Genomic DNA, 57,671 nt, shown 5'->3' with positions numbered 1-57,671 from the left:
CTTAGAACTTGCCGAGCTGAATAAAAGACAACATATCGATGCTTATGAGAAGCAGCAGGATTTTATAAAGAAACAAGAAGATTTTATCGCCAAAAATAAAGCACGATACTCCACAACAGGACGAGCAAAATCTCGTCAAAAACAGTTGGATCGAATTGAACGAATTGACCGCCCTGAAACGGCAGCCAAACCAGAATTTAGCTTCAAGGAATCTCGTAGCCCTAGTCGCTACGTTGTAGAAGCTGAGCACTTGGAAATCGGTTACGATTCAGCGTTACTACCACCATTGACGTTTACAATTGAACGTGGTGAAAAAATTGCACTTGTTGGAATGAACGGAATCGGGAAATCGACCTTACTAAAAACTATTCTCGGCAAAATACCGCCTGTAAATGGGACAGTAACACGTGGTGATTTCTTAACCCCTTGTTATTTCGAACAGGAAGTAAAACCTGGAAACATTACACCAATCGAAGCTATCTGGGAAACCTATCCAAGTATGGGCCAAGCCCAAGTGCGTGGTGCATTAGCCCGTACTGGCCTTAAGAGCGAACATATCTCCCGTCCCCTCTCTAGTTTAAGTGGTGGAGAGCAAGCAAAAGTTCGTCTGTGTAAGCTTATGATGGAAGAAACAAACTGGTTAATTTTCGATGAGCCCACAAATCACCTGGATATACATGCAAAAGAAGAATTGAAACGCGCAATGAAAGAATTCAAAGGTACAATTGTGCTAGTTAGCCATGAACCTGAGTTTTATGAAGACCTTGTAACGAAAGTATGGAACGTGGAAGAGTGGTTCTCTACTGGGAAAGAAGTTATTAAAGAATAATAAATACTCGAAGACCCTAAGTGTGTTTACACTAAGGGTCTTTTCCGCTTATTGAGTATCTATAGTATTTACTTCTATATGAAAAAGAGCCTCCCATCAAAATGGAGGCTCTTTACTCTTATGCTAGCACTAATGAATCTTTTGCAATTTCATCATTCATTATTAATTCTTTCAAACGTTGTTTGGCACGGAACAATCTAGACTTTACTGTACCAATTGACACTTTCATAACCTCTGCAATTTCGATTAGTGAAAATTGATGTACATAAAAATACATTACTGTTTTCTGATATATGCCATCCAATTCACTGACCTTGGATCGAATCATTTCACCAACGTCTTCTTTCTCTAATTGCTCTTCAACAGTTAAAACATCTGATGCGATTAAGTCCAGCAAAGAAATATCTAATTGCTCTGGCTGATTTGCTACGTATTTGCTGCGTCTTACTTGTTTGCGGTATCTATCACGAAATGTATTCATACAAATAGTCGTTAACCATGCTTTTACATGATCCACTTCTTTCATATAAGATTCGTATCGCACTACTTTAACCCAAACTTCTTGCATTAAGTCTTCAGCTTCTATTTGATTTTTAGTTAATTTCAAAGATAAATAATATATGTAACGGTTATATTCCTCATAAATTTCTTCTAATTGAACCTGCATGTTATTTTTCCTCCGCTCGGCTTTTCTTGTTAACTCTATAATGCCAAACTTAAACCTTACCCTCCATCGTATTCTCTTTCAGAAAAATTACAAAGGTGTAAGCCAAAATTTAGGAGGAAAAGAAATTAACTATGCACTATTACTTGTTTTATTAGTGTTTTCTTGTTCCACTTGTTTCTTACATACTTACATTATACTCACCTACAGGAAAGAAAAAGGCTGAAGGCAAACTAGAATGCCCATCTTTTTAAAACTAAAGACTGAGCTGTAAGAAAGGCTTAGATTTTTAAAAGTTCCCCTTATCCACCCTCACGAAATGTAAATCAGTACGCGGTAGTTAATTGTTTATGTTATTTGTACTCATGTGACAGTGCTGGGTATAACTTGTATTAAGAGGAATTGAACCTCGAGGTTACCCCGAAACCTCTGCCCGTTGTCCAACTTGACCCGTTGGAGGGTTTGCACTCGCCTTTACATTTCGCTACCAACTTTCGACTATTCAATTACATTTGTAAGCCAGTTAATTTCTTGAATTTTAGTATCCAACATGCGATGTTTCTGGGATAATTCATCCACATATTTCTGAGTTTCTTTCACATTGATTGTCGTGACAAATTTAATCTCTGTTCTAGAGTATCTATCCTGCTGCATCGCAGCTGCCTCCAATAAAGCACTGTATACTTTTCTTTCTTGACCAAGAAGATCACGTTCCGTTAAAGCGTCGGCAAGAGAATGATGATCATCAAAAGCAGTCTGTAAATTTGTTCGATTAATATTTTTAATTAGTTGTTTTAGATCACTAAATATTTGATTCAGTTCTTTTTTCAATTCATAGGGATCCTCGTTCGGAGATTCCCCTTCTTGTATTTTAGCATTTTGAAGTAGTCGATTTCTCAGCTGTTCAATACGCTTTTGATAATCGGATCTTACTATTAAAGCTTCTCCTAATTTCATGCTTATCCCCCCTATCTGAATCTATTCGCTTTATGTCGGAGTAAGTCCTCTTTTTAATTTGTAAAAAATAGAGCCTTACTTCGAATTACACACAAAAAAACAAGAGAAGTTTAATCCTCTTGTTTTTCGACCTCTGTTTCAGTTGCTTCTTCTCTTTTAGTGATAGTCAATTTAACAATACGGCTGCGATCCATTTCGTTGATCTCGACCATTAAATCATCATAGGCAAATTGCTCATGCTCTTCGGGTACATGCCCTAATTGATCTAAGACAAAGCCACCTATCGTTTCGTTTTCATTGACTATCGAAATATTGAATAACGAATTGACTTCTTCAATTTCCATTCTTCCTGCGCAGACTAAACGGTTTTCCGTCATCTCATGCACAAGAATTTCTTCGTCATCATCCGTTTCATCTTCTATTTCCTGTCCAATCATTTCTTCTATTAAATCTTCATGGGTAACGATTCCTAGAGTTCCACCATATTCATCTAATACAACAGCCATATGTTTTTTATGGGTCAGCATTAGTTTAAATACTTTTTCTACACTCAAGCTTTGTACAACAAATACTGGATCTTTATCGATAAACGTTTCCAGTCTTTTAGAAGTATCCATTGACCATTCGATAAACTTTTTCGAATAGAACATACCAACAATGGTATCTAAGCTATCGTCATAAACTGGATATCTTGTATAATGATGCTCCAGAATAGTATCTCGAACCTCTTCATATGTAGCTTCAATTGGGATACCTACTACCTCTGTTCTGTGTGTAGACAAAACATCGGAGACATCCTTATTTGGAAAATCTAGCATTCCTTTTATACGTTCTGATTCTTCATCTTCAAAAGTTCCATCCGTTGAAGCTAGATCAACCATGGAAAGTAACTCTTCTTTGCTAATCGTTGTTTCTGTTATAGCACCTTTTGAACCAATTCGAATAAATAAATTCGTGATTTCAGCTATAAACGCTGTAATCGGACGTAAAATGATGACAAGTAAACGTATTAGTGGAGAAACTACATACACAACCTTATCCGAAAACGTTGCAGCAATTGTTTTTGGAAGTACTTCACAAAAAATAATAATAAATACTGTTAAAATACTAATAGACCAACCAATATGCCATTCAAAATGTTCCGCAATCAATATTAAAATTACAGCCATACTTATATTAGCTATTGTATTTCCTACTAAAATAGTGATAATCATTCGGTCCGGCTTTGAGAGAAGAGCAAGTAGTTTCTCCGATTTTTTATCTCCCTGTTCCACCCTTAGCTGGACCTTCGTCCTATTAACTGTCATTAACGCTGTTTCACTACCTGATAGAAAAAGGGATACAAGTACTGAAATAGCAAAAAGTACAAATTCTATGTACAAAATCGTTGCCTCCTGTGAGTATTAATACGTTCATATGTTTTCTTATTACTATATCATATTGTGATTTTAGTTGTCACAAAACTAATACCAACCATTACTAAATACACCTAGTACATACAAAACTTATGCTATACTATTTCTATTCACGAAATTTTTTGAAAAGAGGGATTGTAATGAGTCATTTAACTACACTAGACCATTATTTCACAGAGAAAAGAGAAGATCACTTAGAAGAACTAAAACAGTTTTTACGTATCCCTAGTATTTCTTCATTATCCGAACATAAAGAAGATATGCAAAAGGGTGCACAGTGGCTCGCAGATTCTTTAACTAAATCAGGTTTGGACAATGTGGTAGTCGATAAAACTAGCGGCCATCCCGTTGTCTATGCCGATTGGTTACACGCTGAAGGTAAACCTACCATGCTTATATATGGACATTATGATGTTCAGCCAGTAGATCCCCTGAATCTTTGGGATAGCGAACCGTTTGAGCCCCAAGTACGAGACAATAAACTATATGCTCGTGGATCAAGCGATGATAAAGGACAAGTATTTATGCATGTAAAAGCTATAGAAGCACTTCTTCAAACAAATAAAACCTTACCTGTAAATGTTAAGTTTTTAATTGAAGGAGAAGAAGAAGTTGGTAGCCCCAACCTAGAAGAATATATTAATAATAATAAAGAAAAGCTTGCAGCTGACGTTATCGTAATTTCGGATACGGGTATGCAGGGTCCTGGACAGCCAGCAGTTTGCTACGGTTTGCGTGGGCTATGCGGTGTACAAATCGATGTAAAAGGTGCAAAAGGTGATCTTCATTCAGGTCTGTATGGTGGGGGAGTTCAAAACTCGATTCATGCATTAATTTCTATTTTGGAATCTTTCCGCGATGCTGAAGGTACAATTGAAGTAGAAGGTTTCTATGACAATGTCCGTGCTTTATCTACCGAAGAAAAAGAAGCTTATGCTTCCCTTGGCTTCGATGAAGACGAATTGAAGGCTGAAGTTGGTGTCGATGAATTATTCGGTGAAAAAGGCTACACTCACTTAGAGCGCGTCTGGGCACGCCCTACTTTAGAGATCAATGGTGTCTTCGGAGGTTTCTCTGGTGAAGGTATTAAAACAGTACTTCCAAGTGAAGCAGGTGCAAAAATTACTTGTCGACTAGTACCTGATCAAGATCCAGACGAAATTGTTGCTAAACTAAAAGCACATATTGAAAAGAACAAACCTGTTGGAGTAACTGTTACATTAACGGAATTCGATAAAGGTAAGCCGTTCATCACTCCTTTTGACCACCCTGCTATTCAAGCGGCTGGACGCAGTTACGAAAAAGTGTATAACGTTCCTACAGCATATACTCGGGGCGGAGGTTCTATTCCAATTGTTGCTGCATTTGACGAAATTCTTGGACTTCCAGTCGTATTAATGGGCTTTGGCTTGTCTTCAGAAAATTTCCATGCACCTAACGAACATTTCCATTTAGAAAACTTTGACCAAGGCCTACGTGTAATTGGGGACTACTATTTTGAACTAGCTGAGCTTTCGAAAGAAGATTTAAAGAAATAACTGTTTAAGACACATGGATTATCTAATCCATGTGCCTTTTTAACATAGGAGGATAGTATGGATACAGGAGTTAGTTTCATCTCACGCAAGCTAATTGCGACTTTTGTTACAACAATGCTTGTTGCTATGGTTATGAGCCTTCTTAATATAGATATGACTATTTATGAGCAAGGTAATCATTTTGTAGGCTGGACTTTCTTTTTCTCTTTGTACGTCGGGGCAGTAATTTTAGTATACGGAAATATTATTTCAGTTGGAGTAGAATTATTACAAAAAAAATATTTTATTCTTCACAGATGGCTATATGTAGGGATACTTGGGGTTTTTGGAGCATTATTCGGCATTGCTTATAAGGAAATGACCTTAGCTATTGCTGGTTTTTCAAGCGCAATCTTCTTCGCTCTTATAGATTTATGGTTGATAAAAAATAGTTATAAAACAAAGCAATTATTCTTCCTAATTCTCTCTCCTTTTCTTATCTTATTCTCTCTGTGGCTGTATTTACAAGTCATGTCCCCTCCTCTCCCCCCATTTACACAGGAAGACGCAGTTTCGTATGCAACTTCGGGTGAAGGTACGATGATTAGTGATTTCCCGAAAAAAGTGGGAACATGGACCGGAATCGTTGATAACTATGAGGTAAAAAGGGAAACAAGTGTAACTTCCATTAGTAATGAGGAATATGTAGTAACCTTTTCAGAAGAATGGAAAAGAGGATACATCTCAGGTAGATATTTTACTTCTTATATTGTAGATCGAAATTCTATGACAATTAAAGAATCAGAAGGTAATTATCCTCCATATTATGCAAAGCACCCAGCAAATAGTTATTCCCACTGAGAAGAATAAAAGTTGGTGTGTGATTTTTTTAAAAACGAATAGTTGTAAATAGTATTAGATAAATAAACGAATATTATAGAAAAAAAGACGGAAGCAATTAGCGCTAGCATAAGAAAAGCTTATCATCTAAGCGATATGCTTTGCCAAATACCTAGTAGAGCGATACTCCCTCTATTGATAAAAGTGACATGTGGCGACTCCAGCTGGATATGCTTCACTACATTTTTATATCTTTCTTTAAAAAAGCGAGTAAGAGACTAATGCCTCTCACCCGCTACTCTTTTAGTTAATCTTTTTTCTCAAATATCGTTACTAGGTCTTCTATACCTTTGCGATCTTTTGGTTTGGGCATTTCATCAAAGTATCCAACTTGAAGCATGCTTATTATGCGTTCACCTGGTTGAATTCCAAGGGCTTTACGAAACAATGGATTGTCTAAGTATCCTGGAGTTTTCCAGCAAGATCCAATACCTCGGTCCCAAGCTAATAACTGTATATTTTGTACAAGCATACTTGCTGCGGCATAATCTTCTAAACGTTCTTTTTGACGAGCATCCTCAGGAACAACGACAAATACATATCCTCCAGGAGTCGTAAATTTCTTCATTTGTTTTTCTAAATCCTCTTCCGAAAGCTCTTTCCATTTAGGAACTGCAAATTCTTTTAATACACTATATAAATCATCTAATTCTTTTCCACACGCCACGATAAATCTCCATGGTTGTCTTAATTGATGGTTCGGTGCCCATACCGCATCTTCCATAATAGATAATAGTTCTTCTCTATCTACAGGCTGTCCATTAAATAATTTAATAGATCTTCTTTGAATTATCGCATCGCGTACCGTTAGTGATTGCACCATTTAATATTCCAATCTCCCTTTTTACTATTTGAGTTATTTTCTCCATCATACCAATTTAGTCGTCTATAAGAAAGTGACTTGATTTTTTTCCGTTGTATTTGGATGCATTTAGAGTGTTATTCGATATTTTTTTCCTTGTCTGTGGTGTAAAATAAAATTTAAGATTCAAGGTCCTCCTCCTTTACTTTACATACATACCTGAGGTGATATTATGCTTTACTATTGGTTGTTCAGCTATATTTTTGGTAACTTTCTTTCTGCTTGGTGGATTGGTAAATGGAAAAAAATTGATTTAAGGAAAGAACGAAGTGGTAATTTGGGTGCAAGAAATGCTGGGGCTGTACTTGGGAAATCCGCATTTCTCCTTACATTTTTGGGTGATGCTTTAAAAGGTGTTCTTGTAATATATATTGGTTTCTATTTTCAGTACTCTTTGCAATTTATTGCCATTGGTGGAGTAGCAGTAATTTTGGGACATCTGTTTCCATTTTGGTTAAAGGGTAAGGGTGGTAAAGGAATTGCCACGTTTATCGGTGTATCGATAGTAATAGAGCCACTATTGTTTGGTATGCTTGTCATTTGTTTTATCATTTTGATAGCGTTGCTTAGGAGTGCGACCCTAAGTATGACCATATCATTTAGTGTATACGTTATTTTGTCTTGGATAATACCTACATTTGCTTCCCTGTGGCCGCTCTCTATTGCAATTCTCATTATTCTAGTTCGTCACCGATTCGATATCCTTGAATCATGGGATAAAAGATGGTGGAAAAAGACAATTTAATGTTATTGTTTTTATAATATTTTACTGATACAATGCACATATATTAAAGACTAGTACGATGTAATTACTATCTTTTAAATAATAAATAAGTTAGGATGTTCGAAAATGACTTTGAAAGAAATCGCGTGGTTAGTCGATAGCAGTGCATATATGAGCAATACATTAAAAAACCACCCAGATGTATACACTATCCCACTTAATATTCATTTTGGTTTAGAACAATTTGTAGATGGCATAGATCTAACACCCGAGCAACTGTATGATCGTATACGTAATGGAACAGAATCAATTAAAACCTCTCAGCCTTCTGCTGGTGAATTTTCAGTGTTGTATGAAAAGCTGAGTAAAGAATATGATTCTATCATAGCAATACACGTCTCTAAAAGTCTGAGTGGTACACTATCTTCGTCAATTAGTGGAGCTCAGGTTGCACAAGTCCAAGTAGAATTTATCGACTCACTTTCCTTATCAGCAGGTATTACAGGATTAGTTGAAAAAGGCTTGCAGTTACAAGAAGAGGGTCTATACTATGAGGACATTGCAGCTAAGTTACGAGAAATGACTTCGAAGTTTCGTAATTATATCTTAATAGGTAACTTAACTCAGCTGTATAAAGGCGGAAGGTTGAGCAGTGCTCAATTCTATTTAGGAAGCCTACTGAAAATAAAACCAATTATTCAAATTACCCCTCAAGGAGAGCTTAAGGAATTAGATAAAGTTCGATCTCATAAAAAGGCGCTCCAGTATCTTATTAATAAGGCGGTTGTAGCTGCAGACAAGGATGGTCTAAAGCATGTGTATATAATGCATGCAAACGCGGAGCAACAGGCAATTGACTTAAAAGAAGCAATTTTACAACAAGCACCGCATTTACAGTTCACTATCGGTGAAATAAGCACATCCCTTGCAGTACATGCCGGTGAGGATACAGTTGCCTTACTTTGGTATTTGTAATACCTATCAAAATTTCATTAATTTTTCAAGTCTAGTAAACAGACATTAAAAATTTCGCAATTAAGGACAATTTTTTATGGCATGTTCATCGTATTTACCGCTTGGTTTGTAGCTACATCTAGCTTCACGCGACCATCGTTTTGAGTAGCAGGACCTTTTCTTGTTTCAACAAAGCTTTTTCGGAAGAAATAATCATAAGCAACTCCGAAAACTATGAATAACAAGGAAATTCCTAAAATTATTGAGATGAGCAAAATTTTCAGCTCCTTTCAATCTATTGTTTGCAGTTATTATACTATAATTTGATTGAATTTTCAAATAATTATTATAATAAATACTTTTTAAAAGCTTGCTGGATTAATTTAATACACAACTAATCAAAACCCTTACTAAAATAACCTAAAAAAGACTTCCGAAGCGTTACTATCGGAAGTCTTTTTAATTTTAATCATCCCTATGATTCCTAATTTGTCATAAATCATCCTTAAAATTTATCTTTTATGTGGAAGAATATATACTTCGTTCTTGGTGTATGCGCATAAGAATCCTCGTAGCTCCAGTAACGATTACGGCTATTATTCGTATGTGCATTAACATAGGGAACTCCATCTTGGACACTTGTTACAATGGTAGAGTGATCGTACCTACCATCGCCTTGGAAATCATAAAAAATAAGATCACCTGGGATTAACTGATCAGGTGAATTAACTTGAGTTGCTTGAAGCCCCTTTGTCGATCCAGCCAAGTACCAGCGCAATGAATGAGGAGTGCTCCAGCTCAGACTCCATGTTTCATTACTTAACCACCACCCGCGCTCCCGATTTGGTTGCCCTCTCATAGGGGCCCCCCCAGCAAACAAGCATTGTGAAATGTAATTTGTACAGTCAACATCGAACATCGGAAATCTTGGGTTATAGCTATTCCACCACTTTTGTGCATAGGCTACTGCTGCCTCACGATTGTAAGTTGCCATTTTTCATCCTCCCTCTATTTTGTTTATATGATTAAACAGAAAATATATGCTAGTATGGAATTAATGAACTAATTTATTTTTTTGACAAATTACTTTAAGAAAGGAAGATGGCCAGTGAAACAGCATGCAGAAAAAGAAATTTCAGAGCCCACTTTACTTTGCGATAAAAAAGGTAATTTGAACCCAAAAGCAATTGGATACGCAAAGAAACCCATAATTGAAAGCAATTTAAAAGGTCACTATATGCGAAAGAAAAAGTGGAATTACTGGTGTGTCTTTGGGGATGATATTCTTTTTTCTGCAACTATCAGCCATCTAGATTACGCAGCAGTTTGCTTTGTCTATTTCCTTAACTATGAAACGCAACGATACGTAGAAAAAACAGTTACGATTCCTTTGGGAAACAAACTAAAAATGCCATCTAATATTTTGGAAAGTATTCAACTTCATTCTAAAGAAATGACTATCCAATTATTATATATACAAAACGAAACTCATATGACGGTAACAATCCCTGATTTTGATGGTGATTTACTACATGCTGATTTGCATATATCTCACCCTGCTGAGGACGAATCTTTAAATGTAGTAATTCCTTGGAGTCGGACCCAATTTCAATTTACTGGGAAGCACCATACACTCCCAACGTCCGGCTTTGTAAAGATTGGTGATTCACGTTACAGCTTCCAGCCAGAGGATAATTTTGCAGTACTCGATTATGGTAGAGGAATTTGGCCAAGAGAAGCTGTATGGAACTGGGGATTTGCTTCTCAACGAGTTGGTTCTAAGAGAATCGGATTAAATTTTGGCGGGAAATGGACGGATGGTACAGGGATGACCGAAAATGCTATCATCATTGACGGTATAATGACCAAAATTCATGAAGATTTATTGTTTACATATGATACAAATGATTTTATGAAACCATGGAAGGTCAATACAAAGTTTTCTGATGAAGTGAATATGACATTCACTCCTTTTTTCCACCGCATTGCTAAAACTGATTTAAAACTTATCTTCTCCGAAGTTCATCAGATGATAGGCTATTTTAACGGCAAAATTCAACTAGAAAATGGACCTACACTTGAAGTAAAACAATTACTAGGATGTATTGAAGAACACAAAGCTAAATGGTAATTTCAGAAAAAACGGACAAATAAACGCCCGGTCTTTAAAGTTCAAAACCTGTTTCAATTGTTTTTGAGGGCTTTGGACTGAGGTTTTACTATATAATTATCGAGTGAATTTTTAGTTCTATTGGTTGCGACATACGTCACAGCCAATAGAACTTTTTTTCGATAATCTTATGGAAATGATAATATCTTATTCATAGAGCAGCCCTCGAAGATGTAATTTCGTTTGCTACCACGCTTCTTTACCGGGCAAACACTTACTATTTATCTTTACTTCCAATAGTGTAAATTCTTTAAATACTATGAGCACTAGGTGTATGGCTAGATACTCCATATTCTTAGCTTTTGAGAAAAGCATTTTGTTTTTACTTGCTCTCATCTATTATTTACTTGCTTCCATCTGTAGATACTTGCGCTCGTAAGGATTTACTTGCTCTATTTCTATATTTACTTGCGGTCAATTACCTTTTACTTTCGAAAAGGATAATATTCCCAAATCATTTTAGTAATTCACAATCTAAATGTGCAGACTCTAATTACTATCTATATAAAAAAGTTGTTTCCAAGTATAGATCACTTAGAAACAACTATTTGGTGGGTAGGTTAACTTAAATGCATAATTTTTATACGAGTTGCTTTATTAGTTTTTTATTTCGTTCTTTAAATACTTCATTATGTGAAGATACCATCGCATATTTATTCGCATCTGGTTGAATATATTGCTTAGCCTGATTGACCGCATTTGCAGCATCTTGGAAGGTTCCAGCTATTAAATTTACTTTGCCTGGATATTGAATAATATCACCTGCTGCATAAATACCATCGATGGATGATTCACATGAACTTGTGCCCTTTACATAAAAATCATCTGCGATTTCAATTGGTACTCCACTACTTTTAAGTAGTTCTGCTTCTCGATCATAGCCGTGGTTTATAATAACCTCATCAATTTCTACTTGTGTTGTTTCTCCCGTTTCATTGTCAAATATAGCAACTCGTTCTATCATATCATGGTTTGCATTAGCAATTAGCTTGGTAATCTTTGTATTGAAAAAGCAGGTTACAGAGCTTTCTAATAATTGTGTTACCTGTGCTTCGTGACCATTTAATGTATCTTTACGATATGTTACATATACCTTTTTCGCAATCGGCTCTAGTTCATTAGCCCAGTCAATGGCTGCATTACCTCCGCCTGAGATAATAACTGTTTTATCCTTAAAACGTTGAATTGATTTGACCGTATAGTTTAAGTTGCTGACCTCGAAACGCTCAGCGCCTTCGATTTCTAACTTAGTTGGTTTTAAAATTCCACTTCCTACTGCAATGATAATAGTTTTTGAGTAATGTTTTACTCCTGAAGCAGCATGCAATACAAAAATACCATCTTCATTGCGAGTAATGGAATCTACTTTCTCATTAACTACAACTTCAGGGTCAAATGTTAGTCCTTGTTGAACTAATTGATCGATTAAACGCTCTCCTGAAATCGGAGTCTGCCCCCCTACGTCCCAAATCATTTTCTCAGGGTACACATGTATCTTTCCTCCTAATTGAGGTTGAAATTCTATAATTTTCGTTTTCATTTCCCTTAAACCACTATAAAAAGCCGAATATAGGCCCGCTGGACCTCCACCAATAATCGTCACGTCAAATACATTATGCATTTTCAGTCTCCCACCCTAAAAAATATTTTGTTGACATCAGTTAAATTATTAAATATAGTTGCTAATATGATAATGATAATCGTTATCATTAAAATAAGCAAGAATTAGTTTGGAGGTATTCAAATGGTTCGTTTATATACGGACGATTTATCCATTGGCTACGGTGAGCAACTCATCGTAAAGGATTTGTCGGTACAAATCCCAAATCAGAAAATTACTACGATAATAGGACCGAACGGTTGTGGCAAGTCCACTCTTCTTAAAGCGATTACACGAATCATTTCTCATCATTCTGGTGCAGTTGTATTAGATGGTAAAAACGTTGCGAAAGAAAATACTAAAATCCTTGCAAAGAAAATGGCCATTTTACCTCAAACACCTGAGAGTGCAAGCGGCCTCACTGTAGGAGAATTAGTATCGTATGGGCGCTTTCCTTACCAAACTGGTTTTGGAAGACTTTCCAAAAAGGATTACGAGGTAATAGATTGGGCACTCCAAGTGACCAACACTAGCTCATTTAAGTATTTACCAGTGGATTCTCTTTCCGGTGGTCAACGTCAGCGTGTTTGGATAGCGATGGCCCTTGCACAAGAAACAGAGATTATATTTCTTGATGAACCTACCACTTATTTAGATATGGCACACCAATTAGAAGTTCTAAAGCTCCTGCAACGTCTAAATCAGCAAGAGAAACGAACTATTGTAATGGTCTTACACGATTTGAATCAAGCAGCACGTTTTGCAGATTATGTCGTCGCTTTAAAGTCTGGTCAAATTGTGAAAGCTGGCTCTTGTGAAGAAGTAATTACGAAAGAAGTATTGCGTGATGTCTTTAATATAGATGCCGAAATCGGAATAGATCCCCGTACAAGCAAACCAATGTGTATAACATATGATTTACTAAAAGGAGAATAGACAGATGAAGAAGTTACTATTGCCGTTTACAATTTTACTAGTTCTTATCCTAGGTGCATGCAACAGTGAGACTACCGATACAAAAGCAAGTGAAACGAAAGATGAACCTACTACCATTACATACGAGTCCGAAACTGGTCCGGTAGAAGTTCCAGCAGATCCAAAACGAGTTGTTGTTCTTGCTACTTATGCAGGAAACGTAGCTGCACTAAATGTAAATTTAGTTGGAGTAGATTCGTGGTCAAAATCTAACCCAGGATACGATTCTTACTTAGCAGATGTCGAAGAAGTTTCGGAAGAGAACTTAGAAAAAATTATTGAATTAGACCCAGATTTAATCATCGGTTCCTCTACCACTCAAAACTTGGATAAAATTAAAGAAATTGCACCGACAGTAACATTCACTTATGGAAAAGTAGATTATTTGACACAGCATTTAGAAATAGGAAAATTGCTTAACAAAGAAAAAGAAGCACAAGCATGGATTGACGATTTCAAAGAACGTTCAGCAGTAGCTGGAAAAGAAATTAAAGCAAAAATTGGTGAGGATGCAACTGTTTCTGTTATTGAAAACTTTGACAAACAATTATATGTGTTTGGAGATAATTGGGGACGTGGTACAGAAGTTATCTATCAAGCAATGGGACTGAATATGCCTGAAAAAGTAAAAGAAATGGCTTTAGAGGCCGGATATTATGCTTTGTCTTTAGAGGTTCTTCCTGAATATGCAGGTGACTATGTCATATTTAGTAAAGTAGCAGATCAAGATAACTCATTCCAAGAGACAGACGTTTTTAAAAATATTCCCGCTGTTCAAAATGGACAACTGTTTGAAGCAAATGCAGAAGAGTTTTACTTTAATGATCCAATATCGTTAGATTATCAATTGGAGTTCTTTAAAGACAGCTTTTTAAAACAGTAAGTAATAATAGTGGAGGAATTCTTATGGGATTCCTCCACTATTTTTGTAGAAAGGATAATATAATGAAAACCTCTATTCATTTCAGTTTAAAATTTGTTATTGGACTTATTTTGTTGATAGCAATGTTCTCCATTTCAATGGTTTATGGTGCGGCTTCGACATCCATACAGGATGTATGGCAAGCATTATTTACTCATATAAAAAGCGATTCTATCAATATTTTAAGAGAGCTAAGACTTCCTAGAGAAGTTGCCGCTATGTTGGTTGGTGCCGCCTTAGCCGTGTCTGGTGCGATTATGCAAGGTGTTACCCGTAATCCACTTGCTGACCCTGGATTATTAGGTTTAACTTCTGGAGCAAACGCAGCACTTGCTATTAGCCTTGCGTTAATTCCGGGGATAAACTACTTTGGAATTACTATTGCATGTTTTATCGGTGCAGCAGTTGGTGCAGTAATGGTATTTGGTATTGGAGCAGTGAAAAAAGGCGGCTTTTCTCCATTACGAATAGTTCTTGCAGGTGCTGCGGTCTCCGCCTTTTTGTATGCGATTGCTGATGGCGTAGGTATCTATTTTGAAATTTCCAAAGACGTCTCTATGTGGACAGCCGGAGGATTAATAGGAACTTCCTGGAGTCAACTCCAGATGATTACTCCTTTTATCGGGATAGGAATCGTTGTGGCTCTTTTATTATCTAGACAGTTAACTATTTTAAGTTTAAACGAAGAAGTTGCCGTTGGACTTGGACAAAAAACTATTCAAACAAAAACGATTTTATTTGTAGTAGTTATATTTCTTGCCGGCGCTTCAGTCGCACTTGTTGGAAATATGGCATTTGTAGGTTTGATGGTCCCTCATATTGTTCGAGCAATAGTTGGAACAGATTATCGACTAATAATTCCAATGTCTATTATTGCAGGAGCTATCCTGATGCTACTTGCTGATACAATTGGAAGAACTATTAATATTCCATATGAGACACCAGTTGCTGCAATCATAGCTATTATGGGATTACCTTTCTTTTTAGTGGTCGTTCGTAAAGGAGGGCGAGTTTTTCAATGATTCATCGCCAGCTAGTAAAAAAACAACGTATACTTTTTATCGTCTTACTATCCTTAATCATTATTACTGCTTTTATTAGTGCAGGAATTGGATATTCCACTCTTTCCTTTAATCGTCTTTTACCAACTTTTTTAGGGCAAGGAACATTTAAAGAGGAATTTGTTTTGTTCTCAGTTCGTTTACCTAGAATTATTATTACTATTCTTGCTGGTATGGCATTAGCGTTATCCGGTGCTATTTTGCAAAGTATTACACGCAATGATTTAGCAGATCCCGGTATTATTGGGATTAACGCTGGAGCAGGAGTGGCAGTTTCAATTTTCTTCTTATTTATACCGATTCAACCTGGTTCTTTTATATACCTACTACCACTAGTGGCATTTGTTGGTGCTTTAATTACTGCATTTTTTATCTATATCCTTTCGTACAACCGTGGAACGGGTTTGCAGCCAGTTCGATTAATATTAGTAGGTGTTGGATTCTCAATGGCTCTTTCAGGCTTGATGATTGTCTTTATCTCATCCGCTGATCGTCAAAAGGTAGATTTCATCGCTAATTGGATGGCAGGAAATATTTGGGGAGCAGACTGGCCATTTATCTTGGCTCTTTTACCTTGGTTAATTGTTCTTATCCCGTTTACGTTATATAAAGCAAATAAGTTAAATCTACTCAATTTAAATGAACCCGTTGCGATTGGTGTAGGGGTTGCAATTGAGAAGCAGCGAATTATTCTTTTATTAGCCGCTGTTGCTCTTGCAGCATCTGCTGTATCTGTAACTGGGGGAATTGCTTTTATAGGCTTAATGGCTCCTCATATTGCTAAATCTTTAGTAGGGCCGCGTCATCAATTATTCATACCTATTTCTATCCTAATCGGTGGTTGGCTTTTACTTTTTGCTGATACAATCGGTCGCAACCTTATCGAACCAAATGGAATCCCTGCTGGAGTAGTAGTGGCTTTAATAGGTGCTCCTTACTTTATGTATTTATTGATGAAGAAGTAAAGATAGTTTACTGCTTTAGAGATATGCGCTGCAGCCCAATACGCATGGGTTTTCAGTATGTGTCGTTGAGCTCCTAAGTAAATATATAGTTGTTGCTGATTTTTTAAGTCAAAATAAAAATGGACTACGCTTTTGTCCGTAGTCCATTTCCTTATGATTGAAGGTATTTCCACATTCTCTCTGGATAATCTGTGAAAATGGCATCTACTCCAACTTGTTTTAGCAAATCAGTATATTTCTCTTCATTTACAGTAAAAACACGAACATTTTTGCCGCTCGCAATCGCCTCCACACCCATCGGTCTAAGGACTGTCGGGAAAAATGCATGCAGTGCATCTGCTCCTACTTTTTCTGCATATATGTACGGCTCTATCATCACTTCCATAAAGAGGACAGCTGTTTCTATTGAGGGAGCCAATTGTTTAAAGTTTCTTACCATCTCATGGTTAAATGAAGATATAACGACACGTGCTTCTAACCGATAATCATTTAACATTTGCAGTACCGCCTGTTCCATACCTTCATATGGAAATACATCAGATTTTAACTCTATATTAAGGTGATGATGTGTATCTTTAAATACATATAACACTTCTCTTAGCGTTGGGATTGTTTCTTGTTTAAACTTAGGGGAATACCAAGAACCAAAGTCAAATTTTTTCAATTCAGCTAACGTCAAATCTTTAATAAAACCTGATCCATTCGATGTGCGATTGATGGTTTCATCATGTATAACAACCAATTCATGATCTTTCGTCATATGAACATCAAATTCCACACCATGAACAGGTAATTTTGCCGCTGCTTTAAAAGCAGCAATTGTATTTTCTGGATGCGTACCTGAAGAACCTCTATGGGCATAAATTTTCATAAAGCCTACCTCCTTGTACTATTATTAACTATATTATACCTCTTTACTTTCTATATAAGAAAGTACAGTCCAGCAGGTTTTTATTCCTCTTCTAAAATATCTTGTAAAAATTTTTCTCTATTTTGTAAAAAGTATTTGGTTATTTGAAAATGGTCTGTTTCCTCATATTCTATCTCTTTGATTTCCTCTTGGTCAAAACTAAGAATGTTTGCATTGGGGTAGCCTAATAGAATTGGTGAGTGTGTGGCGATAATGAATTGACTATCATCTTCTTGAACTAAATCATGTAGAATTCTTAGAAACGCTAGTTGTCGCGCTGGCGATAAAGCCGCCTCTGGCTCATCCAGCAAATAAATACCTCTGCCTCTAAACCTATTAGAAAAAAGGGAGAAAAATGCCTCTCCATGTGATTGATGATGCAAGGATTTTCCACCGTACGGTCCTGTTCCCATTGTATCGATATGAGAAGCGAAATTATAAAATGATTCCGCACGAAGAAAAAAACCATTTGCTACTTTTGGAAGCCATGACAGCCTGATATAATCTCCTAGTGCTGATTCTGATGCGTCTACGTCATAATAGTTATTCCTTCCCCCTCCTGCTGTATTAAATTCGCATTTATCTGCAATTGCTTCTAACAAAGTAGATTTTCCCGATCCATTTTCTCCAACGAAAAAAGTAACATTATTGTGTAAATCTAGTTGATGTAGATTTCTAATAGAAGGAATGGAGAATGGATACTGACTATACGATGGAATGAGATCCCGTTGAAGTGCAATTCTTTTTAAGGACATTTTATCACCTACAATTTCATTATTATTTGGGCTCTATTATACATTACTAAAATTTCAATCTAAATGCTTAGTACAGTTATAGATAGAACAATTCCAGACACCCTGTTTAATATTAAGAATAGTTATTGAGGTATTATCTAATTGTGTTTTTTGGAACCGATCAGGTAGCAGCCTTTGCAAAGTAAGTCCTATTAATGCTCCATGGCTAACTACCAATACTCGTTTGTCACTATATGTATTAGCTAGTTCTGCTATAAATTCATATCCTCTATCAGATACATCGTCGAACTTTTCCATTCCTAGGTCTAATTCTCTCCAGTTACTTCCCCACTTTTTCAATCTTTCTTCTTCAGTTGTACCTTCAATTTCTCCGCAATTTATTTCTCGTATTCTTTTATCAAATACATTGATAGATAGATTTAGTTTAGCAGCGATTATTTGTCCTGTTTCTTTAGCACGTGCTAAATCACTGGTCACAATAACATCCCACCCCCCTTCTAATACGAGTCTATTTGCTAATGCACTCGCCTGTTGCTTTCCCAGATTATTTAAGGGAATATCTGATATACCTTGTGATCTACCGAGTACATTCCAATCCGTAATACCATGCCTTACAAGTCCTATAGTAGTCAAAATTCTTTATCTCCTTTTATTGGTTTCGCAGTAGAACTTTTTCCGCTAACATAATGTTTTCTTTTAGGTAACTGGTATATCTGCATCCTCTTGAATTTGATGTGTCGTCATCCAAAAGACATCATTTACTTCATCTATACATTTAGCATAGGGCTCGCCAGATTGATACTCACAAAGAAAAACAATATCTAGCCAGTATCCGTTTCAAATAAAGAATTATTAACATACCTAAGATTTGAAACCTCTACGTCTACCTCTTCTGTAATTTCTCTTTTTAGAGCTTCTTCTAATTTGATGTTATCAAGTCTTTTTCTACCTTACCTCCAACAAGGGATAATCCTCCTGCGTGCTCTTCTTTTTCACTCCTTCTTATTAATAACCACTTATCATCTTTGTAAATTGCCTCTTCAACTTTAACTATAAACATTTACTTCCCTCCTTGTTTTTATATTCTATAGAACAAATACCTTCTCCTTTATTTGTTGCACTTATCTTGATGAAACAAAAAAACAGCGAACAAATCAACACACAATTTGCTCGCTGTTCTCTTATAGGTTAACTCTTTTTGTAGAAATGGGTGTTACTCTCTGTGGTAAATCCTACTTTTTTATAAATGGAAAGAGCCTGATCATTGTCTGTTTCTACATCCAAATAGACGGACGCTTTTCCCATAAGATTGGCTTCGCACTTAGCCCAGTTTAATAAGTTGGTTGCCACACCTTTACCGCGTGCATTTTCATGGACAGCGAGACCTGTGACCCATAGCTTGTCACCGTCTTCAACTAGAGTAAACGTCCCTACTAATTCGTCACATAATTTAGCAATCATCAATTGGCGATTTGGTGTTTGCGTATTAAAGTCGATTAATGCTTTAGCTTCTTCTTCATTGTCGCCAAATGCATTTACTAATACCCGAACCACTTCTGACTCCTCATTAGTATATCGCGAAACTTCCACTTTACTATCTAATTCTTCTATTACTGCTTCAGCTGCCATCGTTCTCTCTTGAAAATCAAAAGTATAACCAAATTTGTGAAGAAGCTCCTGACCTGCTACAGAGCTGTCTGGAATTAGAGCGAAATCCGTAGCAGCTCCTCTTATTTCTAGATTCCTACCTAATTCTTTTACTAGTCGTTCTCCTGTACCCAATCTTCGAGCACTAGGTAGAACAACACCACTCCATTCAAAATCTAGTGTTGCTATTCGATCTATCGAGGTTAAAACTCCAACTAATCGGTCGCTATCGTCATCATAAGCTATTAAGCAAAAACCTTTTGTGTAAAAATCAGATAGCTCTACCACACTTAGTAGTGTTGTATAATCCACCTTATCAGATGTTTCTGCTTCAGCTATTAATTGCTTTATTTCTTCCATTGTCTCCTGGTCTAAAGGAAAAGACACAGCCATTACAGATATATTCATTTATTTCTCCTTAAATCTTTGAATTCGTTAACATACTATAATATCTACCTCGTTTTTGCAACAGCTCTTCCTGTGGACCGGACTCCACTAGTCTTCCAGTTTCCATCACGAATATTAAATCAGCCTGTCGTATAGTATTTAATCGGTGTGCTATGACAAAACTTGTTCTACCTTCCATCAGTCGTTCAAGAGCCTCTTGAATTTTCATTTCTGTTACTGTATCGATGCTAGATGTTGCTTCATCTAACAACAGTATCGCTGGATCTGCAACAAGTGCTCGAGCAATGGATAATAACTGCTTTTGTCCTTGACTGATTTCCCCACCATCAGCCGATAAAATAGTATCGTATCCATTTGGCAATTTCATGATGAAGTCATGGGCATTAGCCTCTTTTGCTGCGTGGAGCACCTCTTCATCTGTCGCATTTAATTTACCGTATCGAATATTTTCTCTTACCGTCATTTCGAACAAAAATGGATCCTGTAGAACAAATGCTGTTTGGCTTCGTAGCGTATGTCGGGGCAACTTTTCAATAGGAATACCATCAACTAATATACTTCCACTATTAACTTCATAAAAACGGGCAAGTAACTGCATAATAGTAGTTTTTCCTGCTCCTGTTGCGCCAACTAATGCAGCAGTTTTTCCTGACTCCACATGGAAGGATACTTCGGAAATCGTCGGAGACTTATCTTCTTTGTTGTAATAAAATGTGACATTTTCAAAAGTCACATTCCCCTGTAGCTGATAATCTCCATTGTCTATAGCATCATCCTCTTCAATAGGCTCCTCCATAATAGCAAAAACACGTTCTGCACCTGCAATTGCAGAAAGCACCGTATTAAATTGGTTAGCTAAATCATTCAGTGGCCGTGTAAACTGTCTTGCATACTCCGAGAAAATAACAATTTCTCCAATTGTCACAAAGCCATGATATGCCAATACTCCACCCGCAGCTGCAACAAGCGTAAAGCTAGTATTATTCAAAAAGTTCATCACTTTTGGAATAAAACCTGAATACGTTAACGCCCAAAATCCTGTTTGTCTTAACCGTTCACTTTTGACAGCAAACTCTTCTTGCATTCGTCCTTCTTGCGAAAAGGCTTTAACAATTCGTTGACCAGAAATCGTTTCTTCAATCATTCCGTTCAATTCACCAACAGCTTTTTGCTGCTCCTTGAACAATTTAGACGTCCTTTTCGTAATCCATCGCATAGCAAAATACATGAAAGGCACAATAATAAGCGTCACTAAAGTCATCAGCGGACTCAGTAAAAGCATAACGACTGTTGTCCCGACTAAAGTTAAAATACTTGAAAACACTTGGATAAAGGATGAGTTTAAAGTTTGGCTAACGTTTTCAATATCATTGGTCATACGACTCATTAACTCTCCGTGCTGGCGTTTATCAAAAAAGGACACTGGGAGCTTCTGTAAATGCTCAAATAATCCTGTACGGAGTCTATAAATTGTTTGTTGAGAAATACCAATCATCCAATAACTTTGCAAATAAGTAGCGAGAGAGAAAAACAAGTAAACGATGAGTAATACTCCAATAATTTTGGAAAGACCGACAAAGATATTTTGAGAAATATGTTCATCTACAATTACTCCTATTAAATATGGTCCAACTAATGCTAAAGCAGAGCTAGCAACTACCATCAATAGAACGACTATTAACAAAAATCGCTGTTCATCGACCAACTTCCATATTTGCTTTAATACTCCCTTCCAATCGGAAGCTTTATCGATTTTCTTTTTATGATTTCTTTTTAAATCTTCTTTAGTAATAATAGGCTCATAACCAAAAGGTTTACGAATGAAGTTCATCAGGCTCTCCCCCTTCTGCTTGCGATTCAGCTATTGCTTTATAGAGAGAAGAGTCCTTCAGCAATTCATCATGCGTGCCATAGGCAGATACTTGACCTTCTTCTAATAATAAAATGTAATCTGCACCCTTTGCAGTTCGGATTTTCTGTGTGATAACAAGCATTGTTGCATTTTCTTCCTCCAAAGCTTCCCATAATGCGTTTTCTGTCGAGACATCTAATGCACTGGTGCTATCATCCAGTAATAATATTTCTGGTTTTCTAACGAGTGCACGCGCAATGGAAAGTCTCTGCTTTTGACCACCAGATAAATTGACTCCCTTTTGACCAACTCTTGTATTGTATTGGTCCGGGAATTGTTCAATTGAATCATGTATTTGCGCTTGATTGGCAGCTTCTCTTAATAACTCTTCCGTAGCAGCCTGATCCCCCCAGCCAAGGTTTTCCTCTATACTTCCAGTAAAAAGAATAGATTGTTGAGGAACGAGTCCAATTATTTTCCTTAACTCTTTTAAGGGCCATTCTTTAACATCGATTCCATCTATTAATATAGTTCCTTCTGTTGCATCGAAAAACCTTGGTATTAGATTGAGAAGAGTCGATTTACCAGAACCAGTTGCTCCCATAATCGCCAGCTTGGATCCAGGTTTAACCTTAAAGGAAACGTCTCTTAATACGGGTATATCAGTCGTTGGATAATGAAATGACACATGCTGAAACTCAATTTCACCTATTCTTGGAGTTGCTTCTTCAGAGTCAGTATTAATAACTTCAATCCCTTCTTCTACAAGGAGGACTTCTTCCATACGTTCAGAGGATGCTTTCGCTCTAGAGAAGAAAATAATAATGAAAGCAAACATTGAAAAGGCTCCTGTCATACGCATCGCATAGTTAATAATTGCTACTAACTCACCTAGTCCCACATTTCCTGTTCTAATTTCTTTAGCACCAAACCAAAGTACCGCTAACAAGCTAGCATTCATAATAAAAAGCAAAACAGGTAATATTAACTCCATGATTCGGAAAGCTTTTACATTATCCATTTTCAGATTTGCAGCCACAGTTGCAAAACGACTTGATTCAAAATTACCACGTAAATACGCTTTTATTAAACGTACCGCCTGTAAATTTTCTTGTATCTTTCTTGTGACCTGGTCCACCCTTTTTTGAACTTCCCCAAATAGTTTTAAACCATTCCGGCTCATAATATAAAGAAATACTACTAAAAAAGGAGCGCCTATTACTAGAAACATAGCTAAATATGGGTTCACTATAAAGGACATAATAATACTACCAACAACAAGCAAGGGTGCACGGAGCATAATACGTAATCCCATAAAAATAAGATTTTGTGTAATCGTCACATCAGTAGTTAAACGAGTGATTAAACTCGCTGTTGGAAACTTTAAAAAAGTGGCCATTGTAAAAGCCTGCACCTTCCTAAATAATGCTTGACGTATATCGAACCCATAACTTTGTACTATATGAGAGGCGATAAATGTGTTAATAATTCCTGCTACAAATGCCAATAAGGAAATTCCAAGCATGATACTACCCCAAAGAATAATTGCTTGTTGGTCCCCTGCCAGAATTCCATCATCAATAATGACCGCGATGAGCAATGGTTGAACTAGCTCAACGGAAAGCTCTATTAACATGAACAATAAAGCGACGATAACTAACATTTTATATGGAGATAAATAAGAAAAAATTGTCCTCAAAATTGAAACACCCCTAGATTCTTCGACACTCGAATTAATTCTTGTAAAATCTATTATGCCACAAACTCTTCTGAAGACATAGAAAAAGATGACTTAATATTTTGAAAGTCATCCTTTTCTTTTACTTATCCATTTAATTTCTCCTGCTACAGAAAGCCACGTGACAAATAGAAGCATTATAACTACCCCAATATATTGCCATGCCCCCAGTATTTGATTGAACCAGAATACCGATATAATCATCGCAGTTAACGGCTCAATACTGGACAGTATGCTTGTTTCCACTGCTGTTATGTATTTCATACTCGACAAAAATAATATAAATGCAATGGTTCCTATCAATATAATTATTATTACAATTATACTTATAGGATATGCTGCAAGATGGACCCACTCATCCGTTTTCCATATCTGGGTCACGAACGCCAGTACTACCCCACCTATTAACATTCCCCAACCGACAACAACAAGGACACCCCATTCTTTCATCAGCCGAGCTGGATACACTGTATAGATAGAAAATGCTATACCCACAGCCAAGCCCCAAAGTAACGCTTCCCTACTTATTAACAATATGCTCACATTTGCATTCGTTAATAATAAAAATAAACCGATTAATGTACCGATAATACCTATAACCTGATACTTTGGTGGAAATATTTTGTTCTTCCATGATAAAAATAAAATAATATAAACTGGTCCCAAAAATTGAAGTAATGTAGCGATTGATGCATTACTCGCTTCAATTGCTGCAACAAATGTATATTGTACACCCAACATTCCTAGTACACCGAAAACTACTAATTGTTTAAGCCAACTAATATCTTTCCAGATAAGAAACACTCGCTGACCAGTTATTAATAGAAACAACAATATACATATTCCAGCTGTTATTAAGCGAACCGTTAAGAAAAATGAAACGGATAAGCTTGTATTATTTAAAACCCATTCCATCATTGGTCCTGATGCACCCCATAGAATAGATCCAAGAACAATTAGTAGTATACCTTTGGACCTTGCAAATGCACTTTCTTCCATTTTTTATCACCACTTTCAAAGGTACTTTTTACCCACCTATTTATATATCAATGAATATATGGTATTATACTAATGACCAATTTTTAGAAACTATATATAATAATATTAGACTATTTAAGGGGGCTTGAATATGTTTCTCAAAGAAGAATCTATAAACTTAAGTAACACTGTTTTTAGTCACTTGCCAACACCTAGTTTCATGACAAATAACGAAGGTAAGATTGTCTGGTGGAGTCAAGAGGTGGAAAAACAATTTGGCTACACTATCAACGATTTACAGGACACGGATATACCACTTTTTACAGACTATACATTAGGGCATTTCACCGCAAATTGGGAAACGATTTTACATACAGAAGATCCCTTTGAGGTAAGTCCAGTAATCCTTTATGCTAAAGATAAAACAGCTATAAATACTTCCATTGTTGCAAAATCCTTCGCTTGGAACGATATGCGTTTCGTATTATTTCAGATTAAATCAGATACAAATAACTTAATGGAATTATCTTCTTTCCATGAGCTTCAACTCATAAAAAAAGGATTATCCGATTCTTTCATGCTGCTATATATAGATCATGAAGGACTAATCATGCATGCAAATGATAAATTTTTGAAAAAAAGTGCATGGACTCCTAAGCGAATTATCGGAAAATCTTTTTGGCAGTTACTCCCCGATACTCCTGAGCATATAGCAATTGGTAATCAAATTATTACTAAGCTTCGAGACGGAAAAGTATTTCAAGGAGCCGTTGAGAAAATCACAAAAGATGGAACTGCTTATTGGGTTAATTTGTTAGGTATTCCAGTATCCAATACTCAGAATAATACTCCATACTTTTTATTATTGGAAGAGGAAATTACTGAAAAGAAATTAATGCAAACAAAACTAGAACAAATTGCATATGTAGACACTGAAACAGGTTTGTTAAGCAGACATCGCTTAGAAGAAGTAGTGAATGAATATATCGATGAAAAAAAATCATTTTCCTTTGTTTTCATTAGCATCGATCAATTTTATACATTAAAAGAAATTTTTAATGATCAAACAGAAACAAAAATGTTAAATGAGTTTACTAAACGGTTGAAAATCTATTTTGAGGATTCTATTATTGCAAGATCCGGTAGAGATGATTTCGCTATAGTCACCCCATTGAGTGATTGGTACATTCAAGGGTTTACAAATTATTTAAAGCAAAATCCAATTTACTTAGATAGCAAAATTATTCAAATTACTGTAAGCGGTGCCATTACTAGATATCCAGAGGATCAGCAATCTTATCTCCATTTATTAAAAGCTACTACTAATACGATTCAAAAAGTAAAACTAGAGGGTGGGAGTATGATTACTACCCTTTCCAAATCTGACCACTCAAAACTTTCTCGCAAGGTGCAAATTGAGAGACGATTATTAGAAGCTTTGAATCGTAATGATTTACATGTCATGTTCTTGCCTCAAATAGATGTGAAAACTGGTGCTATAACGTCCGTGGAGTCATTAGTAAGATGGGAAGATAGTGTATTGGGTACTGTATCTCCTGAAGAACTTATTCCAATTGCAGAAGAGACAGGACTGATAAATGAAATTGGTCAGTTTATGCTTGAAAAGTCTTGTGAACAAGCTGCTATTTGGCAACGAAAAGGAATACCTATCAAAGTTAGCTTCAACTCTTCTATTCGTGAGTTTAGAGACAAAAATATGGTGAAGACCATTCGAAAAGTGCTAGAAAAATATAATTGTTCTCCAGAGCTAATCCAAATAGAGTTCACTGAAAAATTTGCACTCGAAGCGGAGGCAGAAAAAGCAATTGTTAAACAAATACAAAAGCTACAGCAAGATGGCATTGTTTTTGTGTTAGATGATTTCGGAACAGGTTACGCCTCTTTACGCTATTTGCAAATGCTGCCAATAGGTAAATTGAAGATAGATAAATCATTCATATCTTCTGTTACTCAACATGAAAAACTTGAGAAACTTGTTCAAGGTTTAGTGCAATTTGGACAATCACTGGATCTTCAAGTAGTCGCTGAAGGCGTAGAAACTGCGGAACAGTTTGAGTTACTTAAACGAGTAGGGTGCGATGCGGTTCAAGGCTATTACGTGAGCCTACCAATTTCCGCTGAAGAAGTAGAGGAAATGCTGTAAAAATACGTAATGTTTATGGAGGCTGTCCCTATGGGCAGCCTCTTTTTTGAGAAATATATTATTTTCCGTTCTATAAGCATAGTGTCCCAGATATCTTAAAGAATAAAATCTACCAGAAATACTACTGATTTCCGTTTTTGTCGGCCGCTTTCCGCATGCAGTCCGTGAGCATCCTGTGGAGTCTTCCCTATATAATTAATCAGAGTAATTAATATAAAAGTTATAAATAAAGCAATTTCATAAAGTATTTCCCCTCTTCACTGAGCTCAATAGGTTGTACGGGCAGCGCATATCATATTAGAAATACTAGAGTTTTTACAATTTACTTGCTTTTGCATGTATTTTACTTGCGTTAACTCAGCAATTACTTGGAGTACTCTATAGTTTACTTGCTTTCATTTTTCGTTTACTTGCACTCGAGGGTGATTTACTTGCGTTAAGGTAAATTTATCCTTTTTTTTATGGAGCTACTTAGGATTATTGGATATTATAAAAACCGTGAGCAAAGTAATTCTCTTTGTTCACGGTTTTGTTTTTAGTTTAACAATTGCTTTTGTCCAAAGCTGAGTAATTATTTCCGCAAATACTAAGCCCATTGCAATGGACCCCGAAATTAGTAAGGCTAGAGAAGCATATTCGAGAGCTAATGGATAATTCTTCTCCACAACACTTCTCATGGCATTATAGGCAGTGCCTCCAGGAACTAGCGGAATGATCCCTGCAACACTAAATATAATCATCGGCATTTTAAATTTTTTAGACATTATATGTGATACGAATGCAACGGTAAAAGCTCCCGCAAATGAAGCGCTAACCTGATCCTGATTCATTTGGTTAACATACATATAAACAATCCAACCTGTCGTTCCCACTATTCCACAGTAAAACAATGACTTTTTAGGTGCATTAAATACTATACCGAAGGCAGCGGCAGCGATAAAACTTAAAATACCTTGAGCTACATATATCAATACGAATCCTCCCTACAGTGATAGTACTAGCGCGACACCTGCTCCAATTGCAAACGCTGTGAGAAAAGCTTCCGCTCCCTTTGATAGACCTGATACAAAACTACCTGCCATTAAATCTCGAACCGCATTTGTGATTAGTAGACCAGGAACAAGTGGCATAACCGAACCAATAATAATTTTATCTAATTCACTACCTAAGCCACTAGCAACAGATATGGTTGCTATGACTGTTACGATGAATGCTGCAAAAAACTCTGCGAAAAATTTTACTCTTGTTCTTACCTCTAAACGATCTGATACCGCATAACCTATACCTCCAGCAATTAGGGCAGTTGGTACATCGAGTAATTTCCCTGAGAACAATAAGAGAAACGCACCTGAAGCAATCGCTGCTGCAACTATTTGAATCCAAAAAGGATAGGTTTCATGTTCATCCTCAATCTGTTTGAGCTCACTATATGCCTCTTCAATCGTAATGTCCCCAAAAGCTAATTTTCTAGATATATTATTTACAGAGGCTATCTTCCCCAAATCAGTTGTTCTTGCATTTATTCGTACTAATCTTGTTGGAAGGTTTTTATTTCCACTAAAAATGATTCCAGTTGGAGTGACAAAACTTTGAGATTGGGTAAGTTCCTGTGAAATAGCCATGCGGTCCATCGTATCTTCTGCTCGATACGTTTCAGCACCACTTTCCATCATTAAACGCCCCGCAAGTAAACAGCTTTCCACTACCAATTCATAATCCGCAGCCAATGAGAAACACCTTCTTTCTTCCATTTAAGCTAATCTTATAGAACCAACTGTGAAAAAACAAATACTGATGTAAGTTTCACTTTCATACCATAATAAAGTAGGTTTTAAACTGATTATGAAATTGACTTAATAAAAAAATAAAGAAAGTGACTATAGTAGCCACTTTCAGTACTTTACTAATCCAGTTTGTTTATAAGTATTCATATTATAGCTTTTAATTTCTTTCATCGCAATTGTATAAATTGTGTCTCCTGCATAAACAATTCGTTGGATTGAACTTTCCCAATCCTCATACATTTGACCTGAAACTTCTGGACGAAGTAAGTCTCCCTTTCGTTCAATTCCATTTTCTGGTGTTATTTCATAGATTAATGCTCCATCCTGTTTGAAATTAGAATACTCCTGTCCTGAAAGTTTTTCGTAGATAGAAACAGGGAATCCATATAAGTTATTCTTCTGATGTTCAAAAAGCGCATGATGATCATATTGTATTGGCGAATATGTGCCCTGATCACCTATCACTTCTGTATCTTTTTCTTTTGGATTTGCTAAGTCACTTACATCAAACAAGGAAATTTTCATACCTTCTGTCACGATTAGTGGCTCTTTTCCACCACTTTGTGTATCTATTCTTGTTTCATAGCCGAATCCAATAAGATGGTTTTCATCCAATGGATGCAAATAGTTACTAAAGCCTGGAATCTTTAATTCGCCTAACACTTTCGGTGAAGTAGGAGTAGCAACATCTATTACGAATAGGGGGTCTGTTTCTTTGAAAGTAACCATATAAGCTTTATCACCCATGAATCTTGCAGAATAAATTCTTTCATCCTTTGCAAGGCCAGTGAGTGAGCCAACCAAGTTCATTCCTTCATTTAATATAAATAAGTTGTTTTCAGATACTTCCTTTTCATCCCCATTATTACCCTTAGTTGTTACTGCGCGGAAGTAACCATTGTACTCATCCATGGAAAATTGGTTTAGGATATGCCCCTTTAACCGACTAGAGGCTACAAATTGTATCGTTGTCTTATCTAGCGTAAATTTGAATACTTCCGTATCCATAGAGCCTGGATTCCAAAGCATTTTATTGTTAGTAGCATCATCTTCATAAATACTTGTTGTTAAAAATAGATTATCCTTCGACATATACAACTGCTCACTTCCACCCAGATATCCTTTTGTTATTACTTCATTTTTCTTAGGATTAGAGATGTCTAATGCTGTGATTATACTGTAAGTCGCTTCTTTAGAATTTGGTAAGATGGAGAGATCCTTGTAAGGTAAAGGCTGCACAGTATCTCCTTTTTCAGAATCATAGATGTACGGACGCAACTCTGTATTTTTTTGTTCTTCCATTATCCAAAAATTTGGGTAGACATTTGTTACATAATAGAGTGTACCACCGGTTAGCCTAGTTCCGGACATATGCCCTTCCGTACCGACCTCTCTTTGTAATATCGGGGCGGATGGATTGGAAATATCATAAAACAACGCTGTCGTCATTGAATCCATTGGCATAGACATACGTGCTATATCTTCGTTACTTTGTTCATATGGTAATGCCTGAATAGAATTCTTTTGAGCCAAAACAATTAGCGTTTCATCGGTTAGGAATAGCTTCATTGGATAATAATCGCTCTCTAAACGAATTTTAGTTTCCTCTTTCATTTTCTTTGGATCTTCTATATTGACGATAGCAATGTTATTTTCCGTTATTGAGAATATATGAGTACCGTTTGTTTTTACTATATCTGCTTCATCTACTCCCTCAACCTGATTGTTCGTTGAAGAATAATCACTGCTACTCTTCGCATCCGAAGATTCTTCGGTTGCCGAATCCTCCATTACTGCAATTTCTTCACGTGGGATATTTTGGAACTTACTTACCATTTTAAAATGGGCTTTTAGCTCCTCTTGCGATTGAACGGTTGGTAGCTCTTTATATATTCGAAAAGGAAAATCAGTTTTTGTTATTCCAAGTTTATCTTTCACATGCAAAGTATATGAGCCCTCATCCAAGCCATCAATTTCTAAAGACTTGCCATTTGAAGTGAGTGAATATTTTGCATCCACCTTCTTACCTTGCTGGTCCTCCACATACACATCTCCAGTTTTCAATGCATCTTTACCAAGAGCGGAAGAAAAAGATGCTTTAAAAACCTGGCCAGATAATACAACTGATTGAGCTGTCACCGATAATTTGGTGAAATAAAATAAACTAGCTAAACTTACAACCAACCCTATAGCAGCTATTGAAACAATCTTCCTTTTCAATATGGATCACCCTTCCTTTTTTCTTTGTTAACTCATTAGACATTTTAAAAATGAATTAGTTACACCTGCAGAAAGAAAATTCTGAAAGTAGGTAACTAAAAAGATCTTCATCTTAATAACATTCGAAAATATACCTCTCTATGTACAGCTACTTTAATTTTCACCTAATTAGGTATGGAGCATACTTGAGGTAATCAAGGATTTAGATGTTCCCGGCCATGCTCAATCATTTGCAAAGCAAAACGCAAGAATGTTATCCACGAGTGGTAAACAACATTCTTGCGTTTTTAGTTGACGATTGTTTCGCTTGAAAGCGACTTATCCGATTATCTAATAATTATTCATCAAATGGCCATGTCGGTAGCATATTACTGAGTGCTTTATCTTCTCGGTAACCGAGAACATATTCTGCTTGCATAATCGTATGAATCTCTCGCGTTCCTTCATATATAACTGGGGCTTTTGAGTTTCTCAAGTATCTTGCTACTGGGTATTCATCTGAATATCCATAGGCACCATAAACTTGTACCGCATCATCTGCAGCTTTATTGGCAAAATCACATGCTTGCCATTTTGCTAGCGATGTTTCTCTTGTATTTCGGACACCTTTGTTTTTTAGTTCGCCTACACGGTATACAAGGAGACGGCTCATTTGGAGTCCAGCTTCCATTTTGGCAATCATTTGTTGAACAAGCTGATGGCGGCCAATCTCTTTACCAAATGTTTGACGCTCTCTGCTATATTTTACGCTTGCTTCCAGGCAGGCTAGCGATAACCCAACTGCTCCTGCTGCTACAGTGAATCGACCATTATCCAAGGCAGACATGGCAATTTTGAACCCTTCTCCTTCTTTTCCGAGAAGATTCCCCTTTGGCACGCGCATATTATCAAAAAATATTTCTCCTGTATTTCCTGACTTAATGCCATATTTACCTTTAATGGCTTTAGATGAAAAGCCATCTAGCGTACGTTCCACTATAAATGCACTGATTCCATGATGCTTCTTGGATTTATCCGTATAAGCAAATACGATGAAATGATCGGCCACATCGCATAGTGAGATCCATGTTTTCTGACCATTTAAAATATAATCGTCTCCATCTTGCACTGCTACTGTAGACATTGAAGCTACATCCGAACCAGCACCTGGTTCTGTTAAGCCAAATGCTCCAATCTTTTCACCAGTAGCCTGTGGTATTAAATATTTTTGCTTCTGTTCTTCTGATCCCCACTGCATTAAAGTCATGGAGTTTAAACCAGTATGAACCGAAACAGCTGTCCGAAAAGCCGTATCACCGCGCTCCAATTCCTCACAAACTATAGCAAGTGAATTATAATCCATTCCACTTCCACCATACTTTTCAGGTATACATACACCCATCAAACCAAGATCTGCAAGTCTTTTCCATATGGCAGGATCAAATGCGCCATCTGTTTCCCATTTTGCAATATGAGGAATTATTTCATTATCTACAAATTGACGAACAGTTTTGCGCAACAGCACTTGTTCTTCTGAGAAGTCAAAGTTCATATTTACTCACCTCTAGTAATGGATTCTCTTATTTCTACGCCTCTTGCTGCCATTTCTCGGATATATAATTCTCCAGGAACGATTAGCTCAGGAGGATATACTCCTCGATTTTTAACAACTCCATTTCCAATCATTTGTGCAACAACTGAAATAGTATTGGCTGTTGCTCGAGCCATTGCGGTTTCACCTGAAAGGGAATCTTTTTTAGTCGCCATTTCGTACGTGAAGTTGGTAAGGGTTCCATCTTTTAAACCTTCAACAATTACTCGCAGCAATACTGCATCCTCTTTATCCCCAAGTAATAACTGTGGGGTTAGGACTTCCTTCAATACATCTCGTGCTCTTACCATATTGCCGTTTACATTGACGACTGTTTTTTTGTTCGTTAACCCTAAATCTACTAGCAGTTTGAATTTGTCTGCATGCCCCTTGTATCGAATTGTCTTATATTCAAGCGTATCTACATTCGGAAATGATTTTGCTAAAGTTGAAGTGCCACCAGCTGTATGGAATGCCTCTAGTTCACCATAGTCCTCAAAGGTAATCGGTTCTACTTCTGTAAGAGATGGAACTTCCTGAAGTTTTCCTTCTCTTATAACGTGTGAAGCATCTGTATAATGATCGAAAACTCCTTCCAATGAGAAGACGATATTGTAACCAAAGATACCCTCGGGTTCAACTGGAATTCCTCCGACATACAATCGAATAGTATTTACCTCATCGAGTTTGGAAGCACCATATCCAGCCAAAATATTGATCATTCCTGGAGCAACACCTAAATCAGGTATTAGCGTAATTCCTTTTGCTTTTGCCTTTTCATGAAGTATTAAGACGTTATCTGTCGCCCCTCCAATATGCCCACCTAAATCGATAGAATGTACCCCTACTTCTACAGCAAGCTTAGCTATTTTTTCATTGAAGGTATAAAATAATGCGTTTATTACTACATCCGCTTCCTTCATTATTTTTCGTATACTATCGTCCTCGTTTGCATCAAGTCTTAATACTTCAATTTTGGAATTTTGCAATCTTTCCTTAAACATTTTTGCCTGTCCCACATCTAAATCACATAATAAAACCTTTTCCACATTCGGGCTTAATACTAAATCACGAGCTGCTTCCTTTCCCATTAACCCTGCACCTAATACAGCAACTATCATGTAATCATCCCCCTATTACTTGAGTGTCTATTTGTGCACGCTGTAATTTCCCACTGTAATCTATATATATGCTCTTCCATTCTGTATACACATCTAATGCTGCTACCCCTGAGTCCCGATGGCCATTCCCAGTCCCTTTTGTTCCTCCAAAAGGCAAGTGGATTTCTGCTCCAGTTGTTCCTGCGTTAACGTAAACTATCCCAGTATCCAAATCACGCTGTGCATGGAATACTTTATTGACATCTCTTGAATAGATGGAGCTGGATAGTCCAAACTTCACTCCATTATTTACTTTAATTGCTTCCTCTAGTGAATTCACTTCTATCAAGGAAACTACTGGACCAAATATTTCCTCCTGCGCTATTCGCATATTCGGTGTCACGTTAGTAAAAAGAGTAGGAGCATAATAATTCCCCTTTGCTAGCTCTGCCTCATTTAAAATTGTTCCTCCCGTTAAGAGAGTCGCCCCTTCCTCTTGTCCTATTTTTGTATAGGAATGGATTTTCTCCAGAGCATTTTTATTAATAACTGGGCCGATTTTGACCGTTTCATCTAATCCATCGCCAATCGTTAGTTTTTCCATTTGTTCAAGAAGCATTTTCTCTAAGTCTTCTCTTACATCTTTATGCACAATAACTCTGCTACATGCCGTACATCTTTGTCCTGCAGTTCCAAAGGCACTCCATAGAATACCTTCCACTGCTAATGAAAGATCTGCATCCTCCATGACGATTACTGCATTTTTCCCACCCATTTCGAGGGAAACTTTTTTTAGGTGACGACCACCGAGCTCAGCGACTTTACTCCCCGTTTCTGTAGAACCAGTAAATGAAATAACTTTCACTTCCGGATGCTCAATCATTGCAGTACCTACTTGAGAACCTGATCCAAAAACAACATTAGCAACTCCAGGTGGTAAACCAGCTTCCTCAAAGATTTTAGCCATTTCATATGCCATCATAGGAGTTTCCGTTGCCGGTTTCCAAATGAATGCATTTCCAGCAACAATAGCAGGGAATGATTTCCAAGTAGCAATGGCAACCGGAAAGTTCCAAGGAGTAATGAGTCCCACTACCCCAATAGGTGCTCGGACACTCATCGCAAACTTGTCTGCAAGTTCAGATGGAGTAGTCTCACCAAACAAACGACGACCTTCTCCAGCCATATATAATGCCATATCAATACCTTCTTGTACTTCTCCACGTCCCTCTTCAATCACTTTTCCCATTTCTTTTGTTAATACTTGAGCTAGATGCTCTTTCTTTTCTTTCATTATTCTACCAATCTCATATAAATAATCTGCACGTTTCGGCGCAGGAACGAGTGCCCATTTTTTTTGAGCTTTCACTGCGGCTTCCACTGCAATATTCACATCTTCCATTGTAGATAGCTTAACCTCTGCAAGTTGTTCCCCATTCGCAGGATTAAACACTGGGGTATACTCCGTTCTACCAACATCCTGCCATTTCCCATCAATAAAATTTGTTAACTTCATTCTATTCCCTCTTTTCACTTTAAAATGTAAACGTTTCCATTAATAATACATTCGATAATTATTTGTAAATACCTTTAATAATTTTGAATTTTTAGAATGAAACTTTTTACCTTTCATATCGTATAATTGGGTAATAACAATTTGGGAGGAGCAAGATTATGAATAACCATGAAATAGACTACAAACTATATGGAGACGATATGCAATTTGTAGAAATTGAATTGGATCCAAAAGAAACTGTTGTTGCAGAAGCAGGCAGCTTAATGATGATGGAAGACGGTATTTCAATGGAAACTATTTTCGGCGATGGCTCATCAGGATCGGGTGGTAGCAGTGGCGGACTTATGGGTAAATTAATGGGTGCAGGTAAACGTATGCTTACTGGAGAGAGTTTATTCATGACAACATTCACCAATACTGGTAGTGGCAAAAAACATGTCTACTTCGCATCACCTTACCCTGGAAAGATTATTCCTATGGACTTAAGCCAATACCGCGGAAAAATTATTTGTCAAAAGGATGCATTTCTAGCAGCAGCTAAAGGGGTTACGATTGGCATTGAATTTCAACGTAAGCTAGGTGCAGGTTTCTTTGGTGGTGAAGGTTTCATTATGCAAAAACTTGAGGGTGATGGCCTAGCTTTCGTGCATGCAGGGGGAACTATTCATAGAAAATCACTACAGCAAGGAGAGGTTTTACGAGTAGATACTGGATGTCTCGTAGCAATGACTGCGGATGTAGATTACAATATCGAAATGGTCAAGGGAGTTAAAACAGCCTTATTTGGTGGAGAAGGATTATTCTTCGCTACCCTTCGTGGTCCTGGTACCGTATGGATCCAATCACTTCCATTTAGCAGATTAGCTAGTAAAGTATTTGCTGCTGCCCCTCAAACACCAGGTGGTGGTTCAAAAGGTGAAGGCAGTATAGCAGGAGGATTATTTGACCTACTGGGTGGAAAATAGAAACAGACATTGAACAATGTCTGCTGATGTTTTAGTTATAGTGAAAAGAAAAAACGCTTAGACAAAATATGTCTGAGCGTTTTTGTTAGTTATTTTGTACTTACAACAGCTTCTGCTTGAGCTTTGCCATCCTGAGATTCATGTAATTTTATCATTGCAAAACGGGCAATAGGTTGAATTACTAAGCTTTCTGCAATAAGCACGATTGCGAAGTTACGCGGCCAATTCGTTAACCAGTTGCTGAAGATTTCCATTCTAAAGCCATTTCCTACAATATCACCAATAAGTGTCATAGCTGCAGACATCCCTAATACGGTAAAAAGAATTCGGAATAAAATTTTGGAGTTGAAGCTATCCGTAGGCTTAGTGAATTTTTTAACTAAAGCTTCTGCAATACGTCCAAAAATAGTTGGTTCAATGATCATAACAATAACCCAAATAATCGGTAGCGCTTTTAAGATGGTTAAAGCAACTTCTCCGTTAAATTCTCCAAAAGAGAGAATGATATTTAAGGAGGTCATGAATATAACCGTAAGTGTTGAGATAATTGTGCCGAATAATAGGCCTTCCTTTGCATTTCTTGGTAGTCTGTTTTCTTGATGCATTTTTTTCTTCCTCTCAAAGTTTAGTAAAGACCTTCGCTTTAAATTCCATTTTTATAGCTTCTCCAACAAGTTCGGTAATAGTTCTGCAATTGTTTTTAAAGGATTCGTAGATTGTTTCGTTAAACAAAGCATCATGGCCCCTTCAATCGAAGCAGTCAACAATAACGATACAGAGGCAGCTGTTTCATCCGAAAAGCCATCGGATAATAGCTTAGCACAGTAGATGCGTTCAATATTTTCATATAACTCACTGCACGCTTTGCGAACTGGTTCACTCATTGTTGCCATTTCACTAACAATACTGCTAAATGTATAGCCAGTAATAGTACCTCTTTTTTCAAAGCTATTTATTAAAGTATCAATCGTTGAAATTATGGCGTCCTTAGTTGTAAGATGCTTACTAAAAATAGCTTCAATATCTGTGGTTATGTCTTCTTTTAGAGCGTGTAAACAAGTTATCAAGAGTTCTTCTTTGCCATCTGGAAAGTGATGGTAAAGAGCACCCTTTGAAACATTACTAGCTTTTAAAATTTCATTGAGTCCTACAGTTTTGTAACCTTTTTCCTGAAAAAGAATTGTAGCAGTTTCAATCAAGAGTGATTTAGTATCCATAGCTATTTTTCCTCCTAACATACCAACGGGTCTGTTTGTAATTATAACAAATTTTAAGCTACATTCTAATATTTTGTTTATTTAATAAAAGACCAGCATAATGGCCTATCTCTGCAATGAATCTGCAGATTGTTTATGCCCCTCCTCTATACCCTTCATATAATATGTAAAGGGACTTTTCTTCTTGGAGTTCCTACATTATAGGATGGGAGGTGTGGATGTTGGATTCTTCTACAGGATTATGGGTTGGTTTGTTAGGTATAGTCTTAGGGGTACTTGGTTTCTTTTATGCTCCCCTTTGGCTAGGTGCAGGTGCAGTTCTATTAGGGCTCGTAGCTTTAGCTTATTCTCACAAGTTAGTTGTGGGATGGATATCTTTAATACTCGGAGTAATTGTTTTAATACTGACATTTATGTCATAACTTGAAACAAAAAAACGTATTGTATTAATAGCCACTAAGTGTTAAGATTATTTAAATTTAAAATTTTGATAATTTCATATTTTTTTCTTATCCAGAGAGACGGAGGGATTGGCCCTTAGATGTCTCAGCAACCAGCCACGCTTAGGTATGGTGCTAATTCCAATAGACGTATGACGTCTTGAAGATAAGAAGACAAACTTCGATATTTACTTGAGGGTTCTCTTCTTATTAGAGAATCCTCTTTTTTATTTTAATTGTAAAGGATGAATACTTATGACAAAAAACAGTATTGATACACAGTTAGTTCAATTGGGAAATCATAGTGATGAAAAAACCGGGGCGGTAAATCCCCCTATTTATCTCTCCACAGCTTACAAACACAATGGGATTGGGCAGTCTACAGGATACGACTACACACGAACTAAGAACCCGACACGAGCTATTTTAGAGGAAGGAATTGCAAAATTAGAAGGTGGAGATGCTGGCTTTGCCTGTAGTTCTGGTATGGCTGCAATACAATTGGTTTTATCCCTTTTTCGGTCAGGAGATGAGTTAATTGCTCCTGATGATTTGTATGGTGGTACATACCGATTATTCAACCAGTACGCAGATTCATATAATATCCGTACTACTTATACAAAATTTGAATCAGCTGAAGAAGTAAAAGCATTAATAACAGAAAATACAAAAGCCTTATTTATCGAAACACCCACTAACCCTTTAATGCAGGAAATCGACATACAGCTATTTGCGGATATAGCAGAAGAGCATAATCTATTGTTAATCGTAGACAATACATTCTTAACCCCTTATTTACAGCGACCTATTGAATTGGGTGCCCATATTGTCATCCATAGTGGCACAAAATATATTGGGGGACATAACGATGTACTTGCAGGATTGGTGGTAACAAAAGGTACTGATCTAAGTGAACAACTGCAAGTCAACCATAATGCTGCAGGCGCTGTCCTTTCTCCTTTCGATTCTTGGTTGTTAATAAGAGGATTAAAAACACTTCATCTACGTATGAAGCAGCATGATTTAAATGCAAAAAGAATTACTGAATTTTTAAAGCAGGAATCTGCTGTTAAGGATGTGTTATATCCAGGAGTTGGCGGAATGTTATCCTTCCGTTTACAAAAAAGCGAATGGGTGGCTCCTTTCCTAAAGAATTTGAGACTGATTGTATTTGCTGAAAGTCTTGGTGGTGTAGAGAGCTTTATCACGTATCCTGCTACACAAACACATGCCGATATACCTGAAGAGGAACGGAATGCACGAGGAGTTGATAATAGTCTCCTTCGTTTTTCGGTTGGGATTGAAGAAGTAGAAGATTTAATCGCAGATTTAAAACAAGTATTAAATACATTAGAAAGCGAGGTCATAATTAATGAGTGATTACAAAGAGTCGTTGGAGACTAGTATAATTGTTGCCTCTACACGCGGAGATTCGGAGATAAAAACTGGATCTGTAAATGTTCCTATCTATTTATCCTCCACTTTCCATCAAGAAAGCTTTGATGATTTTGGACCTTATGACTATAGTCGATCGGGAAATCCTACAAGAGACGCACTCGAAAAAACGATTGCTGAATTAGAGGGGGGGACTAGAGGATTGGCATTTGCATCAGGAATTGCGGCAATTTCTTCTGCATTTATGCTTTTGTCTTCAGGCGATCATATCGTTATTACAGAAGACGTATACGGTGGAACCTTTCGTTTTGTTACAGAAGTATTGCCTCGTTTTGGTATTGAGCACAGTTTTGCAGATTTTACGAATGTGGAAGCAATTGCAAGTGCAATGCAATCAAATACAAAACTGATTTACATCGAGACCCCTTCGAATCCATGCTTAGGTATTACTGATATTACCGCTGTCGTGGAGCTTGCAAAATCCAATGCTTGTTTAACCTTCTTAGACAATACATTTATGACACCGTTATATCAGCGTCCATTAGATTTAGGAATTGATATCGTCTTACATAGTGCAACAAAATTTTTATCTGGGCATAGCGATATTATTGCAGGACTTGCGGTTATAAAAGACGAGGAGTTAGGTAAGCGTTTAGCATTTATCCAAAACTCATTTGGTGCTATTTTAGGTGCGCAAGATTCATTTTCTCTCATTCAAGGTATCAAAACATTAAATGTCCGTTTTGAAAAATCCGCTCAGTCTGCCCAAAAAATTGCAAACTATCTAAATCGGCATGATTTGGTGGAGAATGTCTTTTTCCCTGGACTTTCCACTCATCCAGGATACGAAACGCATAACAAGCAATCGAGTAGTGCTGGTGCTGTCCTTTCCTTCTGTTTACCGAATAAATCCACCGCTAAGGCATTTGTTGAAAACGTTAAAATTCCTGTATTTGCGGTAAGTTTAGGCGGAGTAGAATCCATTCTCTCCCATCCAGCTCAAATGTCTCACGCCGCGATGCCCAAGTCGGAACGAGATAAACGCGGAATAACAGATGGATTACTACGTTTTTCAGTCGGATTAGAGAATGTTAATGATTTAATAGCTGATTTTGAACAAGCGCTAGAAATTGCTTCAAAACAATATGAGAAAGTAGGAATACACATTTAAACATTGGCATATGGAATATTTTAATCTTATAAAGTATAGATCAATGAACTCACTAAATTAAGACAATTATAGCTATTATCTTGCTTTACTTGTACCTCCCTAAACAAAAGAATATTAAACCTACTTAGATATACCCTTCATGTTTTAGACATTCTGTGCTGGGTAAATAGATTGTAGAGGTTATATAATATGAAGGAGGTATTTAAAATGGGAAATCAACAGTACGAACATGCAACAGATGAGGTAGTAGAAGAAAGTGGAGCCTATACATGTGAGGCCGGAATTACTAAAAGATTAAATAAGGGCGATAAATTCCCTTCTTGTCCAGAATCGGAAGTAGCAACTTATTGGAAACACGCAGAAGGACATCATCACAATTCTGGTGAACCAGTAACTGAATCTGGCACATATATAGATGAGGATGGCGATGAAATGGAATTAGAAGAAGGAGCTACATTCCCTAATTGTCCAAAAGCAGGAACACCTACACAATGGAGACATGCCGGGAACTAAGCACACATACTTGAGATGAATCTAATAAAGCGTGACACATTGAAATAATCATCCAATGTGTCACGCTTTATTTTTGATGTAATCTACTTTTGTCAAACAAACCTTATAAACCTAGGTTCTTAGAAATAATCACTTTCATTATTTCATTTGTCCCGGCGTAAATAGAAGCTACTGGAATGTCCCGATATCTTCTTGCAATCTTATACTCTTCCATATAACCATATCCACCATGCAATTGCATGCATTCAATCGAAATTTCTCTTGCAGTTTCGGTAAGCCAATATTTGGCCATCGATACTTTAGTAACTACTTCTTCACCTGCAATATGCTCCTCAATTAATGACTCCAAAAATGATTTTCCAAGCTCAATTTTTGTTGCCATTTCGGCTATTTTAAATTGGGTATTTTGAAAGGATGATATGGGCCTTCCAAAAGCTTTACGAGACTTTATATACTCCATTGTCATTTCTAGCATATCCTCTGAAGCAATTTGGGCGGAAATTGCTACTACTAATCTTTCTTGTTGTAGTTTCTCCATTAAATAACTGAAGCCTTTTCCCTCTTCTCCGATTAAATTAGAAATAGGAATACGACAATCCTCGAAGTATAGCTCTGCAGTGTCCTGAGCATGTAATCCTACCTTTTCTAACTTACGGCCTCTGTTAAATCCTGAAGTCCCCTCTTCCACAATAACTAAACTAATACCTTGGTGTCTTGGTTCTGCTGTAGGATTAGTTTTCACTACTACTAAAAACAAGTTACCATTAACTCCATTAGTTATAAATGTCTTTTGCCCATTTAAAACGTAAACATCTCCATCGCGAATTGCTGTTGTTTGTATATTAGCCAAATCTGAACCTGCTCCCGGCTCTGTCATAGCAATTCCAGTGATATAATCTGAAGTTATACACCCTGGCAGCCATCGTTGCTTTTGCTCTTGCGTGCCAAAAGACTCTATATAAGGAACGACGATATCATTATGCAATCCAACACCTACAAGACTTGAACCGATTCTTTCTAATTCCTCTGAAATAATTACACCAAAACTAAAATCTAAACCGAGACCACCATATTCTTCCTCGACCTGTGGACATAAATACCCCATCTCGGCTAGTTTCCGCCAAAAACTCTTTGGAATTAGGCGTTCCTTTTCCCATGAATCATAATTAGGGGCAGCTTCTTTTTGAAGAAAATTTTGTAAAGATTTTCGAAATATCACATGCTCATCTGTCTCAAATCTATATCTTCCCACTGCTAGACCTCCTATTCAATTCTTTCAATAATTGTGGCATTTGCCATACCCATACCCTCGCAAATAGCAAGAAGACCATAGCGCCCACCAATCCGTTCTAGTCTGTGAAGCATTGTTACTAATAGCTTTGTTCCTGTAGCTCCTAACGGATGACCTAAAGCTATTGCTCCTCCATCTGGATTTAACTTTTCCGGAATAGCACCTGTATCTTTAAGCCATACTAATGGTACCTGCGCAAATGCTTCATTGACTTCATATGTGTCCATATCTTCAATTGTAAGACCAGCTTTTAAAAGCACTTTTTTCGTTGCTTCTATTGGACCAGTTAACATTAACGTTGGGTCAGATCCCGTCACACTGCGAGCTATTATACGGGCTTTTGGTTTTAGTCCTAGCTCATCTGCCTTTTTACGAGACATCAATAGAACTGCAGAAGCTCCGTCACTCATTTGACTGGCATTTCCAGCAGTAATCACTCCATTTTCATCAAAGACAGGTTTTAACCCACTCAGTACTTCAACAGTAGATCCTTCACGGGGGCCTTCATCGATTGCAAAGCTTTTTAACGAGCCATTTGCTTGCTGCACTTCTACTGGTACAATTTCTTTATCAAAATGACCTTTTTCTATTGCATCCAAAGCTTTTGCATGACTTTCAGAAGAATACTTATCTAGTTCCTCACGTGTTAAACTCCATTTCTGTACCATTCGCTCTGACGATAGTCCTTGATTGATAATTTCATATTTTTCTCTCAGTTTTGTACTTACCTTTGTATTTCCTACATTTGAAAACATGGGCTCACGCGTCATGCTTTCTACTCCTCCAGCTATGACTATATCCATATCCCCAGAGGCAATTGCTTGCGCAGCAAAATGCACCGCTTGCTGACTTGAACCACATTGGCGATCGATAGTAACCCCTGGTACATGTATCGGAAAATCTGCAATCAATGCTGCAGTTCGGGCAATATTCGCACTTTGTTCTCCTATCTGTGTGACACAACCTAGAATAACATCATCTATATCTGCTTTATCTACACCAGCTCGATTCACTAACTCGTCTAAAACAACCGCTGCAAGTTCGTCTGCTCGATACTCTGCAAGAGCCCCTTTTCTTCTTCCAATTGCTGTTCGTACCCCTTCTACTATTACAACCTCTATCATGTTCATCTCCACCCTTCGTTTTTCTTTTTGGTCGCTACTCGTACCAGCCTCTCGAGTCGCTTCAGAATTTCGGTAAAGGCAAAGAACGCCTTTTCTCGAAACCCTTCCAGCGCTTTTCGAGGCTAGATGGTGCCCTCCGCTTTTCTTTCTGTCCAGCTCCGGGCACCAGCCTCTCGAGTCGCTTCAGAATTTCGGTAAAGGCAAAGAACGCCTTTTCCGAAACCCTTCCAGCGCTTTTCGGGGCTTGCATAGGCGTTTCCGCTTTTCTACCTGTCTAGCTCCGGGCACCAGCCTCTCGAGTCGCTTCATAATTTCGGTAAATGCAAAGGACGCCTTTTCTCGAAACCCTTCCAGCGCTTTTCGAGGCTAGATGGTGCCCTCCGCTTTTCTTTCTGTCCAGCTCCGGGCACCAGCCTCTCGAGTCGCTTCAGAATTTCGGTAAAGGCAAAGGACGCCTTTTCTCGAAACCCTTCCAGCGCTTTTCGAGGCTAGATGGTGCCCTCCGCTTTTCTTTCTGTCCAGCTCCGGGCACCAGCCTCTCGAGTCGCTTCAGTATTTCGGTAAAGGCAAAGAACGCCTTTTCCGAAACCCTTCCAGCGCTTTTCGAGGCTAGATGGTGCCCTCCGCTTTTCTAACTACCTCGGTTGCATTCGAATTGCTCCGTCTAAGCGAATTACTTCTCCGTTGATATATTCGTTTTCAATTATAAAAGCTACTAATGAAGCAAATTCTTCTGGACGACCTAATCGCTTTGGAAATTCCACGATGGATTCTAACTTTTCTATCACCTTTTCATCTAAGCCTGCTGCCATTGGTGTACGGAACAATCCTGGAGCTATTGCATTTATGCGTATTCCAAAAGAAGAAAGATCTCTTGCAATTGGTAGAGTCATTCCTACTATTCCAGCCTTACTGGCACTATAAGCTGCCTGCCCCATTTGTCCCTCAAATGCTGCAACTGACGCTGTATTAATAATGATGCCTCTCTCACTGGATTCGGTTGACATATCATTTTTTGTCATAGCCACAGCTGCTAATCTCAACGTATTAAACGTTCCTATTAAGTTTACATCTATTACTTTTTTGAAATTTTCCAACGGCATTGCTCCAGATTTCCCAACTGTTTTTTGTGGAGGAGCTATACCTGCACAATTTACACAAATATGTAATGCTCCAAGTTTTTCTACTGTTTGCTGAATTGCTTTATTGACAGAGTTTTCATCTGTCACATTAACTATTTGGTAGGCTACATTTTCTCCGAATTCCTGAATTGCCTTTTTTGCTAATTCTTCATTTACATCAAAAATTACTACCCTTGCCCCTTTTTGTATTAAATGTGCAACAGTTGCAAGCCCCAACCCAGATGCTCCACCTGTTACAACTGCCACTTTGTTATTAATATCCATTGCTTCACCCCATGTCATACTTTTGTTTTCTAAAAATTTATAATATTTAATTTTAATTATAACGCAAAAACTCCAAGGGAAAAGTAAATTTCCCTTGGACTCAATTTCTTTTATATTGTTGCTTTATACATTTATATTAGCGAAGTTTTTTTAAAGCCCCACTCCATGCAAGTATTTGGTCAAGCATTGTATTTGTATTTCCTTCATGATACTCAGCAGGCTTAAATACACTCATATTTTCAAAATCTGTCATTAGTGAGAATGTTACCGCATTACGAACAACTGCAACCTGTAATTCCCCTAAGATCAAACGCATATTCTCATGTGCACGCACTCCACCTAAACTACCATATCCTACAAAACCAGCTGCCTTATTGTTTAACTCAGGATTTAAGTAGTCTAATGCATTTTTTAGTGCACCACCTACTGCGTGATTATACTCTGGAGTCACGAAAATATAGCCGTCATATTTAGCCATACTCTCAGACCAACTTTTGATAGCAAAATTTGCTTCTTCTTTTTGTTCTGAAGGAATCTCTTGCCCAAGAAGAGGTAATTTATAATTTATCAAATCAACTAATTCATATTCTGCATCATTTCTCTTTGTAGCAAAATTATACATCCAGTGTGAAACAGCATCCGCATTACGTCCTTTTCTTACACTTCCAACTACAATCCCAATTTTTAATTTTTCCACTGACATTATTGTTCCTCCTTCTATCACTTTATCAAAGGTTTAAAGATTTTATAATCTGCCACTACCTTCTCTATCATTTCCATTTGTCAGATTTCTACACACAGGTTGACATTATCTATACAATTAATATGTTATATTGATTTAAATAGTTGGAACAATGAATTACAGAATGAAGGTGCTAAAGTGGAACTGGTTTTAATTATTTTGCCGGTTTTTATTATTTTTTTTATTGGGTTTGTTGGACAAAAGTTAATTGGTTTCGATATTAAATCTATCTCAACCGTAGCGCTTTACTTAATGTCTCCATTTTTAGCTTTCCGGACATTTTATACAAATGCATTAACGATGGAATATTTTTATATCGTTTTATTTTGTCTTATTCTAGCCTTTATTTTACTTATAATCACTTGGGTTGTTGGAACCTTTATGAAGACTACACGCTCAGAACTCTCTGCAATGATTTTAGGTGGAATGTTTATGAATAGTGGAAATTATGGAGCTCCGGTAGTGTTGTTTGCCTTAGGGGCTACCGGATTTGATTATGCTGTAATGATTATGGTTCTACATGGCTTATTCATTAATACATTTGGGATATTTTTTGCATCTCTTGGTGGCGGGGAGAAGGCTACATGGAAGCAGTCCTTGCACCGTGTTATTAGGATGCCTGTCGTGTATGCTGCTGCAATTGGGATTCTTTTACAAGAATCGCAAGTGACTGTGCCACAAGCGGTAATCAACGGAGTTGGACTTGTTGCAGATGCTTCGATACCAACTGTAATGCTCGTTCTCGGAATGCAATTAGCTGTTATTTCGCGTAAAAAGGTTGCCTATCGATATGTTGCTGCCGTTTCTGTTATTCGGATAATTGTATCTCCCCTTCTAGCCGTTGGAATTTTATATTTCTTACCGGTTAATGATCCAGTCAAACAGGTTGCGATTATTTTAGCCGCTATGCCAACAGCAGCTAATACAACGATGTTAGCATTGCAATTTAATACTGAACCGGATCTTGTTTCGTTTACAACTCTAGTGACAACACTTGTCAGTATCTTCTCAATTCCTTTAGTTCTATTTTTCTTAGGTATTTCCTAAAATAATAAAAGATAAATACTAGGCTAACTCTTATTAGTTTTCATCAACTTTATATTACCCTCATGAATTAGACAAGTTCTTACTTCATAGGATGGGGAGAAGGAGTGATGACATTTGGAACGTCCAAGTTATAGAGGAAGTTATAAGCCTTTTGTTTCACCACGGGATCCCTGCCCTCCGATTACCGTGAAGTATTTTGTGCTACCTCCGCAAATCTTCACAAATTTCCAGCAGCCCGGTCTACCACAAAATTCTCCCGAGGAGGCACTAATGCAAGGTTCGCTCTGGCCCAAGTTTGTGGATGGATTCTTCAGGGAGGAAGGAATTTCATGAGTGCTTTTGATGAAAGAATGAATCTATTAAAAAAAGTACAACAAATGGATTTTGTTGTTGTCGAATGGACTTTATACACCGACACACATCCAGATGATGAAGATGCTTTAGAACAATGGAGAGAAGCGATTAAAGATGCTGCGGCTGTACGCAAACAATACGAAAATAAATTTGGACCTTTATCTCTTAAATCTATTCCCTCTAGACAGGCACTAGAAGTAGGTTGGCGTTGGAACCAAGATCCTTGGCCATGGCAATTATGAGAAAGGAGAAATCAGATGTGGGTTTATGAAAAAAAGTTGCTTTATCCTGTCGAAGTAACCACCTGTAATCCAATGCTAGCAAAATATCTTATGGAGCAATACGGAGGCGCTGACGGTGAGCTGGCAGCTGCACTCAGATATATGAACCAGCGTTATACCGTTCCGGATAAAGTAATCGGACTACTTACGGATATTTCCACTGAGGAATTCTCACATCTCGAAATGCTTGCGACGATGATTTATAAATTGACTAAGGACGCTACCCCTGAGCAATTAGAAAAAGCAGGTTTAGGTGCACATTTTGTAAATCATGGACATTCATTATTTTATGAGAATGCAGGAGGCGTTCCATTTACAGCTACTTATATTCAGTCTAAAGGAGATCCCATAGCCGATTTATATGAGGATATTGCTGCAGAGGAAAAAGCACGAGCTACCTATCAATGGTTAATCGATATATCAGATGATCCCGGTATCAATGATGCTTTACGGTTCTTAAGAGAACGAGAGAATATTCATTCACTTCGTTTCCGTGAGGCTGTTGAATTGCTTAAAGATGAAAGAGACCGAAAGAAGATTTTCTAAAAAAAACGCATGGTACTTTGGAATAATTCCAAAAGACCATGCGTTTATCTTATTTTTTATCTTTTTCAAATAGAACAATCAATGCAGGTAATAGAATTCCACGAATTAAGAATGTATCCAAGATAATTCCCACCGCTACGATAAATCCAAAAACAAATAGCAGTTGGATTGGCTGCGTCATCAGTACAGCGAATGTTGCAGCAAGTAAGATACCAGCAGAAGAAATAACTCCACCTGTATGAGATACTGCAATTTGAACTGCTTCTTTAACAGAATGTTTTTCACGTTCCTCTAAATATCTAGATATAAGAATAATATTATAATCAATTCCTAGTGCTACTAAGAACACAAACGAATATAGTGGAACACGATTACTAATCGTATCAATATCGAAGAATAAATTAGTTAAGAACATACCTAGACCTAGTGCAGCCAAGAAGGATAATAAAATAGTACCCATCATGTATATTGGCATTTTAATAGATTTCGTTAATACAATTAATAAGATAAGGATTAATATTGTTTCCAGAACAACAATGAGAATTAGATCTCGACTATTTACTGACCGATCATCCACTTGTGAAGCTGTTTCGCCTGCAAAGTATAGATCACCCTCTGCATTGCTATTTTTAACAATACTTTTCTTATCTTCTATCATTTTTTCAAGAGCATTCATCGACTCCGTTGAATACGGACTTTCCTTGAATGTTAATTGGAATTGCGCCGCAAGGCCATCATCTGAAATTCCTGTAGCTCTAACAGTACTAACTAAATCTTGCAGAAGCAACTGTTCGACTATGCTTGCTTGCATTTCTTCCGTAATTTTACTTCCAGATTCAAACAAGACATTTGTAGGAGCTAAATCACCTTTTGCAAATTCATTTTCAATAATTTCATAACCTTCACGAGAAGGCATATCATCCGGGAAAGACTTCATGGTATCGAATTCATAATTCAAATTAAATAAATTCAATGCGGAAACAACTAAAATCACTAATATAGAAACAGCAGCAATTTTGGGTTTATTGACAACAATTTCTGCAATTTTGCTCCATAAAGAGTTGGCTTTTACTTCTTTTTCACCATACTTTGGAACACGTGGCCAAAATGATTTTCGACCGAAAAGTGTGAATAGTGCTGGGATTAATGTAACAGAAGCGAACATAATGACAAGCATAGTTGTACCAAAAATTGGTGCGAAATTTCGATAATCTCCAAATGATGCAAAGAATAGTACTAGCATCGCAGCTAAAACTGTACCACCTGCAAAGAATACAGGAATTCCAGTCTCACGCATTGCATACTTCATAGCATCAAATTTAGTTTCATAATTCTTTAATTCTTCTCTATATCGAGAAAAAACAAACAATGAATAATCAATCGTTGCGGCAAATAATAGAATCGACATTATCGATAACGATTGAGTGGCTAAATCCAAACCATTGGCACCAATCATACCAAGTATCTGATTTACGACTTGATACACAATCCCTGCTGCCAATAGTGGAATTAATGCTAATAATGGAGAACGGTAAATGACAATTAGCAGAATCAGAATAATCCCTACGGTCGATAAAATTAAAACAAGATCTGCACGTTCAAATAGATTCGTTGTATCTACAGCTATTCCAGCTGGTCCTGTCATATAAACGGTTGAGCCGGTTTCCTCAGTTACAATTTCACTCACCTTATCCAAGCTTTCTTCTAAATCAGAAGTTTCCAAAGAAGTGATAAAACTTATAGGAATAACAGAGGTTTTCTTATCTTCTGAGAAAAAACCTTCCAGCGCTTGGGGTGGTAAACTACTAAAAGGAATCATTTCCTTCAAACCGTTTATATTTGCCGATGCCACTTTATCTAAAGCTGCTCCAAGCATTTCAATATCTATTACTTCCTTCGACTGAAGCACTAGAATTCCAGGCAAACTTTCTGCATCTTTAAAATGCTCATCAATATTTTCCTGGGCTATAATCGACTGGGCATCCTCAGGTAACGAGGCTACACTAGAAACTTTATAATCGCTTGAACTTGGAGCAAATATTGTCAGAACTGTAGTTAGAGCTATCCAAATACTTAACGTAATCCACATACCTTTGCGAGTTGTAACAAAATCAGTTACCTTGCCTAGTATCTTTTTCACTAAGTCCACTTCCTCTATTTTATTAATGACACAAGTGTCACTTTGACTAAAAAAACACACCTGTCATTTACATTATGTGTAAAAGTGACCTGTATGTCAATTATTCTCTCTGAAACATCCCTTCACTTAAAATTTCTCTAATAGAAGCTACCCATTCGTCCTGAGGAATTCCAAAATGATTGGGAATAGCAATAGTTTGAAATGTCATCCCCAGAATTATAGCATCAGATAGATGACTCTTAATAACTCGCTCCTTCTTTCCCTGCTCGATTAAACTTTGAAATTGTTTATACATATCAGTGTGGTATGTATTTAATTGTGTCTGATTGGATGAAACTCGATTGGAAGACTTTTTAGGAATTTGGTTAATAATCTCCAATATTTGATGAATCTCACTATGTTGAAAAATAAAATCTATAACTAAATAAAACTGCGTTTGGAAATCTCCACTTTTATCTAGTTCATTAAAACCTTTAAGAAATAGATTCATTTCGTACATTAGAAACTCTGAAATCAACTCATCTTTGTTCTCATAATATTTATATATACTTCCACGAGAAACCTCCATTATCGAGGCTAACTTGCTAAATGTAAAGGCATCATAGCCTTCCTCAATTAGCAATGACTTCGTTGCTTTAAATAGCTCGTCATCTGTAAATTTACGTTCACGTGCCACTTCTCTCACCTCACTACACCAATAGTATAGTACATAGATGAAAAAAGTTAAACAACTCTATAAAATCACCATTAAGTGAATTAATTTCATAAAAGAGTCAATTTCGTTATGAAGTAATTAGTAGTAAAATCCGAACAAATTTGATCCCCGTTCCAAGTGTACGCTTTCCATGGACACGGCTTCAATCTCCTCGTCTCTGCGAAAACATATGCTCCTGCGGTTACTCGTCGCAAAGACATTGGTCAAACAAAGTACCACCAATGTCTTTCCTGCGGGGCTTTCAGCTCGTGCACCTGTCGCTTCGCTTTCGGTGCAGAAAACATTTTCTGTTCCCACTGGAGTCGCCACCTTGCTCTCCAATCAACGAAATCCTCTTTAAACAAACGAATAATTGAATATAATATCACCAAAGTAGTCTTATTTTATATTGAAATAAGGAATTATGAAATTGACTCAAAAGCAAAAAGGAATGAAAATGGTGAGATCACGTCAAAATTCGTGTTTTAATTGAAACAAGTAATTATAAAATTGACTTTAGTAGGTAAGGTATTATCATAATAAACCAGAAACTATAATAGTAGTAGATAATTTTAAAATTATCTTCATCTAGGTCTTTATCGACTTCATTTTTTCTAATTTTTATTTTACTATTCCGAGTAGGACTTCTGTTATCTTGGTTTTTACTTCTATGAAAGTTAAATCATCGATTAAGGATGAAATTGAATCTTCTAAAGTATGGATAGACATCCAATCCTCTACCTTAATCTGGTTAGTATAAATACGCGTGTATACAGATGTAGGTAATTTAGAGGACTCCTTTATAGAAAGGCCTTTTTGTTCCAGTCTTTTTAACAGTTCCAAACGTGACGAATATTTCATCGGTCCAATCTCTATATAAACTTTTAAATACCCATTTTCTCTTCTTTTAAAGAAAATAATAATACCATAACCTAGCCAATACATAATTTCAGGATGTTCCATTTCTTTTAAAAAACTTTCAGCGATTTTCCACTCCGGAAATATGAAATAAGGTGTTGATTTAACCGCCTTATAATACTCATCTTTAAATTCTCTTTTAACCATTACATTTTCAAATGCTTTTTTAAGAATGAGAGAGTCTTCTGTAAAAATAAAATCAATAGTCTGGTTATTCTCTTGATAGATTTTATGTACCCAATTTTGCTCCTCTTTAGATAATGCAGAAACTAATTCTCTAAAGTATTTGTGATGAGTATGTTTTTTTACAGAATTATTTGTACTTAAATATATCGCCGAGATTGCTTCACCGTGTTTTGTAAACAATGACTCTGCTAGCCTCAAACGATTTTCATCTGGCGCAAATTGTTCATGTACTACGCTCAGGTAATGTTGAAGAAATGAGTACACATCCTCACTTAGTGACTCTTTTTGTAATTTCAAAATAGACTCTAAAGTCTCTGCAATATCTGAGTAATTTAATGTCCAATATTTTTCTGTTGGATCATCCTCATTATGTAATGTCAAAAAGATCGGCAGTAAAATATAATCTGGGTAGGTGGACTCACAATAGTCTAAATAATTCCTCAGCTGACCTTTGGACTGTGTAGAATAAAACTTATTTTCGATTAAGATAACCATTTTATTTTCTATTGAATGTAATAATAAGTCTATGCGTTTATTTTTATCAGTTCCTTTTTCACGTTCAACAATCCAATCATTATGAGTTATTGAAAGAAGTTTAATATACGTATTTGCATCTTCCATTTTTTCAAAATTTTCCACTTTAATCAATAACCTTCCAAGTAATTTTTCAATAAATAAATGTCCTAGGTTATGGTTTTCTTTAGGATTAAGCAACCATGCTAAAATATTTGAATGCCTTATTTCATGAGCATCAATTCGTAAGACTTTTAGCGGATTAAATGCATTAAAAAGAGAGTTAAGATGTTCATACTCCGGATCATAGAGCAAATTTGCAATATCATTGACCTTTAAAGTCATAATTCCTCCTCGCTTACACCCGGGTAACTCTGGTCTAGACAATCATCCTTATCTAAATCGTCCCATACAAAATCATTGTCTGGAAATTCATTTGGATTGGTAGGACCTGTCTTCTTCAAGAGCTCCACCAATTCTTCTTTTGAAATAGCCATACTAGTTTTCTTTTCCTCCATATTATTTACCTCCCAAAATTTTTATAATCTGTTGAAATGCGAAACGGTTTCTTCATCTGACCAAGCAAGACGATATTTGAGCGTATAAAGGAAGCTAAGAATTATGAACGGACCATCAGAATTGTATTCAAATACCACTCCTTCTTTCTCCAACATACGCATAAGTGGTTCAATTTTCTTAAAAGCTTGTTCCTGATAAATTTGATTAGCTTCTGTATACACTTCATCCATGAAATTTAGAATTTTGTATTGTTCAAATACCTTGCATTCTTTCTCTCCACAATGATAAGGATTTATTAACATCACATCTATTAACTTATTTGTCACTTTATTGACTCCAACAAACAATTGATTTACCTGAAGTTCGTAGTCTTTTATAATTCTGACTTCCTTGCGACGGCTTTTCACTGCTTTTACAATACTCTGATGATACCACGACTGGTCTTGCTTAGTTCGATTAAACCTTAGCCAAACATTCTCTCCCTCTTCTTCTACTGATTGAGCAATAGTTCTTAGATTATGCAGCTTATCTGCCACAATTACATATAACATATCAGCTGTTTTCTCCGGCAAGCCATCAATTGTATGCTGTTTTCTCAATTCCCATGGCAACCCCTTATCAGGCTCCGAAGCTTCCTTCACCAATTGAAGAATATTATTACCAAATACTTCAGCTAATTCTCCCTCTGTTGTATGCGTATCCTCCAAAGTATCATGCAATATTCCTGCGGCAACAACCTCATCCGACTGCCTTTCTTCCTTCAAAATAAACCCTACACTCACTGGATGCATGATATACGGAATCGTTGTTCCTTTACGCATCTGACCGGAATGTTTTATTGTTGCAAACTCGATCGCTTTTTCTACTAGTTTACTCATTCTAATCAATCCCCTCAATAAAGCTTTTATTCACTAATTCTATATTACACAGTGGGTTTCCTTCTAATGTTAAAGTTACTTATAATTTATCTACGCTAACTATAAAGCCAGCTTTTTACTGCTAAAAGCGCCACCAATGCTTTTAGCAAAGGTGACGCTTTCCAAATATTAATGATTAGCAATTGTTGTAGCAATTCTATCTATTACGGGAATTGTGCTAGATTTATTTTTTTCTGTTAACACTGTAATTATAAGTGTCTCACCACTTCTAGTTTTTGCGTATCCAGCGAGGGATTTTATATTTTTTAGACTGCCTGTTTTTGCAGTTATATTACCTTTAGCGGGAGCTGTTTTTAATCTATTTTTTAGAGTACCGCCAACGAGTCGGTCTGATGAACCTGCTACAGGTAGACTCTTATTAAATGTCGAGTACCACGGTTCTGAACGAACTAAATATAAGAGCTCAGAAAGCTGTCTAGAGCTAATTTTATTGGAATATGACATTCCAGAGGCATCCTCGAATTTCCATTTCGTAGCGTCCAGACCAATAGACAATACGTATTCCTGCATAACAAGAAGACCTGCTTTCCAGCTTCCTTCATCATGTACTACTTTTCCCATTTCCTTCGCTAAAACTTCTGCAATAGTGTTGTTACTGAGTTTCATAAATGGAATCATGAGATCCTTTAATTTCATCGATTTTCTAGACGCTAGAGCTTTCACATTTGCCGGTGTCTTCCCTTGCACAACCTTAGAGCCTGCAGAAAATGTGATGCCTTTTTCGGCTAACGACTTTTTAAATATATCTAGCGTATAGGCTGTTGGATCGGTGACTGAAATCCATTCTTTTTTACCCGAAGTTCCTAATGGAGAATTCCCACTAATAATAACTTTATTAGTACCTACTTTCCGCGTTATTTTCAGGGTGTTTTTATATCCTTTAGGTACGGTTTTTGAGTTATTAACTACTTGTAAAACAGCTGTAGCAGGTGCCAATGTAATATTTGTTGCTCTACCATTCTTGCCTGGTCTTGCTGTTACAATAACTGATCCAGCATCATAATCTCCGTTTGGTGAAAGTGTTAACGCCGAGATAGGTGCAGCATAATAGTATGGCTCGTCCTCAGCTAAAATACCAGCAGAAAGACGATCATTGTCGTACCAAGTATCATCTCCTACTAAATTCCCACTAACCTTTTTGATGCCTTGTTTTGCCAATGTTGTAGCAAAACTATCCAAATGTTTTTTTAGTAAAGTCGGATCACCTTGGCCTTTTAAATAGAGATTCCCGTTTAATGTACCTTTTTTCACTTTACCTTCAGTTAAAACGGACGTAGAGAAACGATAATTCTCGCCAAGTGTTTCCAATGCAGCTGCACCCGTTAATAATTTCATTGTAGAAGCGGGAGTAATCGACTTGTCTGCATAATGTTCATATACGATTTCTCCAGTATTAGCCTTTCTTACTGTGACACTTGTAGACGCACTTTTCATGCGGTCATCCGCCATGATGCTGTTGATATTTCTTTTTAGACTACTATACGAAGTAGCTGCCGCCTCAACGGTATTTTGTTCACCTGTAGAAATAAAAACAGAACTACTAATCATCACGATTGAAACGACAGAAACTAATAATTTCCTCCAAATCCTCACAATATTCCTCCTAACTCGTCATTTAAGTTACTGTTAGTTTAACATGAAATTGTCAGATAATAAGGGTCTTTTTTAAACCTCACAAGAAAGGAGACCATTTACCTACTAGACATTACTTCAAATTATATTTATAATTACTTTAACTACTTTGCAAAGCAAGGTAGTATTTTTTTAAAATAACTACTTTGCTTTACAAGATAGCAAAAAGGAGACGACCTATGTCTATTAGAAGTCAACTGCTTAAAGGGATTCTTGATGGCTGTGTGCTTGCCGTTATCGAAAAAGAGCCAGTATACGGTTATGAATTATCCAAAAAGCTGCAAAAAGTTGGTTTAGAGGATGTGAGCGAAGGAACTATTTATCCTGTTTTATTAAGACTTCAAAAAAACAAGCTAATTTCAGGTGAAATAAGGCCTTCAGAATCTGGACCTAATCGTAAATATTATTCATTAACTTCTGCAGGAAAAGTAACCCTTGAAACAATTTCCTTAGAATGGAATCAGCTATCAGTACCTATTAATGCATTATTATCGAAAGGAGATGAGACGATTGAAAGCTAGTGAGTTAATAGAACAAAATAACCAAAAAAGAGCGTTACTGACAGAAGGAAATGAGAAATATTACACAAATTTACTACTCTATATCCGAACCAAGTTAACCTTATCTGAGCAACAATCAGAGGAAGTCTTGATGGAAATGTTAGACCATCTTATAGAAGGTCAACAAGAGGGGAAAACTGCGAAAGAAATCTTTGGAAATGACCCTAAGGGTTACGCAGATGAGATTGTAAGTCAATTGCCTCGTGAAAATAAACGTAATGGCTTCATATTTATGGGTGAAATAGCTGTAAATATTATTGGTTGGTTTTTAATAATGCGAAGTATAATTATCCCCATAATAGGAGGGGAAGCTTCGGAAAAAGTGTATGTCATATCCTCTCTACTGCTCATCATTTTAATAATGATTATGACAGCATTTGGAGTAAAAATGATCTTTGGATTGATAAGTCAATCTTCCTTTGATGACAAAGCTACAGACAAAAAAATGATGTTTAAGGCTGGGTTATACGGGGCAGGCGGATTTTTAATTATTGCTATAATTAGTTTTTTGGTAAAGGAAGTCGGTCCATCCTTCACATTGCCATGGCAAATCTCTTTTGGTATAGGTTCTCTACTATTATTAGTTTCATGGCTAATTAAAAAGTCTAGAATCTAGATAATAAATATAGACAGATGGAGAAATTATTAGCCGCTCCATCTGTTCATAATTTTCATTCATTTACTTAAAAATTGGGGACAATGCATTAGTTTTGTCTATATAAATAAAGGCATCATATCTGCTCCCTAATCTAGAAGGAACATAATTTCCATAAGCTTCAAGCTCTGGATTATATACAACTCCTATAGCCCGATGCCCAATCCAATTATTATTAAAAAATATTCGATTCTCCTCGTCAAAAATCAGAATTTTATTTGTAGCTTCTATACTATGCAGCATATCTTCCCATGAACCCAATCTTGCAGGTGGCACGATCATTTTTTTAGGAGTAGTCCCCCACTCATCTGCAGCAATAACCTCTCCACTATGGGTACCAAATCCGACTGAAAACACATTTTCTTTCTTGTTCTGTATACGAAGAATCTCTCCAACGTTTGTTAGCCCTTCTTCTTTCATATCCGTTGCGGATGCATCTCCAATATGGGTGTTATGTGCCCAAATTATTATTTTCGCGTCTTTTCCATGATAGTCCATTATTTCATTAATCGCTTCGACCATATGTTCATCACGAACATTCCATGAAAGTTCATCACTCCGTACCATAGCTCGGTAGTATTCTTCTGCATTATGAGCAACTAAAGCATTTATTTTTAAATTTAAATCTGCTTCCTGACCATTTTCATATTGCTTTTCATTTTTACGAATGGAAGAAACTAACTTCGCCACCTCATCCACACAAGCATCCGAAATGTGTATGGATGAAAAAGCATAGGTTTCAGGATGACGATTAAAGGGCTCAAAACAGCTAATTGCTTTCTTTGCAAACGCCATATCTGTTCCTTCCGGATTCGTTTTACGTAAATAGCTTACCACCTCATCAAGAGACTCCCATAAACTATACACATCTACTCCATAAAACCCTATTTTCCTTTTATCTTCTACTTGCTTATTATGTTTTTCTAACCACTTAACCAATTCAGATATCTCTTCATTTGCCCACATCCACGTCGGCCAACGTTCGAACGCATTTAGTACCTTTTGTTTATTTTCCTCTGTATCATATCCTTTTATAAATCTATTTACTCGCTGAGTGGATGGCCAATCTCCTTCGACCGCAATTAGATTAAATCCCTTTTCTACTATTAGGCGCTTTGATAACTCCGCTCGTACTTTATAAAATTCCGATGTCCCGTGACTAGCTTCCCCTAAAAGAACAATTTTGGCATCTCCAATAGCTTCTAATAGTGGAGTCAAATCCTCTGAAGTATTAAATGGTAGTGCAAACTTTTTTATAGCTTCTGTT

At 36.8% G+C, this 57,671-nt stretch carries 55 protein-coding genes, 1 pseudogene and 1 riboswitch (2 of these 57 cut by a window edge); of the genes and pseudogenes, 22 read left to right on the top strand and 34 right to left on the bottom strand.

Annotation, left to right across the window (positions count from 1 at the left end; translation table 11 throughout):
• On the top strand, positions 1–829 hold the 3' portion of the coding sequence (locus MKY60_RS03080) for an ABC-F family ATP-binding cassette domain-containing protein (RefSeq protein WP_093493697.1). The gene continues 737 nt to the left of window position 1, outside the view; only the last 829 of its 1,566 coding nucleotides appear in the window; its start codon lies off the left edge, out of view; its stop codon occupies positions 827–829.
• Positions 830–947: 118 nt separating this feature from the next.
• Here the strand turns inward: MKY60_RS03080 and MKY60_RS03075 are convergent, their stop codons facing one another.
• The 3 genes from MKY60_RS03075 to MKY60_RS03065 form a co-directional block, all read right to left on the bottom strand.
• The gene (locus MKY60_RS03075; RefSeq protein WP_090564627.1) at positions 948–1,496 is read right to left on the bottom strand and encodes an RNA polymerase sigma factor; all 549 of its coding nucleotides are present in this window, start codon (positions 1,494–1,496) and stop codon (positions 948–950) included.
• A gap of 495 nt (positions 1,497–1,991) precedes the next feature.
• Positions 1,992–2,450: a DIP1984 family protein gene (locus tag MKY60_RS03070; protein ID WP_093493695.1), complete on the bottom strand. Its 459-nt coding sequence runs from the start codon at positions 2,448–2,450 to the stop codon at positions 1,992–1,994.
• A 110-nt stretch (positions 2,451–2,560) separates the two neighbouring features.
• Entirely contained in the window at positions 2,561–3,832 is a 1,272-nt protein-coding gene (locus tag MKY60_RS03065; RefSeq protein ID WP_245402331.1) for a hemolysin family protein, read from the bottom strand.
• A gap of 173 nt (positions 3,833–4,005) precedes the next feature.
• On the opposite strand from MKY60_RS03065, the gene MKY60_RS03060 reads away from it, so the two are divergent.
• Both MKY60_RS03060 and MKY60_RS03055 read left to right on the top strand, forming a co-directional pair.
• Positions 4,006–5,403: a dipeptidase gene (locus MKY60_RS03060; RefSeq protein WP_241595064.1), complete on the top strand. Its 1,398-nt coding sequence runs from the start codon at positions 4,006–4,008 to the stop codon at positions 5,401–5,403.
• A 57-nt stretch (positions 5,404–5,460) separates the two neighbouring features.
• Complete coding sequence (locus tag MKY60_RS03055) at positions 5,461–6,243, top strand: hypothetical protein (protein ID WP_340928527.1); 783 nt, start codon at positions 5,461–5,463, stop codon at positions 6,241–6,243.
• A 286-nt stretch (positions 6,244–6,529) separates the two neighbouring features.
• Here MKY60_RS03055 and MKY60_RS03050 read toward each other — a convergent pair whose 3' ends face one another.
• Complete coding sequence (locus MKY60_RS03050) at positions 6,530–7,105, bottom strand: nitroreductase family protein (protein ID WP_090564635.1); 576 nt, start codon at positions 7,103–7,105, stop codon at positions 6,530–6,532.
• A gap of 211 nt (positions 7,106–7,316) precedes the next feature.
• On the opposite strand from MKY60_RS03050, the gene MKY60_RS03045 reads away from it, so the two are divergent.
• Together MKY60_RS03045 and MKY60_RS03040 are read left to right on the top strand one after the other, a co-directional pair.
• Positions 7,317–7,889: a glycerol-3-phosphate acyltransferase gene (locus tag MKY60_RS03045; protein WP_093493689.1), complete on the top strand. Its 573-nt coding sequence runs from the start codon at positions 7,317–7,319 to the stop codon at positions 7,887–7,889.
• Between the two features lie 105 nt (positions 7,890–7,994).
• Positions 7,995–8,843, top strand: coding sequence for a DegV family protein (locus MKY60_RS03040; protein ID WP_241595061.1), 849 nt, complete (start codon positions 7,995–7,997; stop codon positions 8,841–8,843).
• 74 nt (positions 8,844–8,917) lie between these two features.
• Here MKY60_RS03040 and MKY60_RS03035 read toward each other — a convergent pair whose 3' ends face one another.
• Both MKY60_RS03035 and MKY60_RS03030 read right to left on the bottom strand, forming a co-directional pair.
• Positions 8,918–9,097, bottom strand: a complete 180-nt coding sequence (locus MKY60_RS03035; protein ID WP_090564641.1) for a hypothetical protein — start codon at positions 9,095–9,097, stop codon at positions 8,918–8,920.
• A gap of 230 nt (positions 9,098–9,327) precedes the next feature.
• Positions 9,328–9,816 carry an amidase domain-containing protein gene (locus MKY60_RS03030; RefSeq protein ID WP_090564643.1) on the bottom strand — a complete coding sequence of 163 codons (489 nt, stop codon included), beginning with the start codon at positions 9,814–9,816 and terminating at the stop codon, positions 9,328–9,330.
• A gap of 114 nt (positions 9,817–9,930) precedes the next feature.
• Here MKY60_RS03030 and MKY60_RS03025 point away from each other — a divergent pair, with 114 nt between their 5' ends.
• Positions 9,931–10,953, top strand: coding sequence for a DUF2804 domain-containing protein (locus MKY60_RS03025; protein ID WP_340880802.1), 1,023 nt, complete (start codon positions 9,931–9,933; stop codon positions 10,951–10,953).
• 619 nt (positions 10,954–11,572) lie between these two features.
• Here MKY60_RS03025 and MKY60_RS03020 read toward each other — a convergent pair.
• A complete protein-coding gene (locus MKY60_RS03020; protein WP_093493682.1) occupies positions 11,573–12,613 on the bottom strand; it encodes an NAD(P)/FAD-dependent oxidoreductase in 1,041 nt (346 codons plus the stop codon).
• A 123-nt stretch (positions 12,614–12,736) separates the two neighbouring features.
• On the opposite strand from MKY60_RS03020, the gene MKY60_RS03015 reads away from it, so the two are divergent.
• The 4 genes from MKY60_RS03015 (at position 12,737) to MKY60_RS03000 (ending at position 16,515) form a co-directional block, all read left to right on the top strand.
• Positions 12,737–13,528: an ABC transporter ATP-binding protein gene (locus MKY60_RS03015; RefSeq protein WP_340928525.1), complete on the top strand. Its 792-nt coding sequence runs from the start codon at positions 12,737–12,739 to the stop codon at positions 13,526–13,528.
• 4 nt (positions 13,529–13,532) lie between these two features.
• Positions 13,533–14,450 (top strand): iron-hydroxamate ABC transporter substrate-binding protein, encoded by a 918-nt coding sequence (locus MKY60_RS03010; RefSeq protein ID WP_090564652.1) that lies wholly within the window; start codon positions 13,533–13,535, stop codon positions 14,448–14,450.
• Positions 14,451–14,512: 62 nt separating this feature from the next.
• On the top strand, positions 14,513–15,511 hold the full coding sequence (locus tag MKY60_RS03005; RefSeq protein ID WP_340879012.1) for a FecCD family ABC transporter permease: 999 nt from the start codon (positions 14,513–14,515) through the stop codon (positions 15,509–15,511).
• Positions 15,508–16,515 (top strand): FecCD family ABC transporter permease, encoded by a 1,008-nt coding sequence (locus tag MKY60_RS03000; protein WP_090564655.1) that lies wholly within the window; start codon positions 15,508–15,510, stop codon positions 16,513–16,515. Before MKY60_RS03005 ends, MKY60_RS03000 begins: the two co-directional genes overlap by 4 nt.
• Before the next feature lie 151 nt (positions 16,516–16,666).
• Here the strand turns inward: MKY60_RS03000 and MKY60_RS02995 are convergent, their stop codons facing one another.
• From MKY60_RS02995 to MKY60_RS02960, 8 genes and pseudogenes are all read right to left on the bottom strand, one after another.
• Positions 16,667–17,386 carry a glycerophosphodiester phosphodiesterase gene (locus MKY60_RS02995; RefSeq protein ID WP_340928524.1) on the bottom strand — a complete coding sequence of 240 codons (720 nt, stop codon included), beginning with the start codon at positions 17,384–17,386 and terminating at the stop codon, positions 16,667–16,669.
• A gap of 80 nt (positions 17,387–17,466) precedes the next feature.
• Positions 17,467–18,180, bottom strand: coding sequence for an AAA family ATPase (locus MKY60_RS02990; protein WP_090564659.1), 714 nt, complete (start codon positions 18,178–18,180; stop codon positions 17,467–17,469).
• Between the two features lie 54 nt (positions 18,181–18,234).
• Positions 18,235–18,813, bottom strand: coding sequence for a histidine phosphatase family protein (locus tag MKY60_RS02985; protein WP_241600485.1), 579 nt, complete (start codon positions 18,811–18,813; stop codon positions 18,235–18,237).
• Between the two features lie 16 nt (positions 18,814–18,829).
• Positions 18,830–19,240: pseudogene (locus tag MKY60_RS02980) on the bottom strand (NUDIX hydrolase).
• 128 nt (positions 19,241–19,368) lie between these two features.
• Positions 19,369–20,235: a GNAT family N-acetyltransferase gene (locus tag MKY60_RS02975; RefSeq protein WP_093493671.1), complete on the bottom strand. Its 867-nt coding sequence runs from the start codon at positions 20,233–20,235 to the stop codon at positions 19,369–19,371.
• Between the two features lie 10 nt (positions 20,236–20,245).
• Complete coding sequence (locus MKY60_RS02970; protein ID WP_340928521.1) at positions 20,246–22,066, bottom strand: ABC transporter ATP-binding protein; 1,821 nt, start codon at positions 22,064–22,066, stop codon at positions 20,246–20,248.
• Positions 22,050–23,786 (bottom strand): ABC transporter ATP-binding protein, encoded by a 1,737-nt coding sequence (locus tag MKY60_RS02965; protein ID WP_340928519.1) that lies wholly within the window; start codon positions 23,784–23,786, stop codon positions 22,050–22,052. Before MKY60_RS02965 ends, MKY60_RS02970 begins: the two co-directional genes overlap by 17 nt.
• 108 nt (positions 23,787–23,894) lie before the next feature.
• Complete coding sequence (locus MKY60_RS02960; protein ID WP_093493666.1) at positions 23,895–24,824, bottom strand: DMT family transporter; 930 nt, start codon at positions 24,822–24,824, stop codon at positions 23,895–23,897.
• A 130-nt stretch (positions 24,825–24,954) separates the two neighbouring features.
• On the opposite strand from MKY60_RS02960, the gene MKY60_RS02955 reads away from it, so the two are divergent.
• Positions 24,955–26,967: an EAL domain-containing protein gene (locus tag MKY60_RS02955; protein WP_340928515.1), complete on the top strand. Its 2,013-nt coding sequence runs from the start codon at positions 24,955–24,957 to the stop codon at positions 26,965–26,967.
• A 521-nt stretch (positions 26,968–27,488) separates the two neighbouring features.
• Here the strand turns inward: MKY60_RS02955 and MKY60_RS02950 are convergent.
• The 6 genes from MKY60_RS02950 to MKY60_RS02925 form a co-directional block, all read right to left on the bottom strand.
• Positions 27,489–27,938, bottom strand: coding sequence for a threonine/serine exporter family protein (locus MKY60_RS02950; RefSeq protein WP_090564672.1), 450 nt, complete (start codon positions 27,936–27,938; stop codon positions 27,489–27,491).
• Positions 27,939–27,950: 12 nt separating this feature from the next.
• Positions 27,951–28,718 (bottom strand): threonine/serine exporter family protein, encoded by a 768-nt coding sequence (locus MKY60_RS02945; protein WP_093493663.1) that lies wholly within the window; start codon positions 28,716–28,718, stop codon positions 27,951–27,953.
• A 141-nt stretch (positions 28,719–28,859) separates the two neighbouring features.
• A complete protein-coding gene (locus MKY60_RS02940) occupies positions 28,860–30,971 on the bottom strand; it encodes a beta-propeller domain-containing protein (RefSeq protein ID WP_340928513.1) in 2,112 nt (703 codons plus the stop codon).
• Between the two features lie 337 nt (positions 30,972–31,308).
• Entirely contained in the window at positions 31,309–32,502 is a 1,194-nt protein-coding gene (locus MKY60_RS02935; RefSeq protein ID WP_093493658.1) for an acyl-CoA dehydrogenase family protein, read from the bottom strand.
• 2 nt (positions 32,503–32,504) lie between these two features.
• Positions 32,505–33,662, bottom strand: coding sequence for a saccharopine dehydrogenase family protein (locus MKY60_RS02930; RefSeq protein WP_093493656.1), 1,158 nt, complete (start codon positions 33,660–33,662; stop codon positions 32,505–32,507).
• 4 nt (positions 33,663–33,666) lie between these two features.
• Positions 33,667–35,157 carry an aldehyde dehydrogenase family protein gene (locus tag MKY60_RS02925; RefSeq protein WP_241600473.1) on the bottom strand — a complete coding sequence of 497 codons (1,491 nt, stop codon included), beginning with the start codon at positions 35,155–35,157 and terminating at the stop codon, positions 33,667–33,669.
• A gap of 158 nt (positions 35,158–35,315) precedes the next feature.
• On the opposite strand from MKY60_RS02925, the gene MKY60_RS02920 reads away from it, so the two are divergent.
• A complete protein-coding gene (locus tag MKY60_RS02920; protein ID WP_090564685.1) occupies positions 35,316–36,122 on the top strand; it encodes a TIGR00266 family protein in 807 nt (268 codons plus the stop codon).
• A gap of 89 nt (positions 36,123–36,211) precedes the next feature.
• Here MKY60_RS02920 and MKY60_RS02915 read toward each other — a convergent pair whose 3' ends face one another.
• A complete protein-coding gene (locus MKY60_RS02915; RefSeq protein ID WP_340928509.1) occupies positions 36,212–36,727 on the bottom strand; it encodes a DUF2798 domain-containing protein in 516 nt (171 codons plus the stop codon).
• A gap of 51 nt (positions 36,728–36,778) precedes the next feature.
• Positions 36,779–37,339, bottom strand: a complete 561-nt coding sequence (locus MKY60_RS02910; RefSeq protein ID WP_093493652.1) for a TetR/AcrR family transcriptional regulator — start codon at positions 37,337–37,339, stop codon at positions 36,779–36,781.
• 218 nt (positions 37,340–37,557) lie between these two features.
• Between MKY60_RS02910 and MKY60_RS02905 the strand changes: the two genes are divergently transcribed.
• The 4 genes from MKY60_RS02905 (at position 37,558) to MKY60_RS02890 (ending at position 40,858) form a co-directional block, all read left to right on the top strand.
• Positions 37,558–37,761 (top strand): hypothetical protein, encoded by a 204-nt coding sequence (locus MKY60_RS02905; protein ID WP_090564691.1) that lies wholly within the window; start codon positions 37,558–37,560, stop codon positions 37,759–37,761.
• An 84-nt stretch (positions 37,762–37,845) separates the two neighbouring features.
• Positions 37,846–37,952, top strand: a riboswitch (SAM riboswitch).
• Positions 37,953–38,034: 82 nt separating this feature from the next.
• Positions 38,035–39,159, top strand: a complete 1,125-nt coding sequence (locus tag MKY60_RS02900) for a methionine biosynthesis PLP-dependent protein (protein ID WP_093493650.1) — start codon at positions 38,035–38,037, stop codon at positions 39,157–39,159.
• Positions 39,152–40,345, top strand: coding sequence for a cystathionine beta-lyase (gene metC / locus MKY60_RS02895; protein WP_340879001.1), 1,194 nt, complete (start codon positions 39,152–39,154; stop codon positions 40,343–40,345). The genes MKY60_RS02900 and metC overlap by 8 nt, the downstream gene beginning before the upstream one ends.
• A 207-nt stretch (positions 40,346–40,552) precedes the next feature.
• A complete protein-coding gene (locus MKY60_RS02890) occupies positions 40,553–40,858 on the top strand; it encodes a hypothetical protein (protein ID WP_090564696.1) in 306 nt (101 codons plus the stop codon).
• A gap of 103 nt (positions 40,859–40,961) precedes the next feature.
• On the opposite strand, the gene MKY60_RS02885 is transcribed toward MKY60_RS02890, so the two are convergent.
• The 4 genes from MKY60_RS02885 to MKY60_RS02870 all read right to left on the bottom strand — a co-directional run bounded on the left by MKY60_RS02885 (position 40,962) and on the right by MKY60_RS02870 (position 45,382).
• Complete coding sequence (locus tag MKY60_RS02885) at positions 40,962–42,110, bottom strand: acyl-CoA dehydrogenase family protein (protein WP_340928505.1); 1,149 nt, start codon at positions 42,108–42,110, stop codon at positions 40,962–40,964.
• 11 nt (positions 42,111–42,121) lie between these two features.
• Positions 42,122–43,273: a thiolase family protein gene (locus MKY60_RS02880; RefSeq protein ID WP_340928503.1), complete on the bottom strand. Its 1,152-nt coding sequence runs from the start codon at positions 43,271–43,273 to the stop codon at positions 42,122–42,124.
• A 635-nt stretch (positions 43,274–43,908) separates the two neighbouring features.
• A complete protein-coding gene (locus MKY60_RS02875; protein ID WP_093493642.1) occupies positions 43,909–44,679 on the bottom strand; it encodes a 3-hydroxyacyl-CoA dehydrogenase in 771 nt (256 codons plus the stop codon).
• Positions 44,680–44,815: 136 nt separating this feature from the next.
• A complete protein-coding gene (locus tag MKY60_RS02870; RefSeq protein ID WP_093493640.1) occupies positions 44,816–45,382 on the bottom strand; it encodes an NADPH-dependent FMN reductase in 567 nt (188 codons plus the stop codon).
• A gap of 177 nt (positions 45,383–45,559) precedes the next feature.
• Between MKY60_RS02870 and MKY60_RS02865 the strand changes: the two genes are divergently transcribed.
• The 4 genes from MKY60_RS02865 (at position 45,560) to MKY60_RS02850 (ending at position 47,649) form a co-directional block, all read left to right on the top strand.
• Positions 45,560–46,468, top strand: a complete 909-nt coding sequence (locus tag MKY60_RS02865; RefSeq protein WP_340928502.1) for an AEC family transporter — start codon at positions 45,560–45,562, stop codon at positions 46,466–46,468.
• Positions 46,469–46,582: 114 nt separating this feature from the next.
• Positions 46,583–46,801, top strand: coding sequence for a spore coat associated protein CotJA (locus tag MKY60_RS02860; RefSeq protein ID WP_093493636.1), 219 nt, complete (start codon positions 46,583–46,585; stop codon positions 46,799–46,801).
• A complete protein-coding gene (locus tag MKY60_RS02855) occupies positions 46,798–47,064 on the top strand; it encodes a spore coat protein CotJB (protein ID WP_090564712.1) in 267 nt (88 codons plus the stop codon). Before MKY60_RS02860 ends, MKY60_RS02855 begins: the two co-directional genes overlap by 4 nt.
• Before the next feature lie 15 nt (positions 47,065–47,079).
• Entirely contained in the window at positions 47,080–47,649 is a 570-nt protein-coding gene (locus tag MKY60_RS02850; protein ID WP_090564714.1) for a manganese catalase family protein, read from the top strand.
• Positions 47,650–47,698: 49 nt separating this feature from the next.
• Here MKY60_RS02850 and MKY60_RS02845 read toward each other — a convergent pair whose 3' ends face one another.
• The 6 genes from MKY60_RS02845 to dacB form a co-directional block, all read right to left on the bottom strand.
• Entirely contained in the window at positions 47,699–49,789 is a 2,091-nt protein-coding gene (locus tag MKY60_RS02845) for an MMPL family transporter (protein ID WP_445677976.1), read from the bottom strand.
• Positions 49,790–49,889: 100 nt separating this feature from the next.
• Entirely contained in the window at positions 49,890–50,465 is a 576-nt protein-coding gene (locus tag MKY60_RS02840) for a TetR/AcrR family transcriptional regulator (RefSeq protein ID WP_241597273.1), read from the bottom strand.
• A gap of 639 nt (positions 50,466–51,104) precedes the next feature.
• Positions 51,105–52,445 (bottom strand): PDDEXK-like family protein, encoded by a 1,341-nt coding sequence (locus MKY60_RS02835; RefSeq protein WP_340928500.1) that lies wholly within the window; start codon positions 52,443–52,445, stop codon positions 51,105–51,107.
• Positions 52,442–52,618, bottom strand: a complete 177-nt coding sequence (locus MKY60_RS02830) for a hypothetical protein (RefSeq protein ID WP_340928499.1) — start codon at positions 52,616–52,618, stop codon at positions 52,442–52,444. The genes MKY60_RS02835 and MKY60_RS02830 overlap by 4 nt, the downstream gene beginning before the upstream one ends.
• 21 nt (positions 52,619–52,639) lie before the next feature.
• A complete protein-coding gene (locus MKY60_RS02825; RefSeq protein WP_340928498.1) occupies positions 52,640–53,497 on the bottom strand; it encodes an HD domain-containing protein in 858 nt (285 codons plus the stop codon).
• 168 nt (positions 53,498–53,665) lie between these two features.
• Complete coding sequence (gene dacB / locus MKY60_RS02820; protein ID WP_093493629.1) at positions 53,666–55,150, bottom strand: D-alanyl-D-alanine carboxypeptidase/D-alanyl-D-alanine endopeptidase; 1,485 nt, start codon at positions 55,148–55,150, stop codon at positions 53,666–53,668.
• A gap of 218 nt (positions 55,151–55,368) precedes the next feature.
• Here dacB and MKY60_RS02815 point away from each other — a divergent pair, with 218 nt between their 5' ends.
• Positions 55,369–55,710, top strand: coding sequence for a PadR family transcriptional regulator (locus tag MKY60_RS02815; protein WP_241597287.1), 342 nt, complete (start codon positions 55,369–55,371; stop codon positions 55,708–55,710).
• Positions 55,700–56,365 carry a DUF1129 family protein gene (locus MKY60_RS02810; RefSeq protein ID WP_241597289.1) on the top strand — a complete coding sequence of 222 codons (666 nt, stop codon included), beginning with the start codon at positions 55,700–55,702 and terminating at the stop codon, positions 56,363–56,365. Before MKY60_RS02815 ends, MKY60_RS02810 begins: the two co-directional genes overlap by 11 nt.
• Positions 56,366–56,428: 63 nt before the next feature.
• Here the strand turns inward: MKY60_RS02810 and MKY60_RS02805 are convergent, their stop codons facing one another.
• Positions 56,429–57,671, bottom strand: the 3' portion of a protein-coding gene (locus tag MKY60_RS02805; protein WP_241597888.1) for an erythromycin esterase family protein. 11 nt of this gene lie beyond the right edge of the window; the window shows 1,243 of its 1,254 coding nt (coding positions 12–1,254); its start codon lies beyond the right edge, outside the window — the gene reads right to left on this strand; it ends in the stop codon at positions 56,429–56,431.

It is taken from the genome of Psychrobacillus sp. FSL K6-1415, assembly GCF_038003185.1.
Lineage (GTDB): Bacteria > Bacillota > Bacilli > Bacillales_A > Planococcaceae > Psychrobacillus > Psychrobacillus psychrodurans.
The sequence above is the reverse complement of the archived record's forward strand: the minus strand, read 5'-3'. Positions and strand labels throughout refer to the sequence as shown.

Excerpts from the sequence above, each read along its gene's own strand:
- MKY60_RS03075 (WP_090564627.1), bottom strand. The coding sequence starts at position 1,496 with ATGCAGGTTCAATTAGAAGAAATTTATGAGGAATATAACCGTTACATA.
- MKY60_RS03070 (WP_093493695.1), bottom strand. The coding sequence starts at position 2,450 with ATGAAATTAGGAGAAGCTTTAATAGTAAGATCCGATTATCAAAAGCGT.
- MKY60_RS03060 (WP_241595064.1), top strand. The coding sequence starts at position 4,006 with ATGAGTCATTTAACTACACTAGACCATTATTTCACAGAGAAAAGAGAA.
- MKY60_RS03055 (WP_340928527.1), top strand. The coding sequence starts at position 5,461 with ATGGATACAGGAGTTAGTTTCATCTCACGCAAGCTAATTGCGACTTTT.
- MKY60_RS03050 (WP_090564635.1), bottom strand. The coding sequence starts at position 7,105 with ATGGTGCAATCACTAACGGTACGCGATGCGATAATTCAAAGAAGATCT.
- MKY60_RS03045 (WP_093493689.1), top strand. The coding sequence starts at position 7,317 with ATGCTTTACTATTGGTTGTTCAGCTATATTTTTGGTAACTTTCTTTCT.
- MKY60_RS03040 (WP_241595061.1), top strand. The coding sequence starts at position 7,995 with ATGACTTTGAAAGAAATCGCGTGGTTAGTCGATAGCAGTGCATATATG.
- MKY60_RS03030 (WP_090564643.1), bottom strand. The coding sequence starts at position 9,816 with ATGGCAACTTACAATCGTGAGGCAGCAGTAGCCTATGCACAAAAGTGG.
- MKY60_RS03020 (WP_093493682.1), bottom strand. The coding sequence starts at position 12,613 with ATGCATAATGTATTTGACGTGACGATTATTGGTGGAGGTCCAGCGGGC.
- MKY60_RS03015 (WP_340928525.1), top strand. The coding sequence starts at position 12,737 with ATGGTTCGTTTATATACGGACGATTTATCCATTGGCTACGGTGAGCAA.
- MKY60_RS03010 (WP_090564652.1), top strand. The coding sequence starts at position 13,533 with ATGAAGAAGTTACTATTGCCGTTTACAATTTTACTAGTTCTTATCCTA.
- MKY60_RS03005 (WP_340879012.1), top strand. The coding sequence starts at position 14,513 with ATGAAAACCTCTATTCATTTCAGTTTAAAATTTGTTATTGGACTTATT.
- MKY60_RS03000 (WP_090564655.1), top strand. The coding sequence starts at position 15,508 with ATGATTCATCGCCAGCTAGTAAAAAAACAACGTATACTTTTTATCGTC.
- MKY60_RS02995 (WP_340928524.1), bottom strand. The coding sequence starts at position 17,386 with ATGAAAATTTATGCCCATAGAGGTTCTTCAGGTACGCATCCAGAAAAT.
- MKY60_RS02990 (WP_090564659.1), bottom strand. The coding sequence starts at position 18,180 with ATGTCCTTAAAAAGAATTGCACTTCAACGGGATCTCATTCCATCGTAT.
- MKY60_RS02975 (WP_093493671.1), bottom strand. The coding sequence starts at position 20,235 with ATGAATATATCTGTAATGGCTGTGTCTTTTCCTTTAGACCAGGAGACA.
- MKY60_RS02970 (WP_340928521.1), bottom strand. The coding sequence starts at position 22,066 with ATGAACTTCATTCGTAAACCTTTTGGTTATGAGCCTATTATTACTAAA.
- MKY60_RS02960 (WP_093493666.1), bottom strand. The coding sequence starts at position 24,824 with ATGGAAGAAAGTGCATTTGCAAGGTCCAAAGGTATACTACTAATTGTT.
- MKY60_RS02955 (WP_340928515.1), top strand. The coding sequence starts at position 24,955 with ATGTTTCTCAAAGAAGAATCTATAAACTTAAGTAACACTGTTTTTAGT.
- MKY60_RS02945 (WP_093493663.1), bottom strand. The coding sequence starts at position 28,718 with ATGGAAGAAAGAAGGTGTTTCTCATTGGCTGCGGATTATGAATTGGTA.
- MKY60_RS02935 (WP_093493658.1), bottom strand. The coding sequence starts at position 32,502 with ATGAACTTTGACTTCTCAGAAGAACAAGTGCTGTTGCGCAAAACTGTT.
- MKY60_RS02930 (WP_093493656.1), bottom strand. The coding sequence starts at position 33,662 with ATGATAGTTGCTGTATTAGGTGCAGGGTTAATGGGAAAGGAAGCAGCT.
- MKY60_RS02925 (WP_241600473.1), bottom strand. The coding sequence starts at position 35,157 with ATGAAGTTAACAAATTTTATTGATGGGAAATGGCAGGATGTTGGTAGA.
- MKY60_RS02920 (WP_090564685.1), top strand. The coding sequence starts at position 35,316 with ATGAATAACCATGAAATAGACTACAAACTATATGGAGACGATATGCAA.
- MKY60_RS02915 (WP_340928509.1), bottom strand. The coding sequence starts at position 36,727 with ATGCATCAAGAAAACAGACTACCAAGAAATGCAAAGGAAGGCCTATTA.
- MKY60_RS02910 (WP_093493652.1), bottom strand. The coding sequence starts at position 37,339 with ATGGATACTAAATCACTCTTGATTGAAACTGCTACAATTCTTTTTCAG.
- MKY60_RS02905 (WP_090564691.1), top strand. The coding sequence starts at position 37,558 with ATGTTGGATTCTTCTACAGGATTATGGGTTGGTTTGTTAGGTATAGTC.
- MKY60_RS02900 (WP_093493650.1), top strand. The coding sequence starts at position 38,035 with ATGACAAAAAACAGTATTGATACACAGTTAGTTCAATTGGGAAATCAT.
- metC (WP_340879001.1), top strand. The coding sequence starts at position 39,152 with ATGAGTGATTACAAAGAGTCGTTGGAGACTAGTATAATTGTTGCCTCT.
- MKY60_RS02890 (WP_090564696.1), top strand. The coding sequence starts at position 40,553 with ATGGGAAATCAACAGTACGAACATGCAACAGATGAGGTAGTAGAAGAA.
- MKY60_RS02880 (WP_340928503.1), bottom strand. The coding sequence starts at position 43,273 with ATGATAGAGGTTGTAATAGTAGAAGGGGTACGAACAGCAATTGGAAGA.
- MKY60_RS02875 (WP_093493642.1), bottom strand. The coding sequence starts at position 44,679 with ATGGATATTAATAACAAAGTGGCAGTTGTAACAGGTGGAGCATCTGGG.
- MKY60_RS02870 (WP_093493640.1), bottom strand. The coding sequence starts at position 45,382 with ATGTCAGTGGAAAAATTAAAAATTGGGATTGTAGTTGGAAGTGTAAGA.
- MKY60_RS02855 (WP_090564712.1), top strand. The coding sequence starts at position 46,798 with ATGAGTGCTTTTGATGAAAGAATGAATCTATTAAAAAAAGTACAACAA.
- MKY60_RS02850 (WP_090564714.1), top strand. The coding sequence starts at position 47,080 with ATGTGGGTTTATGAAAAAAAGTTGCTTTATCCTGTCGAAGTAACCACC.
- MKY60_RS02835 (WP_340928500.1), bottom strand. The coding sequence starts at position 52,445 with ATGACTTTAAAGGTCAATGATATTGCAAATTTGCTCTATGATCCGGAG.
- MKY60_RS02830 (WP_340928499.1), bottom strand. The coding sequence starts at position 52,618 with ATGGAGGAAAAGAAAACTAGTATGGCTATTTCAAAAGAAGAATTGGTG.
- MKY60_RS02825 (WP_340928498.1), bottom strand. The coding sequence starts at position 53,497 with ATGAGTAAACTAGTAGAAAAAGCGATCGAGTTTGCAACAATAAAACAT.
- MKY60_RS02815 (WP_241597287.1), top strand. The coding sequence starts at position 55,369 with ATGTCTATTAGAAGTCAACTGCTTAAAGGGATTCTTGATGGCTGTGTG.